36 protein-coding genes, 1 tRNA gene and 1 pseudogene (1 of these 38 running past the window's edge) are annotated in these 57,671 nt (G+C 48.3%); 19 read left to right on the top strand and 19 right to left on the bottom strand.

Annotated features, from left to right (window positions below; genetic code table 11):
- On the top strand, window positions 1–1,162 hold the 3' portion of the coding sequence (locus NW212_RS07845; protein WP_258338098.1) for a DUF349 domain-containing protein. Its footprint begins 644 nt before the window's first position; only the last 1,162 of its 1,806 coding nucleotides appear in the window; its start codon lies beyond the left edge, outside the window; the stop codon is at window positions 1,160–1,162.
- A 94-nt stretch (window positions 1,163–1,256) separates the two neighbouring features.
- Here NW212_RS07845 and pfkA read toward each other — a convergent pair whose 3' ends face one another.
- From pfkA to cmk, 3 genes are all read right to left on the bottom strand, one after another.
- Window positions 1,257–2,237: a 6-phosphofructokinase gene (pfkA, locus tag NW212_RS07840; protein ID WP_258338097.1), complete on the bottom strand. Its 981-nt coding sequence runs from the start codon at window positions 2,235–2,237 to the stop codon at window positions 1,257–1,259.
- Between the two features lie 122 nt (window positions 2,238–2,359).
- On the bottom strand, window positions 2,360–3,226 hold the full coding sequence (locus NW212_RS07835; RefSeq protein ID WP_258338096.1) for a 4-hydroxy-3-methylbut-2-enyl diphosphate reductase: 867 nt from the start codon (window positions 3,224–3,226) through the stop codon (window positions 2,360–2,362).
- The gene (cmk, locus tag NW212_RS07830; RefSeq protein ID WP_258338095.1) at window positions 3,219–3,911 is read right to left on the bottom strand and encodes a (d)CMP kinase; all 693 of its coding nucleotides are present in this window, start codon (window positions 3,909–3,911) and stop codon (window positions 3,219–3,221) included. Before cmk ends, NW212_RS07835 begins: the two co-directional genes overlap by 8 nt.
- 163 nt (window positions 3,912–4,074) lie before the next feature.
- Here cmk and NW212_RS07825 point away from each other — a divergent pair, with 163 nt between their 5' ends.
- The 4 genes from NW212_RS07825 to NW212_RS07810 all read left to right on the top strand — a co-directional run bounded on the left by NW212_RS07825 (window position 4,075) and on the right by NW212_RS07810 (window position 6,927).
- On the top strand, window positions 4,075–5,058 hold the full coding sequence (locus NW212_RS07825; RefSeq protein ID WP_258338094.1) for a polyprenyl synthetase family protein: 984 nt from the start codon (window positions 4,075–4,077) through the stop codon (window positions 5,056–5,058).
- 5 nt (window positions 5,059–5,063) lie between these two features.
- Window positions 5,064–5,843: a TatD family hydrolase gene (locus NW212_RS07820; protein WP_258338093.1), complete on the top strand. Its 780-nt coding sequence runs from the start codon at window positions 5,064–5,066 to the stop codon at window positions 5,841–5,843.
- A 163-nt stretch (window positions 5,844–6,006) separates the two neighbouring features.
- Window positions 6,007–6,094: transfer RNA gene (locus NW212_RS07815), tRNA-Ser, on the top strand.
- A gap of 53 nt (window positions 6,095–6,147) precedes the next feature.
- Window positions 6,148–6,927, top strand: a complete 780-nt coding sequence (locus NW212_RS07810) for a MotA/TolQ/ExbB proton channel family protein (RefSeq protein ID WP_258338092.1) — start codon at window positions 6,148–6,150, stop codon at window positions 6,925–6,927.
- Window positions 6,928–7,037: 110 nt separating this feature from the next.
- Here the strand turns inward: NW212_RS07810 and NW212_RS07805 are convergent, their stop codons facing one another.
- The 6 genes from NW212_RS07805 to NW212_RS07780 form a co-directional block, all read right to left on the bottom strand.
- Window positions 7,038–8,582: an arylsulfatase gene (locus NW212_RS07805; RefSeq protein ID WP_258338091.1), complete on the bottom strand. Its 1,545-nt coding sequence runs from the start codon at window positions 8,580–8,582 to the stop codon at window positions 7,038–7,040.
- An 11-nt stretch (window positions 8,583–8,593) separates the two neighbouring features.
- Complete coding sequence (locus tag NW212_RS07800) at window positions 8,594–10,741, bottom strand: polysaccharide lyase 8 family protein (RefSeq protein ID WP_258338090.1); 2,148 nt, start codon at window positions 10,739–10,741, stop codon at window positions 8,594–8,596.
- Between the two features lie 45 nt (window positions 10,742–10,786).
- Window positions 10,787–11,680, bottom strand: a complete 894-nt coding sequence (locus tag NW212_RS07795) for an alkaline phosphatase (RefSeq protein WP_258338089.1) — start codon at window positions 11,678–11,680, stop codon at window positions 10,787–10,789.
- 190 nt (window positions 11,681–11,870) lie between these two features.
- A complete protein-coding gene (locus tag NW212_RS07790) occupies window positions 11,871–13,709 on the bottom strand; it encodes a RagB/SusD family nutrient uptake outer membrane protein (RefSeq protein ID WP_258338088.1) in 1,839 nt (612 codons plus the stop codon).
- Between the two features lie 12 nt (window positions 13,710–13,721).
- Window positions 13,722–16,865: a TonB-dependent receptor gene (locus NW212_RS07785; protein ID WP_258338087.1), complete on the bottom strand. Its 3,144-nt coding sequence runs from the start codon at window positions 16,863–16,865 to the stop codon at window positions 13,722–13,724.
- A gap of 652 nt (window positions 16,866–17,517) precedes the next feature.
- Entirely contained in the window at window positions 17,518–21,528 is a 4,011-nt protein-coding gene (locus NW212_RS07780; protein ID WP_258338086.1) for a hybrid sensor histidine kinase/response regulator transcription factor, read from the bottom strand.
- A 513-nt stretch (window positions 21,529–22,041) separates the two neighbouring features.
- Here NW212_RS07780 and NW212_RS07775 point away from each other — a divergent pair.
- From NW212_RS07775 to NW212_RS07765, 3 genes are read left to right on the top strand one after another with little or no spacing between them, the layout of a single operon-like run.
- A complete protein-coding gene (locus NW212_RS07775) occupies window positions 22,042–23,151 on the top strand; it encodes a glycoside hydrolase family 105 protein (RefSeq protein ID WP_258338085.1) in 1,110 nt (369 codons plus the stop codon).
- Between the two features lie 28 nt (window positions 23,152–23,179).
- Window positions 23,180–25,294 carry a glycoside hydrolase family 2 protein gene (locus NW212_RS07770; protein WP_258338084.1) on the top strand — a complete coding sequence of 705 codons (2,115 nt, stop codon included), beginning with the start codon at window positions 23,180–23,182 and terminating at the stop codon, window positions 25,292–25,294.
- A 39-nt stretch (window positions 25,295–25,333) separates the two neighbouring features.
- Window positions 25,334–26,881: a Gfo/Idh/MocA family protein gene (locus tag NW212_RS07765; RefSeq protein ID WP_258338083.1), complete on the top strand. Its 1,548-nt coding sequence runs from the start codon at window positions 25,334–25,336 to the stop codon at window positions 26,879–26,881.
- 174 nt (window positions 26,882–27,055) lie between these two features.
- Here the strand turns inward: NW212_RS07765 and NW212_RS07760 are convergent, their stop codons facing one another.
- Window positions 27,056–27,250: a hypothetical protein gene (locus NW212_RS07760; RefSeq protein WP_258338082.1), complete on the bottom strand. Its 195-nt coding sequence runs from the start codon at window positions 27,248–27,250 to the stop codon at window positions 27,056–27,058.
- Between the two features lie 247 nt (window positions 27,251–27,497).
- Here NW212_RS07760 and mtaB point away from each other — a divergent pair, with 247 nt between their 5' ends.
- Together mtaB and NW212_RS07750 are read left to right on the top strand one after the other, a co-directional pair.
- A complete protein-coding gene (gene mtaB, locus NW212_RS07755) occupies window positions 27,498–28,814 on the top strand; it encodes a tRNA (N(6)-L-threonylcarbamoyladenosine(37)-C(2))-methylthiotransferase MtaB (protein ID WP_258338081.1) in 1,317 nt (438 codons plus the stop codon).
- Entirely contained in the window at window positions 28,811–29,833 is a 1,023-nt protein-coding gene (locus NW212_RS07750) for a glycosyltransferase family 2 protein (RefSeq protein ID WP_258338080.1), read from the top strand. Before mtaB ends, NW212_RS07750 begins: the two co-directional genes overlap by 4 nt.
- A gap of 77 nt (window positions 29,834–29,910) precedes the next feature.
- On the opposite strand, the gene NW212_RS07745 is transcribed toward NW212_RS07750, so the two are convergent.
- The gene (locus NW212_RS07745) at window positions 29,911–32,001 is read right to left on the bottom strand and encodes a polysaccharide lyase 8 family protein (protein WP_258338079.1); all 2,091 of its coding nucleotides are present in this window, start codon (window positions 31,999–32,001) and stop codon (window positions 29,911–29,913) included.
- A gap of 649 nt (window positions 32,002–32,650) precedes the next feature.
- Here NW212_RS07745 and NW212_RS07740 point away from each other — a divergent pair.
- Both NW212_RS07740 and groL read left to right on the top strand, forming a co-directional pair.
- Window positions 32,651–32,923, top strand: coding sequence for a co-chaperone GroES (locus NW212_RS07740; RefSeq protein WP_258338078.1), 273 nt, complete (start codon window positions 32,651–32,653; stop codon window positions 32,921–32,923).
- Between the two features lie 36 nt (window positions 32,924–32,959).
- Complete coding sequence (gene groL / locus NW212_RS07735) at window positions 32,960–34,591, top strand: chaperonin GroEL (protein WP_258338077.1); 1,632 nt, start codon at window positions 32,960–32,962, stop codon at window positions 34,589–34,591.
- Between the two features lie 83 nt (window positions 34,592–34,674).
- Here the strand turns inward: groL and NW212_RS07730 are convergent, their stop codons facing one another.
- The 4 genes from NW212_RS07730 to NW212_RS07715 all read right to left on the bottom strand — a co-directional run bounded on the left by NW212_RS07730 (window position 34,675) and on the right by NW212_RS07715 (window position 39,009).
- Complete coding sequence (locus NW212_RS07730; RefSeq protein ID WP_258338076.1) at window positions 34,675–36,048, bottom strand: fasciclin domain-containing protein; 1,374 nt, start codon at window positions 36,046–36,048, stop codon at window positions 34,675–34,677.
- Window positions 36,049–36,065: 17 nt separating this feature from the next.
- Complete coding sequence (locus NW212_RS07725) at window positions 36,066–36,440, bottom strand: hypothetical protein (protein WP_258338075.1); 375 nt, start codon at window positions 36,438–36,440, stop codon at window positions 36,066–36,068.
- A 55-nt stretch (window positions 36,441–36,495) separates the two neighbouring features.
- The gene (locus NW212_RS07720) at window positions 36,496–37,143 is read right to left on the bottom strand and encodes a response regulator transcription factor (RefSeq protein WP_258338074.1); all 648 of its coding nucleotides are present in this window, start codon (window positions 37,141–37,143) and stop codon (window positions 36,496–36,498) included.
- Between the two features lie 75 nt (window positions 37,144–37,218).
- Complete coding sequence (locus NW212_RS07715; RefSeq protein ID WP_258338073.1) at window positions 37,219–39,009, bottom strand: ATP-binding protein; 1,791 nt, start codon at window positions 39,007–39,009, stop codon at window positions 37,219–37,221.
- A gap of 158 nt (window positions 39,010–39,167) precedes the next feature.
- Between NW212_RS07715 and NW212_RS07710 the strand changes: the two genes are divergently transcribed.
- Entirely contained in the window at window positions 39,168–39,635 is a 468-nt protein-coding gene (locus tag NW212_RS07710) for a nucleoside deaminase (protein WP_258338072.1), read from the top strand.
- A gap of 133 nt (window positions 39,636–39,768) precedes the next feature.
- Here NW212_RS07710 and NW212_RS07705 read toward each other — a convergent pair whose 3' ends face one another.
- Window positions 39,769–40,269 carry an NUDIX domain-containing protein gene (locus NW212_RS07705; protein ID WP_258338071.1) on the bottom strand — a complete coding sequence of 167 codons (501 nt, stop codon included), beginning with the start codon at window positions 40,267–40,269 and terminating at the stop codon, window positions 39,769–39,771.
- A 60-nt stretch (window positions 40,270–40,329) separates the two neighbouring features.
- The gene (locus NW212_RS07700) at window positions 40,330–40,908 is read right to left on the bottom strand and encodes an RNA polymerase sigma factor (protein ID WP_258338070.1); all 579 of its coding nucleotides are present in this window, start codon (window positions 40,906–40,908) and stop codon (window positions 40,330–40,332) included.
- Window positions 40,909–41,655: 747 nt separating this feature from the next.
- Here NW212_RS07700 and NW212_RS07695 point away from each other — a divergent pair.
- From NW212_RS07695 to NW212_RS07685, 3 genes are all read left to right on the top strand, one after another.
- Window positions 41,656–41,958, top strand: a complete 303-nt coding sequence (locus tag NW212_RS07695; RefSeq protein WP_258338069.1) for an agmatine deiminase family protein — start codon at window positions 41,656–41,658, stop codon at window positions 41,956–41,958.
- The gene (locus NW212_RS07690; RefSeq protein WP_258338068.1) at window positions 41,910–42,452 is read left to right on the top strand and encodes an agmatine/peptidylarginine deiminase; all 543 of its coding nucleotides are present in this window, start codon (window positions 41,910–41,912) and stop codon (window positions 42,450–42,452) included. Before NW212_RS07695 ends, NW212_RS07690 begins: the two co-directional genes overlap by 49 nt.
- Before the next feature lie 225 nt (window positions 42,453–42,677).
- Window positions 42,678–46,661: a two-component regulator propeller domain-containing protein gene (locus tag NW212_RS07685; protein WP_258338067.1), complete on the top strand. Its 3,984-nt coding sequence runs from the start codon at window positions 42,678–42,680 to the stop codon at window positions 46,659–46,661.
- Window positions 46,662–46,796: 135 nt separating this feature from the next.
- Here NW212_RS07685 and NW212_RS07680 read toward each other — a convergent pair whose 3' ends face one another.
- Window positions 46,797–48,632: a D-glucuronyl C5-epimerase family protein gene (locus NW212_RS07680; RefSeq protein ID WP_258338066.1), complete on the bottom strand. Its 1,836-nt coding sequence runs from the start codon at window positions 48,630–48,632 to the stop codon at window positions 46,797–46,799.
- An 8-nt stretch (window positions 48,633–48,640) separates the two neighbouring features.
- Window positions 48,641–51,832 (bottom strand): GH92 family glycosyl hydrolase, encoded by a 3,192-nt coding sequence (locus NW212_RS07675; protein WP_258338065.1) that lies wholly within the window; start codon window positions 51,830–51,832, stop codon window positions 48,641–48,643.
- 596 nt (window positions 51,833–52,428) lie between these two features.
- On the opposite strand from NW212_RS07675, the gene NW212_RS07670 reads away from it, so the two are divergent.
- From NW212_RS07670 to NW212_RS07660, 3 genes and pseudogenes are all read left to right on the top strand, one after another.
- A complete protein-coding gene (locus NW212_RS07670; protein ID WP_258338064.1) occupies window positions 52,429–55,602 on the top strand; it encodes a TonB-dependent receptor in 3,174 nt (1,057 codons plus the stop codon).
- A gap of 20 nt (window positions 55,603–55,622) precedes the next feature.
- Window positions 55,623–57,347 carry a RagB/SusD family nutrient uptake outer membrane protein gene (locus NW212_RS07665; protein WP_258338063.1) on the top strand — a complete coding sequence of 575 codons (1,725 nt, stop codon included), beginning with the start codon at window positions 55,623–55,625 and terminating at the stop codon, window positions 57,345–57,347.
- A 101-nt stretch (window positions 57,348–57,448) separates the two neighbouring features.
- A pseudogene (locus NW212_RS07660) lies at window positions 57,449–57,671 on the top strand (glycosyl hydrolase family 88); the annotation flags it as partial.

Here is a 57,671-nt window from a genome sequence, read left to right as displayed (position 1 = left end):
CGAGGCTGCGGAAAAACTGGCTGATGAACCGGATGTGATTTCGGCATTCCACCAGTTGCAGAAGCTGCATCAGGAATTCCGTTCAGTCGGTCCGGTTGCAAAGGAACTGCGCGAAAGCATCTGGGCACGCTTCAAGGCTGCTTCAACAGTGGTGAACCGCCGTCATCAGCAGCATTTTGAGGAACTGAAAGAGAAGGAGCAGAACAATCTTGACCAGAAAACCGTGATTTGCGAGATTGTTGAAAGCATGGAGTACGACAAGTTCACTACGTTTGCCGACTGGGAGGAAAAGACTCAGGAGATTCTTGCCTTGCAGGCGAAATGGAAAACCATCGGATATGCCCCGCAGAAAATGAATGTGAAGATTTTCGAGCGTTTCCGTGCGGCATGCGATGAATTTTTCCGCCGGAAGGCTGCGTTCTTCAAGATGGTCAAAGAAAACATGGCTTCCAATCTGGAAAAGAAGAAAGCACTGTGCGAGCAGGCTGAGTCGCTGAAAGAAAGCACCGACTGGAAGGCTACGGCAGAAATCCTGACAAAGCTCCAGAAAGAGTGGAAAACCATAGGTCCTGTAGCCAAGAAACATTCTGATGCCGTTTGGAAGCGGTTTATCGGAGCCTGCGACTATTTCTTTGAACAGAAGAATAAGGCAACCTCTTCCCAGCGTTCTGAAGAACTGGAGAATCTTGCGAAAAAGGAAGAGATTATCAAGGAACTTGCTGCCCTTGACGGTTCGGGCAATACGGATGAGGCTGCGGTTGAACGTACACGCGAACTGATGAAGGAGTGGAACTCAATCGGTTTTGTTCCGTTTAAAGAGAAAGACCGCCTGTACAAAGAATACCATAATCTGGTGGACAAACTTTTCGACCGCCTGCATCTTTCTGCGGCTGAAAAGAAACTGAGCAGCTTCAAGGCGGGCCTTAGCAAAGACGGCAATTTGTATCGCGACCGTGAACGTCTTGTCCGTACGTATGAAGGGCTGAAGAGCGATATTCAGACTTACGAAAACAATCTGGGATTCTTGAATGCGGCTTCTCAGAAGGGAAATAGCCTGGTGGCCGACATCAACCGGAAAATAGAACGCTTGAAAGCGGATATGGAACTTGTGCTGAAGAAAATAGCTGCCATCGACGAAACGCTGAGAGAACAGCAGCAGTAAGAAGATACCGGCAAATGCAATGCAAGGGGCACGGATGAATGGATAACCAAACGTCTGTGCCCCTTGTGCTGTTGTTATGTGTATCGTTCAAATGTCAGATTGACAGCTCGTGAAGAACGTTCACCAGTTCGCGGTCGATAGGCTTGTCGTTCTTGATTGCCTTGGCAAAAGGAACGTAAACAATCTGGTCGTTCTCGATGCCGATCATGATGTTGCGTTGTCCTTCCATCAAAGCCTGGATGCTTGCCACACCCATGCGGCTGGCGATGATGCGGTCGTGCGCTGTCGGACGTCCGCCGCGCTGCAGGTGTCCGAGGATAGTGACGCGCACGTCGTATTGCGGATATTCATTCTTTACACGTTCGGCATAGTGCATTGCGCCTCCGGTAATTTCGCTTTCGGCTACCAGCACGATTGAGCTGCTCTTGGATTTGCGGAAACCGTTGTTGATGAATTCTTCCAGCTGGTCAACTTCTGTATTGAATTCCGGGATGATGGCAGCTTCCGCTCCTGCGGCAATGGCGCCGTTCAGGGCAAGGAATCCGGCGTCACGTCCCATGACTTCGACGAAGAACAGACGTTCGTGCGAAGTTGCGGTGTCGCGGATCTTGTCCACAGCATCCAGAATTGTATTCAGTGCAGTATCATATCCGATGGTAGTGTCAGTTCCGTAAAGGTCGTTGTCGATAGTTCCCGGCAGTCCGATGCAGGGGACGTCGAACTCTTGCGCCAGCAGACGCGCGCCGGTCAGCGAACCGTCGCCTCCGATGACGATCAGTGCGTCGATGCCTTCCTTTTTCATTGTATCGTAAGCGATCTGCCGGCCTTCGGGTGTCTTGAATTCCTGGCAGCGTGCTGTTTTCAGGATGGTACCTCCCAATTGGATGATGTTGCTGACATTCTCGGTCTTGAACTCCTTGATTTCACCGGTAATCAAGCCCTTGTATCCTCTGTAGATACCTTTTACTTTCAGTCCGTTGTAGATTGCCGAGCGGGTTATCGCACGGATTGCGGCGTTCATACCGGGGGCGTCACCTCCTGAAGTAAGAATACCGATACATTTTATAGTTCCCATAATGATAAGTGTTATGTTTTGTTTGCAAAATTACAAAATAACTGTCTTCGGGCGATGTCAAAATGATTAAAATTTAAGAATTTAAGAGTCTGTCGTACAAATATGCGACAGGCTCTAAGAAGTTATTCTCCCGTAATTTCCTTTTTGCAGGCTTCCATCAGCCATTTGGGCGTAGATGTGGCGCCGCAGATGCCGATGGATCTTGCATTTTCGGTCAGCTTCTTGTCTATTTCTCCGGGTCCGTCAATCTGATATGAGTTCGGATTGACTTTCCGGCATTCGTGATACAGGATCTTTCCGTTCGAACTTTTGTGTCCGCAGACAAAGAATATCAGGTCGTGTCCGGCAGCAAACTGGCGTATGTTTGGCATCCTGTTTGCTACCTGCCGGCAGATGGTATCGAAATATTCAAACGTGGCTTCAGGCGAAATGTGTTCTTTTATGTAGGCTACGATTTCGCGGAATTCATCGAGCGACTTTGTCGTTTGCGAGTAAAGCCGGATGTCTTTCGAGAAATCCAGTTTGGACACTTCTCCGATGCTTTCGATCACGATGGCTTTTCCTTCGGTTTGCCCTACCAGTCCCAGTACCTCGGCATGTCCGTTTTTTCCGAAAATGACGATTTGCTTTTCTTTTCCCGACAACGTGTTGTCGTATTCCTGCTTGATGCGTTTTTGCAGGCGCAGCACGACAGGGCAGGTGGCGTCGATAATTTCAATGTGGTTGCGGCGTGCCATTTCGTATGTTTGCGGCGGTTCGCCGTGTGCCCGCAGCAGCACTTTCACGTTTCTCAGTCCGGCAAATTCTTTGTGAGTAATCGTGACGAGTCCCATTTTCCGGAGTCTTTCGCATTCTTGTCCGTTGTGTACGATATCGCCCAGGCAATAAAGCGTTTCTCCTTTCGCCAGCTCTTCTTCCGCCTTTTTTATGGCTGTGGTTACTCCGAAGCAGAAGCCCGATCCCTCGTCGATTTCTACATTGTTATTCATGAGTCGCTTTGTTGAATTGTTCTTTCAGCCATTCTTTCTGTTCAGCTATGCTCATGTGGCTGTTGTCGAGCAGAAGCGCATCGTCTGCTTTGCGCAGCGGGCTGATCTCCCGGCTTTGGTCGATACGGTCGCGGTCTTCTATGTTTTTCAGTATTTCCTCAAAAGAAACGTCCTGCCCTTTTTCTTTCAGTTCCTTGTATCTCCGTTCCGCCCGGATCTGTGCCGAAGCCGTAACGAATATTTTCAGTTCGGCGTGCGGGAAGACCGCAGTTCCGATGTCGCGTCCGTCCATGACTATCCCTTTTTCCTTGCCCATTGCCTGCTGCTGCCTTACCATTTCCTCGCGTACAAATCCCAGCGTTGCTATGGGGCTGACGTGTGATGAAACCTCAATGGTGCGGATCTCTCCTTCTACATTCTTGCCGTTCAGGTACGTTGCGGGATGCTGGCTTGCAGGGTCGAGCCGGAAACTGATGTGTATGTCTTTCATCTGCTGTTTCAGCGTTTCTTCCTGAATGCTGCCGTCTGCATTGAACATTCCGTGCTGCAGGCAGTATAATGTTACGGCCCGGTACATGGCTCCGCTGTCAATGTATATGTATCCTATTTCTTTGGCCAGGTCTTTAGCCATTGTGCTCTTTCCACAAGAAGAAAAGCCGTCGATTGCGATGATTATTTTTTTCATTTTAAACTTGGTTTGAAAAGATTTTCAAAGATAAGCAATTGTTCAAATACTCTGCTCGTGTCAAGCGCAAATGTTTGTTATTTGCATGATTTTTGACGGCAGTATTTGCCTGTTCGATGTTTTATGTTATATTTGCCTGACAGTGATATCAAATAAAACGAATATGAAACAAGAGTCAAGTGAAGAACTTTTGAGGCGGATTCATTCGTATATCGAAAAATTGCCGTATATGCATGAACCGGAAGGCCTGTATGAACCTGTTGAATATGTGCTGGGACTCGGCGGAAAACGTATCCGCCCTGTTTTGATGCTTCTGGCCTATAATCTTTATAGGGAAGATGTGGACCGGATTTTTCCTCAGGCCGCAGGCATAGAAACTTATCATAATTTTACGCTTTTGCACGATGATCTGATGGATAAGGCAGATATGCGGAGAAACAAGCCTACGGTACACAGAAAGTGGGACGAGAACACGGCAATTCTTTCGGGCGACGCCATGCTGATACTGGCTTATCAGTTCATGATGCAGGATTGTCCGGCCGGTTGCATGAAAGAGGTGATGGGCATATTCGGCCGTACGGCTCTTGAGGTGTGCGAAGGTCAGCAGTGGGATATGGAGTTTGAGTCCCGTACAGATGTGGGTGTTGATGAATACATTGAGATGATCAGGTTGAAGACATCGGTTCTGCTTGCCGGCTCATTGAAGATTGGGGCTGTTCTTGGAGGAGCTTCGGAAAAAGATGCGCAGCTGTTGTATGATTTCGGAATAAAAATGGGGCTGGCTTTCCAGTTGCAGGATGATTATCTGGATGTTTATGGCGATCCTGCCGTGTTCGGAAAGAAGATAGGAGGGGATATCTTGTGCAACAAGAAAACGTTCATGCTGATTACTGCGCTTGCACATGCTGGTGCGGGCGACAGGATAGAACTGGAGAAATGGATTGATGCAGCCGATTTTGAACCGGATCAGAAGATTCGGGCGGTAACAGACATTTATAATAAGGTAGGAATCGCGGAAATGTGCAATCAGCGGATCAGCGCCTATTATGAAGAAGGACTGAGGCTTTTGGATGAAGTGGAGGTGGATTCCGCTTTGAAGGTCAATCTGCGCGATTTTGTCTGCGGCATGATGAAACGTAAATTGTAAAGTTTATGACAGGTCTTTTTGATACGCATACCCATTTATATACGGAAGAGTTTGATGATGACAGGGAGCTGGTGCTGGCCCGTGCTGCAGAAGCCGGAGTGACGCATTTGTTTATGCCGAACATAGACGATACGTCGGTTGAGGCTATGCTTGCTCTTTGTCATCGGCATGAAAGGTGTTATCCGATGATCGGACTTCATCCCACTTCGGTTGATGCTGATTGGAAAAGTCGTCTGGAAAGTGTAAAGCTTTGGCTTGATTCTCCCGAAAAGTTTTATGGCATAGGTGAAGTAGGGCTGGATCTGTATTGGGACCGGACTTTTGCCGGCGAACAGTTGCGGGTTTTTGACGCGCAGATCCAATGGGCTTTGGAGCGGAATATGCCTTTGGTCGTCCACTGCAGGGATGCTTATCCGGAACTGTTTGGCGTGTTGGAGCCTTATCGTAAAACGGCCTTGCGCGGCATTTTTCACAGTTTTACCGGGACGGCAGAGGATGCAGCCCGTCTGATGGAATATGGGGGCTTCATGCTTGGCATCAACGGAGTGGTGACCTTCAAGAAAAGTTCGTTGCCCGAAACATTGCTTCATGTGCCGGTTGGAAGGATTGTGCTGGAAACCGACTCTCCGTATCTTGCGCCTGTGCCCTATCGGGGAAAGCGGAATGAGAGCGCCCATATAGTGAAGGTGGCGGAGAAAGTGGCGGAGATATATTCTCTTTCTGTAGAGGCTGTGGCCCGTATAACGGCTGAAAATGCGTTGAAAGTATTCGATATTGAAGCGTAAAGTGCTTAAAGTTTATTAATTTTAGACCGAAAGTTCATTTTTTGAAGGTGCAATGTGCTGTATGAAGAAAAAAAAGAATACTTTTGCACTGCGATTCATTCGCGGTGTTCATAACATTCGCCATTGGTCTTTCAGCGGAATGATCCGGATGCCAATAAATCAAGGAGAGGTGCTCGAGTGGTTGAAGAGGCACGCCTGGAAAGCGTGTATACGTCAAAAGCGTATCACGGGTTCGAATCCCGTTCTCTCCGCAACCGGAAAAATATGACTGCTATATTTAATCTGTTTTTTTAGTCTTTAAATGATGAAAAGGTTGTTTGCGAATCTTGCGATGGCAAGTGTCTTTTCGTTTTGTGCGATAGTTGCAGTTGCACAGGATACGGTGAGTTTGGTCCCTTCACAAGTGGAAGGAATTGCGGCCGATTCGCCGGAGAGTGGGGCTGCAGGCCTGTTGCAGACAATGGAGGAGAGGTTTGTTGAAGGGAATGTGTTTTTTATGTCCCTTATATGTCTGATCTTGTTGGCCGGACTGATTTTGAGCATTGAACGTGTGATTTTCCTGAATTTGTCAAATGTCAATGCCAAGAAACTGTTGTCCCGGTTGGAAGATGCGCTGGAAAAGGGCGATATAGAAGGTGCCCGGAATATTTGCAGCAACACGCGCGGCCCTGTTGCTGCGGTTTGCTATCAGGGGCTTTCCCGTATTGACGAAAGTCCTGATGTGGTTGAACATACCGCTAATATTTATGCCAAAATACAGATAAATCGTTTGAAGAAAGGGTGTTCGTGGATTGCGTTGCTGTTCAAGATCGCTCTGATGTTGGGCTTTATCGGTATGGTAGGCGGTTTGGTGGTGGCTCTTGATGCAGTGCAGGAGTCGGGTGAGGCTACGCTGATGATTATGGCTGGCGGAATAAAGATGGCTTTGATCACTTTGGCTTCCGGTCTGGTCGTTTATTTGCTGCTGAAGATTCTTTACAGTTTTATTCAGGCTAAGATTGAAAACCTTTCAAATCAGGTGAAGGACGCTTTCATAACGCTGTTTGACATGATAATGAAATACAATCTGAAGTATAAAAAGTGACGTGCTTCATTGAATTGGAAAGATACAGAAACACGAAGGTGCAGAGTTTCTTCCGGTCAAAGGAATAAGGCTCTATCCTTCGTGTTTCTGTGTTCTTGTTTGCCTGTCTGTCAAATGCCTGTATCTACAGGGTTCTCGTCGGGGAATAGCGGGCTGTACAGGATGGTTCGTTTCAGGATCTGCAGTTTGCCGTCCTTCACATATTCTTCCCCCCGTTCGGACAGATGCTGTACCATGGCTTGGCGCAGTTCGAGCAGTTTGGTTCGATAAGCCTTTTCTTCCGCTACGTCCTTCAGCTCATGCGGGTCTTTTTCCAGATCGAACAATTCTTCTTTTCCGCTATGGAAACGCCAGATGTATTTGATCTTTCCATCAGTCAGCGCACACCAGTAATTGTCGGGACTGTAACACGTGGCATGTTCCATGTCGATGTACCGCCGCCACGATGATGCATCTCCTTTCATGAGTTGGAAGAGTGATTGTCCGTCCATGTCTGACGGTGCGCATCCTCCTCCTGCTTCTAAGAATGTGGGCAGCAGATCGCGCAGTTCTACAGGGTTCTCCACTTTCGTGCCTTTGGGAAAATGATAGCGGGCCGGCCATTTGACGATGTAGGGAATATGCGACGATCCTTCATACGGGTAGGTTTTTCTCCAGTGATGGTGGTCGCCGAGCATATCGCCGTGGTCTGATACATAGCAGATGAGCGCGTTCTCATACATTCCTTCTTCTTTCAGCGCCTGAATGATTCTGCCAATTTCCTCATCAACGAAAGTGACATTAGCATAATAGTGGCGTCGGGAATTTTTGGCATACTCTTCGCCGAAATTGCCGAATGCAGCATCATGTGCTGCCGTATCCGGATCGGACGGAAGAGCGTACGCTTCTTCTTCGCACCATTCTCCTATGTATGGAGCAGGAACATCCCGCCCGTTATACAGATCCATAAGCCGTTGGGGCGGATCATAAGGACTGTGCGGCCGGGCAAAGGATATTTTCAGAAACAGCGGTTGCCCGTTTCCGTGTTTATAGTTCCGGATCATTTCCAGAGCCGTTTCAGCAGTCCATGCTGTCGGGTGCAGTTTTTCCGGCAGTTTATATACGGCCGCTCCATGGTCGTTCCATCCCAATCCTGTGGAATCAGGATTTAATCCGGGCGCATGCATCTGAAACCACAAATGGTAGTCGCTGATGAAATCTTCTGTTTCCACCCTTCCGCTTTCGTCTATCAGCGTTCCGTGGAATCCGTGCAATGCCTTTTGGGGAAACCAGTGCATTTTCCCGATTCCGAAAGTGTAATAGTCAAGCTCCCGCAGCATACGGGGCATTTCATAGTGGTAGCGGCTTCCCACTCGTCCGTATCCGAGCATCCCATGATGCCAGGGCGACATTCCTGTCAGCAGCCCCGCTCTTGCAGGCGTGCTGCTGGGGGCTGAGGTGTATGCATTAGTGAATAGCGTTCCGTCTTGTGCCAGTGCATCCATATTGGGAGTTATGACAGACGGGTTTCCCATGCAGTTCATGGCATCTCCCCGATGCTGGTCGGACACAATCAGTATGATGTGAGGCTTTTGTGCGGCAAGAGGAATCTGTATTCCTGCGCAAGCACCGGCTGTCAGTGCCAGAATTGACTTGAAGGCTATATTTGCAGGCATGGCATGTTGTTTTAATTCTCGGTGAACTGAAAATTGTAGGCTGTTGTTGCTCCGGCATAGATCGGATCAGTTGAGGGATGGTGCTCTATGGAGTACTTTTTCCCGGAAACTGTGATGTCAATCCGTATGCTTTGTCCCGTCTGTCCTGGATCGGCGACATGCAGCACCGGTTTTCCGCCGGATATTTTCTTTACCATCAGTGCGCACGGCTTGTCCGTCTTTACTTTGAAGTTTCCGTCAGCCAGTTCTCCTGGCTGATAGAAGATGGCCTGATACAGGTTCAACGATCTGTTGCAGACAGCCTGTATTTGTTTTGTATTTGACAGAATCCTAACATTGTCCGCTTTCTGATAAGCCTGCATTTCAGATGCTGTTCCTTTGCCCGGCACTACAATATAGGCATAAGTGGCGTTCTGGGGATGCTTTCTATGCTCGAATCCGATCGTGAATACTTTTTTCTTTATATTTTCTTTTCGGTTGACGCTGTTGTTTATGGCATACCAGTTTCCCGACTGATTTTTGTGGCTGATGAAGATTGTCCCGCCTTCTGGAAACAAGTATCCGATGTTGTCGTGGACAGCCCAGTCAATGCCGGCGCTTCTTTCTTGCCCTAAGGACAAAGACGAAACCTGTTCGTCATATGCATACAGCGGTTCGTCTGTTGATGCCAGGCATTGGTTGACTGTCGTTTGGACCTCAGATTCGGAGGTTGAACTTATGCCCGATCCCAGGCATACCACTTCATCATCGAAAAAGAACCATGCTTTATGGGCTCCAGTGTTGATTCCTTTGTAATTGTCCGTGTAAACGTATGCTGTAGCTCCGTAAAGGCTGTCCGACACTCCTCCGGCAAAAGTGGAGGTTCCCGGCGTTTGCCAGTCGCTTATAGCAAAAGGTATGGAGTCAAGCTGAGGGGCAGTCACTCCCGGAATCCGTGTCCAGTTCCATACGGGAAAAATGCCGTCATATTCGTTTCCTCTTCTGACGATGTTCGTGCAGCCGTCGGAAACGAAGTAAGTTTTCAGGTTTTCTCCATTTCCATACTCCAGGCGAGAAGTGCGGGTGGAAGTCATGCGGACATCAAAGGTATATGCCGGCCGCACATGCAATGTGTAGTCGCCCTTGAAATAATGCGTATGGCTTGGAGTTACCTGATATTCGGCAGGCTTTTTGCCTTGCAGCCGTTCAACAATAGCTTTGTATTCATCTTTATGCGACGGATCCAGTTCGATCATCCGGCTTGCGAAAAGTGCTGTTGCCGATTTGTTGGGTACTCCGGGCCGGCTGACACTCCGTCCCATTGCATCGAACAGCATGTATTGTCCGCGGATAGTCCGGTAATAAGTTTCGCGCATGAATTTGCTGACAATATCCAGCTTGTCTTTGGGGAGCGCATATTGTGTACCTTTCGTGTACATGGCAACCTGTGTGATTCCTTTCAGAATCTCATCGCCGTATCCTCCGATGTATAGCTGGCGCCCGTGCTGGAAATAGCTGTTGTCGTATTGGAATCCTTCTTCGGTGGTATAGACGATCGGATTATAAACGTTTTCCAGCGCCTTCTTCAGATCCGCCTCGTTGCGTGACAGGCATGAACGGTAAATCCAGTGCAAGGCAATGTCCGTCCGGTTGGCTCCTGTCCATTTGGCCGGGTCGCCTCCATCTGTCCTGATACGGTCGAGAATCCGTTTTTCCAGGTCGGCCGGGATCTGTCTGGCTCCTGTTCTCATTTGTATGAGGAGCACTCCCAGCTTTTGCGGTTCGGCTATTTGGTTATACCACCAGTTGTGGCACCAGGGGTTTCTTTGGTGCCAGAATTCGAGTCCCTTTACTATTTTTTCATACAGCGCATTGTCTTTGTAGTATTTGTTTTGAGGGTTTGTGTAGGCAAATACAAAGTCATAGATACGGTCGATATGTACCAGGGGCGGCCAGTTGGTGCGTTGGATACTGGCATAGTCTACATCTGCAAACGAACCGTCTTTATCGTTGTATTCCTTCAGTATTTCGTCGATTGACGGATTGGCGGCAAAGTCTTTGCGGATTTTCTGCATTAATGTTTCAAACTCATCGTTGTTTGCTGTGCTTTCGGCGTAGGCCTGTTTTCCTGAACAGATGGCTATTAGTAGGATAATCAGAGGTAAGCAGTAGGTTTTCATAAGTGTTTTTAAGGATGTTTTGTAAGCCTCTTTTCGGGAGGGGAGTTATTTGAAGACTTGTTTCATCGGCCGTCCGATCCATACTTGAGGCTGTTTGAGGCCGAATATATAGGCAATGGTAGAAGCGACGTCATACTGCATCATGCTTTCGCTGAACTCTCCGCCTTTCTTTACATTCTTTCCGCAGATGATGAATGGAGTTTCCATTTCCTGCATTGTTTTTCCTCCATGGCCTTTGTTTATGCCTCCGTGGTCGGCTGTGATGATGAAGATTGTTTCGTCAAACATTCCTGCATCTTTGACAGCCTGTACGATACGTGCTACGTATGTGTCCAGTTCATTCAGTTTGGCATAATATTCGGGGGTATCGTGTCCGGCTGCATGGCCCACGTGATCCGGGTTGTCAAAACATACGGCAAGCAGGACGGGAGTTTTTTCTTTGATGTATTTCTCTGCCATGCCGCACAGTGCTTCCGGATGTTTGTTATAGTCGGGCGCTTGTGCATGGTAGTCCAGAGCCAGCGTATCTGCGAGATATTTGATGCCTTCCCATTCATAAAGGCAGCCTATCTCCGCTTCCGGACGAGCTTTGTGCAGCAGATAGAATATGGTAGGAAATATGCCGTTTTCGGTCACTTCGCGCGAAGGAAGTTCCGGCACTTTTGATCCCCATTGTGTATATCCGTGCAGTTCAGGTCCTGCCCCCATGAACATGGAAGCCCAGTTGATGGCACTTGAAGACGGAAGGGCGGAGCGTTTTTTCAGTGTATAGCATCCCTCATTCATCATTTTTCTGATGTTTGGAATTTCTGCTTTCGATACGCTGTAGGCTCCCCAACCGTCCAAACCTATCAGTACTACGTGTTTTGCTTTTTCTGCGGCCTGTCCGGATAAAAGGAAGGAAAGAGCCGTGATTAAAAATAAAAAAGTTTTTTTCATGGCAATGATATAATTAATTGTTTTCCTATGTGTAGGCGAATTTAAAAAGAATAAACTTTCTTTACAATCAAAGAGCCTGTCCAAATCCCTTGAGTTAAACAATATTTAACTTTGGTTGAACGGATTCGGACAGGCTCTTGAAGTTATGGGCGGATTGTGCTCCGCTTTTCAGCTGTTATTTGCCGGGTTGTTATTGCCAGTTCGGGTTCTGCTTCAGATTCGTGTTGGCACTGATGGCATCCAATGGTATCGGACGGAGATAGTCTTTATTCGGGTCGAATGAACGCTTGTCGGCTGCATAGTTTGTGCCTCCGTATGCGTCGACATATTGTTTGCCGTCTTCTGCAACGAATACATATACCGGATTCTCACCTTCATTAGAAGAGCCAGCTTTAGTGATATTTCCGTCATAACGCGGATCGTTGAAGTCCGCATCTTCCAGACGCATTCCCAATACACGGTCTTTCAGTTTGTCGCCCCATGCCCAGCGCATCAGATCCTGATAGCGCAGGAACTCGAAGCTCAGTTCCACACGGCGTTCGCGACGGATTTCAATGATAAGATTGTCAAGGCCATATTTTGCATACTTGGGGTCTGCTACCGGTGTAGTTGTCAGATGAGGCATATCTACACGATCACGCAACTTGTTGACCGTTTCGTCCAAAACAGTTTGGTCGCATTTACCCAGTTCGGCCATAGCTTCGGCATAGTTCAGCAGGACTTCTGCATAGCGGAATATAGGATAATCCTGAGTTTCGTTGCCGAATCCTTTCTTGTCTTGCTCACGGATATAGTATTTGATTGTGTGATAACCGGTCAGCGAAGGCCAGTTGGTCATGTTGCCAAGTCGCGGATAGGTGAATTTTCCCAAGTTGGCATCCTCAAACAATTCTTTGGCTGCGTCATTCCCGGGAGCAAGGAAGGTTTGTGTCAGGCGAGGGTCACGGTTGGCAAATTCCTGTTCAGGTGTGTCGTTGTTATAGCCGGGGGCTACAGCAATCGGCAGTGCCTGGTTGGATGCTTTGTCAACGTATAAGAAGTCATCCACGAAGTCTTTGGTACCCCCGTTGCGCAAATTTACTGTATAGCCACACATGCGGTGCATCAACATGCCGTTTTCGTATCTGCGGTAGAAGATAACCTCGTCTGATAATGTAGACAAATCATCGGTTGTAAATAATGCCGTATAGTCTTCGTTGACATTTCCGGTGTCGTGGATGCTGTAGCCCAAATCCTTGATTTCGTTGTATGCGTTTACGCATTCCTGAAGAAATGAGTCGCCGTCCGTCAGGTTCAGTTCGGGATGATACTTGCGGTAAGTGCCTTCATACAGGCAGATGCGGCTTTTCAGTGCCAATGCCGCACCTTTTGTTACACGGTTTTCTCCCCAGTTGTCTGCCGGAAGATAAGTGGAGGCATCGTTGATGTCCGTCAGCACCTGCTTCATTACGTCAGCACGTGAAGTACGTTCGCCGTACAGTTCGGGAGAGTCTGTATTCAGCGGGGTTGTAATCAACGGAACATCTCCGTAGTTCTGCACCATATAGAAGTAGAACCATGCACGGAAGAAGAGTGCTTCTCCCAGATAAGGCTGTTTGGCTGTTTCGTCTGCCTGTACTTTTTCGTAATTGGCGAGGAATACATTGATACGGCGCAGCAGTGTCCAGTTCCATGCACAATAGTTTGTTCCTCCGTTGCCGACAGTTTCACGTCCGGCTGCCAAAGTGGCGGCCCATGACTGGTTGCTGTCCATCGTTGCAAAGTTGTCTGACATAGCTTCCATTGTATAAGGACCGGCAAGCTTTACACTCCACGGATCGCTGTTATAACCTATCATGAACAGATAGCTTCCGTTGTTCCCGGCTTCGTTGTAAATCCCATTGCAATAAGCTTCCAGATCTTCTGTGGTGTTCCAGAAGGCTTCGTCATTCAAGTCATTAGTCGGAGTACGGTCTAGAAAAGAATCATTGCATGATGCCACTCCCAGTGCCGCTGCTCCCATTATCATATATTTATAGAATCGTTTCATCTCTGTTTGTTTTTAGAAGGTTAAGTTAACTCCGATAGAATAAGTTCTCATAAACGGATAAACCATGGCACCGTTTCCTGTTACGGCTTCCGGGTCATACGGACCTTTGATTTTGCTGATATAGAACAAGTTTTCTCCGCTCACATAGACTGTAGCATTCGTCAGGAACGCTTTGCTGATCCAGCGTTTCGGCAGGTTCCATCCGATGGTCAGGTTTTTCAGGCGGCAATAAGAAGCGTCCTGCAAATAACGGTCAGTTCTTGCCACGCGGTTACGGTTGTCCGTAGCGCGGGGAATTGGCAGGTATGCATCTGGATTTTCGGGCGACCAGGAGTCTTCCACATGCCATTTCTGTACGTTATAGTATTGGGTGGCTGCCGGCCAGAAAGCGTTTCCGCTGAACCATGCGTCACGTTTGCCGATTCCCTGGAAGAAGATATTCATGTAGAAATCTTTGTAGGTGAGGTTGGCGGTGATACCGTACTGGTAGCGTGGTGTTGTGTTGCCGATGATAACTTGATCGCCGTGGTCTGACAATGTTCCTGAACCCGGAGTGATAGCTTTGTCACCGTTCTGATCCTTAAACTTGATGTCACCTGCTCCCCAGTCCACATTCTTTATTTTTGACTGGTCGTGCCAGTTGGCAGCTTCTTCATCACTTTGGAACAAGCCTTCTGTTTCATATCCCCAGAGTTCACCTATTTTGCTTCCTACATAGTGGGTAGAGATGTCACCTGTCGGGTTGTTATACTTTGTAATTTCGGCTTGAGAGTCAGACAATATAAGTCCCAGTTCATAGCTGAAGTCCCGGCCTATTTTGTCTCTCCACTTCATCGAGAGTTCCCATCCTCGAGTCTTCAGCTCGGCAGAGTTGGCGGGAGGAGCTGTAGCTCCCAATACATCCGGATAGGAAGTTCTGATCAGCATGTCTGATGTGGTACGCACATAATAGTCGAAACTCATATCAAGACGCTGTTGCAGGATAGTCAGGTCAAGACCGGCATTTACGGTCGAAACCTTTTCCCAGGTAAGGTCTGAGCTGACCAGATTTCCTGGATTGATTACGGTGGCGTATGTACTTCCCAGCATCCAGTTTGTCGATGTTCCGCTGCTCATGAACGGAATGTACGGATAATAGCGTGTGTTTCCGCTCCAGTCACTGGAAGAAATCATCTGGTTGCCCAGCACACCGTAAGAAGCGCGGACTTTCAGGTTGTCCAGCCACGAACGGGTGTTCTTCATGAATTTCTCTTCGCTGATGCGCCATGCTGCCGAGAATGAGGGAAGAAATACGAAACGGTTGTCTGACGGGAAGCGTGAGGTACCGTCATAACGTCCGTTGAACTCAAACAGGTAACGGTCGTTGTAAATGTAGTTCAGACGGAAGAATCCGCCGCGCAAAGCCCATTCGTAGCCGTTCTGTGACGTTTCATGGTTGCCGGAACCTAAACTTAAGGTAGGCAGTTGTTCATTCAGTATGTTGTAGCGTCTTCCGCTGAAAGTGGAATATTTGGTCAGCTCCTGGTTGAAACCGATCATGGCTTTCAGGTAATGTTTTCCTCCAAAGGTGTGCTCATAATCCGTGTAGGCATTGAACGAATAGTAGCTGGTGTTGTAGTTGGTCATCTCGAACCAGTTTTCCGTAGTTTCGCCGTTGGTCGTTTCAAATGAACCGTCGAAGAAAGTCAGCGGTTTCGAGTGGTCTGATTCTTTCTGATAGTTGAGGTTATAGTTGAAGTCGACATGCGCTTTCCATCCTTTCAGTATGTCGAAGTCTGCCGAAGCGGTCAGCCAAACGTCATGCTCGTCAGTCTTGTTTCTTCCGGCATCCTGTAAGATCTTATACGGGTTGTTCATCATGTACATGCCTTCAAACTGGTCAAGCTCCGGATAGCGCGGGTCTTTCTGCCATGCGTCGATGAAGTCGGTTGGCTGGCTGAACACCACGCGTTCCCAGATATCTTTGCTTTGGTAAGTGTGCGGTTTGTCATTGGTGCTGTAATTATACAATGCCTTGAAGCCCAGTTTCATCCATTTGGTGGTCTGGTTCTCTACGTTGATGCGTGTGTTCAGTTGTTTGAAGCTGTCATCGCCTACTTTGTAGAGTCCTCCCTGGTCCAGATAGCCGACGGAAGTATAGAAGCGGGTTTTTTCGCTTCCTCCGGTGATGTTGATGTTATGGCGTTGGGTGAAAGATGTCTTTTTGATCATCTTGTCGCGGAAGTTGGAGTATCCGTAGTAGTAAAGCTGTCCGTCAATCACTTCGTATGCCGGATTATTTGCAGGGTCAGCCTCATACGCTTTCATTTTTTCTATTACGTCTGCGCGGTATTTGGTTGCTACATTGCCGTTCAGACAGGCTTCATTCATCCATTCGGCGAATTGCGACTGGCTTTCAATGAACTCAGGCATGACAGAAGGCTGGGCGAAAGAAAAGTTGCCCGAATAACTTACGCTTGTCTTTTCAACCTTTTGCGGGCTCTTTGTGGTTACCAGAATTACACCAAATGCTGCACGTACACCGTAGATGGCGGAAGCGGCGGCATCCTTTAATACTGTTACATTGGCGATGTCATTTGGGTTAACCAGGTCAAGGCTCATTTCCACACCGTCTACGAGCACTAGCGGGCTGCCTCCATTGATGGATGTCGTACCGCGTACGTTGATTGAGGCAGCCTGTCCCGGCTCACCGCTGCTGTTTGTAATCTGAAGATTAGGAATAGTACCTTGGAGAGCACTCGTCGTGCTGGTGATGGGACGACTTTCTAACACTTTCGAGTCGATTTGTCCGATAGAACCCGTAAGGTTCACTTTTTTCTGCGACCCATATCCTACAACAACAACTTCATCCAGCGTTTCGTTGTCTTCCTGCATTTTTATTTGATAAAGGTTGCGGCTGTCCACTGTAATTTCCTGAGTTACATAGCCGATGTAGGAGATTTGCAGAATAGCGCCGTCGGGTACATTGTTTAGTGTGAAGTTTCCGTCCATATCGGTAATCATTCCGTTCTTTGTGCCTTTTATAAGGACATTGGCACCTATCACCGGACCGAAATTGTCTGTTACCGTACCTTTGATGGTTCTGCCTTTCTGTGTGATGATTTGCACATCGTTCAATCCGGATATGGCTCCGTTGCTTGCAGGACTTGCTGCCATACCTGCACCATACAGTGTGCATAAGGTGCAGAGTAAAATCCTTCTTTGAGGATTTAGAAGATTTCTTCGTTTCTTCATAAGGATGAATAGATATTAAGTTAAACAAAAAATGTAGGCGAGAAGGCTCGTCTTTCTATTGCCGGCCGAACTCTTTCTATTCGCAAAAAAATGCGGAAATTTTTAAAAGTGCTCAACTTTTAGCTTTTGTTGTGCTGCAAAAGTAATGAATTTTGAATACTACAAATATTTCGGTATGGGAATTATGGTACACAAATGTCTTTACGGATGATATTAGCATCTTCTTCGGACGTTTTGGTCACATTGGGTAGTCAAATCATTTTTAATACCTTCAGATTCGGCTTTATTTTTTGATGCCTGCAGTTTTGAGGGGCGGATGAGTTTTTTGAAGGTTCGGCAGGATTGCAGTTTGTTTTCGGACGAAAAAGGCTTTGATTTTCTGTTTGTATGCCTTTATGTTTTACGTTCCAGCCTTCCAGTATGCTGGACTGTAAAGTTTGCGGATTGTCCGGACTTCTTCCGGGAGGGAGGTCATAAAAATTGCGGCTCCCGAAACCGTGCAGGAGTTAAGGAAGCCGCAGGTTAAAAGAGATTTCTGTGAAGTTCTTTTGTTTTTGACACAGCCCCATGAGTTTTATTCTTCTTTTCTGCTGCGCACGTTCTGCGGTGTGATTCCGAAAAACGTCTTGAACTGTTTGCTGAAATAACGGGGAGAAGAGAATCCCAGTCTTGAGGCTATTTCCGACACGTTGAGTTCCGGATGCTCCTTCAATAGGGCCATGGCTTCTTCCATCTTGATTTTTACCATGAACTCGTTGGGGGGAAGGCCGACAAGCTGCTTGAATTTGGTATACAGCTTGCTCCGTCCCATGCAGAGCGAATTGGCCAGAGCCGTTACATCGAATTCCTGGTTGGTAAAGTTTTCGCGTATGATGTCGATACACCTCTGAAGCAGCTTTCTGTCGGATTCGCTGATGGCTTCTTCTGCTGTGGTTTCCAGAACCGCTTTGTTACTGCAATAAGCCATCAGTCTGCTCTTGTTCTTCAGCAGATTGCGGCAGCGGGCTTGCAGCACGCTGACATCAAACGGCTTGACTATGTAGTCGTCGGCTCCGAAGCGGAAGGCTTCTATTTTCTGTTCGCTCGAACTTTGTCCTGTAAGCAGGATGACGGAAACGTGGGCCAGTTCCACGTTGTTCTTTATCCTGTAGCACAGTTCCTTTCCCGAAATGTCCGGCAGTGTGACGTCGCAGATAATCAGATCCGGTTGGAGCTGGTGCGCCTTTTCCCATCCTTTTTGTCCGTCATTGGCTATATATAGGTGGTAGGTTGCATCAAAAGCGTCCTTGAGTATGGAGCATAGTTCACGGTCGTTTTCAATCAGCAGTAAGACAGGCTTGCTGTCGTTTGCATCATCTGCATCATCGCTTTCCTCATCAGCTTCATTGTCATAGTCGTTTTCTTCCAGTATGCTTGTGAGCGCGAGTGATTTCTTATCATCAGCTATTACGGCAGGCTCTTCGTCTGCATACGCCAGTTCCTCTTGGCTGAAGCAGGTTTCTCTTAGCGGCAGTGTGATGGTGAATCGGGTGCTGTTTCCTTCTTCGCTGGAAACATCAATTGTTCCATGGTGGAGTTCGATGATGTTTTTTGCGACAGACAGACCGATTTCCGTGACTACATTGAGGTTTCCCGGTGTGTCTTCCGCCTGATAAAACTGCTCGAATACATGTCTGATGGCCTTTTCTGAAACCTCTGTGCCGGCATATGTTACCGTAATGATTCCCTCGTCCTTTATTTTCTGTACTTCTACGTCAATCCACCCTTTGGAGGATGTGTATCTTAAAACGCACATGAGCAGGTTTGAGATGACTTTTTTCATCTGAACAGGATCTATCCATGCTGTAAGAGGCTCGGATTGCGCCTTGACTTTCATGTTTATTTCTTTTTCCCGGGCATATTCGGAGAATGGCTGGCAAGCTTTCCGTATAAAGTCTGTGAGGTCAAGCGCCCGTACCTTTAAGGCAAGCCCTCCCTGTTCCTGTTTGCGGAAATCCATCAGCTCAGAGATCAGCCTGCGCATTTCGAGCGCGTTCCTGTAGATGCGCGACAGTTTGTTGCGCACACTGTTGCCGATTTCGTCTGTCTGGATTAAAGTTTCCAGTTGTCCCAGGATCAGCGTCAGCGGGGTTCTGAACTCATGCGACACGTTTGTGAAGAAGTTTATTTTCAGTTGGTTTATTTCTTCTATGTGCCTCTTTTCATTTTTTGCTATGTCGAGCGATGTGCGCAGCCTTGTCTGCCGGATTATGAACGACAGGATGACAGAAAGAATGCCTCCTGCTATACATATATATATAATGTAGGCCCATGTGCTGGCATAGAATGGAGGCGCGATGTGGATTTTCAGGCTGGCCTCCAGAGGAGAAGAATCCCCTGCCGTCAGCGGTCGCACCCTCAGCGTATAGTTTCCGGGAGCCAGATGGGTGTATGTGATTTTGTTTCCCTGCATCCGGTTCCAGCTTTCGTCGAATCCTTTTAAGGTATATTCAAATCCGGAGTGTATGTTCTCCAGATAATCGAACGTCGCTATTTCGATTGCGATGTTGTTTTGGCTGTGTTTCAGATTGAGCTTGTCTGTTTTTCCTAATATGGCGGAAAGTATGCCGTCACCGTTTTCCGGCTGCACTTCACGACTGAAGATGAAGAGACGGTCGAAATGAGGCTTCAGAGGCTTCAGTTCGGTATTCTCTTTTTTCAGGACAGCCAGGCCGTTGTTTCCTCCGATATAAAGGGTTCCTTTCCTGTCCCTGAACAGGCAGGAGCTGTTGTTGTAGCTTTGGTTGAAAAGACGGAAGGTGTTCTCCACAACTTCTGTCTGCGTATTGAAGAGGGAAGCGCCTTTGCCGTGAATCAGATACAGGCAATTGTTCTGTTTGGCCTCCCCGATATAGTAGCAGAAACCGCTTGGAAGGCTGTACTGCTTGAACTTGTCTTCTTTTCGCTGGTAGCGGAACAGGCCTGCCCCTGCGCTTCCTACGAAGATATCTCCGTAGCGGTCTTCAAATATATGGGTGATTTCTCCCAGCGAGAGAGGAGCCGACTGGTATTGGGATATGTGCGACGTGGTAAGGTCGACGCAGACGACTCCGCCTTTCGACAGTCCCAGCCACAAGCGGTTGTGCTTGTCGAGCAAGAACGTTTCGTATGCATACGGGCGTCTGAGCACTTTTCTGACTTCGGGGTTCTGGCTGACATCGGAAAATTGTTCGTTTTCCCGGTTCATGTACACCAGCCCTCCTTGAGTCAGGACAAGCAGCCCCTTCTGATAGGGCTGTATCTGATTTACGATGTTGTTTGGCAGAGAATGCGGGTCGCCTTTTGTATGCTGCAAGGTATGTCCCTGTTTCGTGCGGACGTTCAGCACGTACAGGCCTCCCAAATGGGTGCCGGTATAAAGCGTTTCTGTTTCCGGATGGAAATAGATGGATTTCAGGTTGTTGCTTCCAATGCTGTGCGGGTCTTCGTCTTTGTGCATGTAGTGCGTGAACTTTCCCGACCGGATATCCAGGCAGTTGAGTCCTCCTCCTTCGGTACATATCCAAAGGTTCCCGTCGTTGTCTTCCGTCATTTTGCCTATCACGGAAAAGTTGAGCCAGTCTTTTCTGAGCGGATTGGCGTAGTAGAAATAGTTGTTGTCTTTTCCCGGATTGAAAACATTCACTCCCCCGAAATAAGTTCCTACCCATATGTTTCCGTCCTTATCCTTGTAAAGCGTGAGTATGGAGTTGTGGCTCAGTGTGTTCGGCGAATCTCCAAAGTCGGAGTAGTGGCTCCACGAGTCGCTTCCGGGCTGGTAGCAGTCTAGTCCCCGGTAGGTTCCTATCCAGATGTTTCCCTTGTTGTCTTCCGTGAAGCAGCGTATCTGGTTGTGGGATACTTGTCCGGACGAGCTGTCGTAGCGGATGATGCTGCGGGAAGGGGACAGCCGGTGCACTCCGTTCCAGGTTCCTACCCATATGTTTTCGCTTTTGTCGACATACAGGCATTGCGTGTCGCCTTTGAAAGTGGCGAGCGTTTTCTGCGCGGAAGGAGATTTGCGCGGGATGGCGTATAGCTTTATCGGACTCAGTGCCCAGACCGTGTCCTTCTGGACGTAAAGATGGGTGGCCTGATACGACGTTTCGGCAAATCGGGCGAACAGTTCCGGCTTTTCGCTTTCCTGCTTATAGAAATAGATGCCGTCTTTGGATGCTGTCCATAGCGTGTCTTTCTCGCAGAAAATGCTTCTTATGTCTTGGGCAAACAGACGGAATTTTTCCTTGCTGATGTCGAATTCCGTTGCCGTTCCTTGTGAAAGCAGGTAGATTTTTCCTTGTTTGTTGCCGCACAGCTGGTCGATTCCGCCTGAGGAGAGGCTCAGAAGGCTGTCCGGAAGAGAGTATGTCTTGACGCTGGTTCCGTTGTAGCGGCTCAGTCCTTCAGCTGTTCCGATCCATACGGCTCCTGTTTCATCCTGATAGATTGCCTGTGTACGCACTTGCGACAGTCCGTCCTCTGTCCCCAGATGCTTGAAGTAGAGGTTTTGAGCTTTCATGGTGATGGTACACAGGATGGCAAGTAGGATTAGCGTTGTCTTTTTCATGTCTTTAGGCTTACTTTAACATGTTTGCAAAATTACGGAAAAAAATTGTGACGGCATATTCGCTTCTGAAAAAATGCGCCCGGGGCGTGTGCCCGGGCTTTCTGCGCATCCGGCCGTAACGGACGGCGAAGTCTTCTGTATCTCTAGCCTGAAGATATATGTCTTTAGGCTGAATATATGTATCTTTAGTCTGGAGATGTATATCTCTAGACTGGAGATGCAGGATTTGACGCGGTGCGGAGGCGGAAGCATTGCCGGAAAACCGTCAGAATGTGCTTGCGCGTGCCGGAATGTACGGACCGGGAATGGGGAGCGGAACGAGGAAAACAGTCCGGTGGAATGTCATTCTTCTTCTCCGGAGGATGCAGGTATATGTCACTTTCGTCCGAAGAGTGTGCATAATTCATCCGAAAGGATAAAATGCTGCACAGAATCATATGCTGTAACCTGCGTCGGAGTCTTTTCATTCTTATTTTTGTAAAGAACAATTTTTTGACTTAAAAGGAAAAACCTATGAAACGAACATTGATTTATGTATGCTTGCTGTTTTCGGCCTTTTCGGCCTGGGGACGGAATGACAACCTGGGAAAAGAAACAAAAGAAATTATGAAACGTGTCGCCGACTGGCAGATCGATCATCCGAACAGCGGGGCGGTTAAAGACGAACTGGACTGGACGCGTGCCCCGCTGTATATGGGTATGGTGGACTGGGCTGAAATCGCGGAAAAAGAAGACCGCGACAAAACTTATTATGACTGGCTGCTCCGGATAGGCCGGCGCAATCACTTTCAGATGGGAAAGTGGATGTATCATGCGGATTTTATAGCGGTCGGACAAAGCTTCATCGACCTGTATATTAAATACGGTGACCGGAAGATGGTGGCTCCTGTCATGGCAAGGGCGAATTGGGTTGTGGAGAATCCTGCCCAGACCTCGTTGAAGCTGGATTATAGCCGTATGGAGACGCTTGACAGATGGTCGTGGTGCGACGCTCTGTTTATGGCTCCTCCGGTTTATGCCAAACTTTATTCGCTGACGGGCGACAGAAAGTATCTGGATTTCCTCAACCGTGAATACAAAGCCAGCTATGAGTACCTTTATGATAAGGACGCGCATTTGTTCTATCGTGACGCCCGTTATTTTACCCAGCGTGAGGCTAACGGTGAAAAAGTGTTCTGGGGAAGAGGAAATGCCTGGGTCATTGCCGGGCTGGCCGAAATTCTGAAAGCCTTTTCGCCGAACGAAACGTCACGGAAATTCTATGAAGAACTTTTTGTGGAACTTGCAGAACGTTTGGTCGAACTGCAAAGCCCCGACGGATATTGGCACGCAAGTCTGCTCGACCCGAAGTCGTATCCATCGCCAGAAACAAGCGCCACCGGATTTATCGTGTATGCGCTTGCTTATGGCATCAATGCCGGTCTGCTGGAGCGGGATACGTATCTTCCGGCTGTAGAAAAGGGATGGAAAGCGCTGGTCGGTGCCGTTGAAAGCGACGGCAAGCTGGGCTATGTCCAGCCTATCGGAGCCGATCCTAAAAAGGTGACCCGTGAGATGACTGAGTTTTATGGCGTGGGCGCATTCCTGATGGCTGGTTGCGAGTATAAAAAATTGTTTGAATAATTGATATAACCTTTGTTTGATTCAGTCTATGAGAAAGAATATTTTGTTTCTGAGTTTGATCGCTTTGTTCTTGTGCGCGTTTCAGCGCGTTTCTGCCCGCGAGGTAGTTCCTTTTAATGACGGGTGGGAGTTCAAGAAAGGACCTTTTTCGGGAAATGCGCTGCAAACCGTCATGAAATGGGACGGGAAGTGGGAGAAAGTTACGCTTCCCCATACGTGGAACGCGCAGGACATGCAGCGCCAGGTGGCTTCTTTTTATCAGGGAGAGGGGTATTACCGCAAGCGTTTCACCTTCCCGGAGTCGATGAAAGAGAAGCGGGTTTATCTTCGCTTTGAGGGGGTAGGCTCGTGTGCCGAGGTATATATCAATGGTTATCTGGCCGGAACGCATAAGGGAGGCTATTCTGCTTTCGTGTGTGAGCTTGGACCTCAGATCAAGTGGGGAAAGGAAAACGAAATCGTGGTGAAGGCGGACAATACGGCGCGTCCGGATGTGATTCCGGTGAATCATAATTTGTTTGGCGTGTATGGCGGCATTTACCGTCCGGTGTGGCTGGTGACGACCGAACCGTGCGCCATTGCCGTAAACGACTGCGCTTCGTCCGGCGTGTACATTACGCAGAAGAACGTGTCGAAAAAGTCGGCGGAGGTAACCGTGAAGGTGAAGGTGGACAATGCTTCGCTGGCTCCGGTTCCGGTGGAGCTTGAGAATGCCGTTTATGATGCGGAGGGAAAGCTGGTGAAGCGTCACGTGCAGTCGTTCGACCTTACTCCTCAGGGCATGAAGTGTTATGCTTCTACTTTCAAGATGAACAGGCCGCACCTGTGGAACGGACGAAAGGACCCTTATCTTTATAAGGTGGTGTCGAGGCTTTCCAGCAACGGACGTGTGCTTGACGAAGTGGTTCAGCCTTTGGGACTTCGCAAGTATGAAATCGTGGCAGGAAAAGGCTTCTTCCTCAACGGAGAGAAGTATCCGATGTATGGAGTGACGCGCCATCAGGACTGGTGGGGGCTTGGAAGTGCGTTGACTAACAAGGAGCATGACTTCGATTTGGCTGCCATCATGGATATCGGCGCCACAACGGTACGCTTTGCGCATTATCAGCAGTCGGACTATATCTATTCGCGCTGCGACTCGCTGGGGCTGATCATCTGGGCAGAGATACCTTTCGTGAACCGTGTGACGGGTGAGGAATGGGACAATGCGCACCAGCAGATGCGTGAGCTGATCCGTCAGAGCTTCAACCATCCGTCCATCTATGTGTGGGGCATCCATAATGAGGTGTATCATCCGCATGAATATACTGCCGCTCTCACCCGTTCGATTCACGACTTGTGCAAGACGGAAGATCCGGACCGTTTTACAGCGGCTGTCAACGGATACGGTCACGCCGAGCATCCGGTGAACCAGAATGCCGACATACAGGGGATGAACCGTTATTTCGGATGGTATGAAAAGAGGGTGCAGGACATTCTTCCGTGGGTTGAGGGACTTGAAAAGAAATATCCCTGGCAGCGTCTGATGCTGACGGAATATGGAGCGGATGCCAATATTGCGCATCAGACTGAAGTGTTGGGCGATGCCCTGAACTGGGGCGCATCGTTCTATCCGGAAACTTTTCAGACCAAGACGCACGAATATCAGTGGGGAGTTATTGCGGAGCATCCGTACATTATTGCTTCTTATCTGTGGAATATGTTCGATTTTGCCGTTCCGATGTGGAAAAGAGGGGGGATTATTGCTCGTAATTCAAAAGGATTGATTACCTTTGACCGGAAAACAAAAAAAGATTCATATTTTTGGTATAAGGCGAACTGGAGCAAGGATCCGGTGGTCTATCTGACCCAGCGGCGCAATGTGAACCGTGAGCGGAAAAACACTTCTGTTACAGTCTACTCTAACGTAGGCGTTCCGGAGATCTATTTGAACGGACAGAAACTGGATGGTGTGCGCCGGGGCTATACGGATGTGCATTATGTGTTCGACAATGTGACTCTGGCCGAAGGAAAGAATACGCTGAAGGCTGTAGTCCGTGCCGGCGGCAAGAAATATGCTGATGAGATTGAGTGGTTCTATAATGGGGAACGGACACGCAAGGCTGATTCTTCCGTGAACGAACATGAACATTCCGGCTGGTAAAAGACTTGAATCATTTTTATTAACCTAAATATAAAAAACATGAGAAAATTTAAAGCTTTAATGTTGGGAATTTGTGCAGCAGCCTTGTGCGCCTGCACTTCACAGCAATCGACTGCTGTGCAGATGAACGAGCGCGGAACTCGCTGGAGTTGGGATAAAGGAACAATTGTTGTGGAAACTCCCGAGCGTCCGGAAGGTCAGAAGAGTGTAATCGGACTGACTGTTCCGAAGATGGAAGTCGTTCGTGTGGGATTTGTCGGTCTGGGTATGCGCGGTCCCGGTGCTGTGGAAAGATTCACTTATATTCCTGGAACTCAGATTGTAGCTCTTTGCGACTATGAAAAGGAACGTGCAGAAAAATGCCAGAAATACCTGGAAAAGGCTTCGTTGCCGAAAGCTGCCATCTATTCGGGAGAAAAAGGATACGAAGAGCTTTGCAAACGCGAGGACATCGACCTTGTGTATATTGCAGCCGACTGGATGCATCACTTCCCGATTGCCAAATGTGCGTTGGAAAATGGAAAGAATGTAGCTATCGAAGTTCCTTCTGCTATGAATCTGGAAGAGTGCTGGACACTGATCAATTTGAGCGAAAAGACTCGCAAGCACTGCTTTATCCTCGAAAACTGCTGCTATGACTGGTTCGAAATGAATACGCTGAACATGGCACAGCATGGAGTGTTCGGTGAAGTGATCCGTGCGCAGGGCGCATACATTCATAATCTCGACCAGTTCTGGGACTACTACTGGAAGAATGGAGAGAATGACAAGCTGGGCTGGCGTCTGGATTATAACATGCGTCATCGTGGCGATGTGTATGCCACTCACGGCCTTGGCCCGGTAGCGCAGGCATTGAACATCCATCGTGGCGACCGCATGAAGACATTGGTGGCTATGGATACCAAGTCGGTTGTGGGCAAGGCACTGGTTGAGGCTCGCACGGATTCTACTTGCAACAATTTCCGCAACGGCGATCATACAACAACCCTTATCCGCACGGAGAATGGAAAGGTTATCGAAATTCAGCACAATGTTATGACACCTCAGCCGTATAACCGCCTGTATCAGCTGACCGGAACGAAAGGCTTTGCAAACAAATATCCGGTTGAGGGATATGCGGTAGAGGCTGACCAGTTGAGCGCATCGGGCGTGCAGCCGAAAGTTGACGACCTGAGTGCACATAGTTTCTTGCCGGAAGCTGAAATGAAGGCCCTGGTTGAGAAGTACCAGCATCCTATTCTGAAAAAATATGGCGAGATGGCAAAAGAAGTAGGCGGTCATGGCGGTATGGACTTCATTATGGACAGCCGTCTTGTATATTGCCTGCAGAACGGACTTCCGTTGGATATGGATGTTTATGACTTGGCAGAGTGGTGCTGTCTGGCTGAATTGGGCGAGCTCTCGATGGACAACGGTTGTGCTCCGGTTGCTTTCCCGGATTTCACACGCGGTGAATGGAATGTAGTAAAAGGATACAAACATGCTTTTGCAAGCCCTGAGGATGAAAAGGCAGCTGCAGAAAAGGCAGCGGCATTTACTGCAAAGCTGAAAGAGCAGGGAGCTAAAGAATGGGGAACAAAAAAATAAGCTTTAGCTGACTGTATCAAGTTTGCAGACAGCAGACTGTATAAAAGACAAGGATGTGTTCAGATTGCTCGCTGACACATCCTTGTTCCTTTTTTGTGCGGGACCCTTTGCGTACGGGCACAAAAAAAGTCTGTAGGCTGAGCTTACAGACTTTCAATTCTCTCTTGTCCGAGATTATTCAGCAACAACTGCTGAATCAGCTGCTGTAGAATCAGCTGCAACTGCTGTTGAATCAATAACCGGAGCTGCTTCTTCTACTGTTTCAACTGCTGCAGAGTCAGCTGCAGTTTCAGTGTTAGCTGCTTTGTTTCCGCAAGATGCGAAAGAAACAGCAGCGAAAGCTACGAACAAAAATACCAATTTTTTCATTTTCTTTTGCTTTTAAATCTGTAATACTTATGTTGTTCTCTTAAAACGCTGCAAATATATGGACTTTTTGAATACGTTGTTCTTCTGTTGCCAACTTTTTTTCAAAAAAATATGTTGTAAAATATATTCGCTTGTGAATCAATGTGTTTTATAACACGTCTTTTTGAATGGAAATTGAATGTTTTTTCTTTATGGCAGGAATCACAAAATTATATATACCTTTGCACCTTATATAAAAGGAGAAAATATGATTGATACGACTGTTTTTCAAGATAAGAAAGCTGTTTACTATACGTTGGGCTGCAAACTGAACTTTGCGGAAACGTCTTCTATAGGTAAAATATTGAAGGAAGCCGGCGTCCGTACGGCCAGGAGAGGAGAGAGGGCAGACATATGCATAGTCAACACATGTTCTGTTACAGATGTTGCGGACAAGAAGTGCAGGCAGGCTATCCATAAACTGGTGCGCCAGCATCCGGGAGCTTTTGTCGTAGTGACCGGCTGTTATGCCCAGTTGAAGCCGGAACAGATCGCGGATATTGAGGGCGTGGATCTGGTGCTGGGCGCAGAGCAGAAGGGCGATTTGGTGAGTTACCTTGGGAATCTGGAGAAGAAGACTCACGGAGAGGCCGTTACGACAGCCGTAAAAGATATCCGGAGTTTTTCGCCTTCCTGTTCACGCGGCGACCGCACGCGGTATTTTCTGAAGGTGCAGGATGGTTGCGATTACTTCTGTTCGTATTGCACTATTCCCTTTGCCCGGGGCAGAAGCCGTAACGGAAAGATAGAAGACCTGGTGGCTCAGGCGCGTCAGGTTGTGGCGGAAGGCGGTAAAGAAATCGTGCTCACCGGAGTGAATATCGGCGATTTTGGAAAGTCGACAGGCGAAACGTTCTTCGATCTGGTAAAGGCTCTCGATGAAGTGGACGGGATGGAACGCTATCGCATATCCTCTATCGAGCCTAATTTGCTGACGGATGAGATTATTGACTTTGTTTCCCGTTCCAGGCATTTCATGCCTCACTTTCATATACCCTTGCAGTCGGGGTGTGACGAAGTGCTGAAACTGATGCGCAGGCGTTATGACACGGCACTGTTCGCATCCAAGATCCATACGGTGAAAAAGCTGATGCCTGACGCTTTTATCGGTGTGGATGTGATTGTGGGGACTCGCGGGGAAACGCCCGAATACTTTGACCGTGCTTATGAATTTATAGAAGGCCTGGATGTAACGCAGTTGCATGTGTTCAGCTATTCGGAGCGTCCGGGCACTCAGGCTCTGAAAATAGACTATGTGGTTTCTCCGGAAGAAAAGCATGAGCGCAGCCAGCGTTTGCTTGCCTTGTCGGAGCAGAAACTGCATGCGTTTTATGCGCGGCATATCGGACGGGAGGCGGAAGTGCTGATGGAAAAAGCCCGGGCCGGAATGCCTATGCACGGATTCACCCGGAACTATATCCGTGTGGAGATGGAGCATAACGACGCTCTTGACAACCATTTGCTGAAAGTGCGTCTGGGCGATTTCAATGAAGACGGTACGGCGTTGAAAGGGATGATGTTATGAAAAAGGTTTCAGTTGTCATATTGAACTGGAATGGCGCTGAGATGCTCCGCCGTTTTCTGCCTTCGGTGGTGGAATTTTCTTCGGGAGCGGATGTGGAGGTCTGTGTGGCGGACAATGCTTCGGCTGACTCTTCGCGGGGAGTGGTTGAAAAAGAATTTCCTTCTGTCCGCCTGATTGCCTTGGACCGTAATTACGGTTTTGCCGACGGCTATAATAAGGCGCTGGAATGTGTTGAGGCCCGATATGTCGTCTTGCTGAACAGCGATGTGGAAGTTACTCCGGGGTGGCTTGACACGCTGGCTGATTTTATGGACAGGCATCCCGATGTGGCGGCCTGCCAGCCCAAACTGCTGGGGTATAATGACAGGACGAGGTTTGAATATGCCGGTGCCGCCGGCGGATTTATGGATCGCTACGGCTATCCTTTTTGCCGGGGACGTATATTTGAACATGTGGAGGCCGACGCCGGACAGTATGACACTCCGCTTCCGGTGTTCTGGGCTTCGGGAGCGGCATTGATGATCAGGCTGGACGCTTATCGGGAAGCGGGCGGACTTGACGGCCGTTTTTTTGCTCATATGGAGGAAATTGATTTGTGCTGGCGCTTGCGGAGCAGGGGATATCTGCTTTTTTGTGTGCCTGCTTCGGTGGTGTATCATGTGGGAGGCGCCACTTTGAAGAAGGAGAGTCCCCGCAAGACCTACCTCAATTTCAGGAACAATCTGCTGATGCTGTATAAGAATCTTCCTGAGCCGGAGCTGCGCCATGTGATGGCTGTCCGTAAAATACTTGACTATGTGGCGGCTTTGGCCTTTTTGCTGAAAGGAGAAACCTCCGGCTTCAAGGCTGTATTGAAGGCCCGGCGCGATTTCAGGCGGATGCTTCCTTCGTTCGTTGCCGACCGGAAAGAGAATATAGCCCGGAGCGTTACGGAAGATATACCGGAACGTTTCCGCTTCAGTATTTTGTGGCAGAGCAAGATAAAGGGCAAAAAGACGTTCGGACGGCTCACCGGCTGATATTCCGTGCGGAAGATACAGAAAGGGAGGATGACCTTGCGGGCACCCTCCCTTTCTGTATCAGTGAAAGTCGTTTCTCAGAAAGCCATCCGGTAGGCTTTGGTTGCTCCGGCATGAATGCCGGTATTTGCAAAGTCAGCAGTTACCGACTGCTCTTTCTTTCCGTTCTTTATTGTAACCTTGATGGCGGTCTGGGTTTGTCCCGGGTCAGCGATATGCAAGGTTGCCGCTTTTGAAGTGAGATCCTTCACCATCAGGACGCACGGCTTGTCGGCGGTTACGCTCAAGTCTTTGTGCTTCATTGTTCCGGCTTCGAAGAACGTTACCATCCATACGCCGTCTTCAGTGTTGCGGACAGCCTGGATCTTGTCTGTGTTCGACAGGATTTCAATCGGATTGTTCTTGTAGTATGTCTCCATTTCCTTTTCCGACTTCTTGTTCGGAACCACGATGTAGGCATAGCTTGCGTTCTTGGGGGCTACACCGTGATCGATTCCCACCGTGAACACATGGTGCGATTCTTCCTTCTTGCTCTTGCTGGTATTGATGTCGCTCCATTTTCCTTTCTGTTCCTGAGAAGTGAAGAACACCTTCTCTTCTTGCGGGAAGAGGTAGCCGATATTGTCGTTTATGATCCAGTTGGGGTGTTCAAGCGTCTTTGCGTTCATGTTGAATGCTCCGAGGAAGCACTGGTTTATGGTTGTGTGTACCGGTACGTTTGTCGTTGAACTGATTCCGGCTCCAAGGCAAACCACTTCATCGCCGAAGAAGTACCAGCTTTTCTTTGCACTGAGGTTGACTTCTTCTTTCGTGTCGGTGTATGAAAATGCAGTCGCTCCCATGATGCTGTCGGAAACGCCTCCGGCAAAAGTGGATGTTCCGTTCATGCCCCATGCCTTGTCGTCCATCGGAATCTTTTCTACCTGAGGTGCAGTGGTGCCCGGGATGTGCCGCCAGTCCCATACGGGGAAGATGTTGTAGTATTCATCTCCCGTCTGTGTGATGCAGGTGCATCCGTATGAAAGGAAATAAGTCTTCAGGTTTTCCTTGTTGCCGTATTCGCACTTCTTTGTGCGGGTCGATGCCAGCCGGACATCCATTGCGTAAGAAGGGCTTGTGTAGAGCGAATAGTCGCCTATATAATAATGTATATGTCCGTTTCTCGTCTTGTAGTCGGCCGGTTTCTTGCGGTTCAGCCGGGCCACGATGTTCTTGAACTCTTCGGCGTGTTCCGGGTCGATGTCAATCATCCGTTTGGCATATATGGCCGTGTTCTGTTTCTTGGTTGCGTTCGGGCGGCTCATGCTTCGTCCGATGATATCCCACATCATGTTCTGTCCGCGCACGGAGCGGTAGTAGGTTTCGCGCATGAATTTGCTGAGCAGTTCCACTTTGTCCTTGCTCAGTTCGTAGCTTGTTCCCAGGGCATACGATGCAACCTGAGTCACTCCCTTCAGGATTTCATCGCCGTATCCTCCGATATAGAGCTGCGTTCCGTGCTGGAAGTAGCTGTTGTCGTACTGGAAGCCTTCGCCTGTGGTGTATTCCACGGGGCTGAACACATTGTCGATTGCACGCTTCAGGTCGGCGGCGTTTTCTGTCAGGCAGGCGCGGTAGATCCAGTGCAGGGCGATGTCCGTGCGGTTGGCTCCCGTCCATTTCTCCGGTTCGCCTCCGTCTTTGAGGATGCGTTCGAGCGTTTTTGCTTCAATGTCTTCCGGCACCTGTTTCTTTCCGCTGCGCATCTGGATCAGCAGTACGCCTATTTTCTGCGGTTCCGAAATCTGGTTGTGCCACCAGTTGTCGCTTTCCGGATCTTGCGCATACCAGTATTCGAGCCCTTTGACAATCTTGTCGTATACGGCTTCGTCCTGATAATGCTTGTTGTCGGGATTCGTGTAGGCGTATGCGAAATTTTGCAGGCGTTCGATGTGTTTGATGGGATCCCAGTTGGTCATGGCCGTATTGGTGTAGTCCACATCTGCAAACGAGCCGTCATCTTTAAACTTCGCGAGGTCGCTGTCGATCGACGGGTTCTTTTTTACGCTGTTGCGTATTTTCTGCATAAATACTTCAAAATCGTTTTGGGCCGCATTGGATGCGTGCGCATAAGGCGCGCCCATGGTCAGGCCGCATGAAGCGATTGCTGTCAGTACAAGTGTTCTCAAACGGGCGTTCATAAATCTTTTGGTTAAGTTACGGGTGTAAAGATAATTATTTTCTGATTTAATCGCAAGTGTCCGGACGATTTTAAAAAGATTTGCATGAAAACTTAAGAGCGTGTTTAAGAGCCCGTTTGAATTTTGCTCTGCCTCAGTTTGAGAATTGTTTTCGGGATGTTTTCTCCGCCTTTTTCCGTCGGGCGGGCTGCTGCCTTCCGCCTGGAAGCGGAGAGATGTTCTTGCAAACCGCTCTCAGATGCGGATGGGGCAGGGGCGGAAAATCCTTTCGTGCGGGCCGGCAAGGCAGGCATGGGCTGTATGGTTCTGCATTTCACGATGTGGAATGTATAAACTACATTGTGGAACATACAAACCACGTTGTGGAATGAAGAAACCGCAATGTGGAACGGAATTCCCGGCGTGTATCCGGTGCCTGCCTTTCCGCGCAAGTCCATTCCTTGTGCGGTGCGGGGCGGGCAAGGATACGGAACCGGCTCTGCAAAAAGGGAAGCAAGACTGTCAGTCGTGGGGGGGACTTGTCAGTATATGGTGCCATATTGTCAGATTTGTCTGTGTGGCACACTTTTGGCAGTGTGCTTAGCGTCCTTCCGGGGACGTGGAAAACAAAAATACAAACAATTTAAATATAAAGACTATGAACATTAAACCATTGGCAGACAGAGTGCTGATTCTTCCGGCTCCGGCCGAAGAAAAGACAGTTGGCGGTATCATTATTCCTGATACAGCGAAAGAAAAACCGTTGCAGGGCGAAGTTGTAGCGGTAGGTCACGGAACAAAAGACGAGGAAATGGTCTTGAAGGTAGGTGACAAGGTATTGTACGGCAAATATTCGGGCACTGAAATCGAATATGAAGGCGTCAAATACTTGATGATGCGCCAGAGCGACGTGCTTGCAGTGCTTGGTTAATTTTAATGGATAAAGAACTTAAAAATCAGAAGAATTATGGCAAAAGAAATACTTTTCAATATCGATGCGCGTGACCAGTTGAAAAAAGGTGTTGACGAACTGGCTAACGCTGTGAAAGTAACACTGGGTCCGAAAGGACGTAACGTGATCATCGAAAAGAAATTCGGCGCTCCGCACATCACGAAGGACGGTGTGACGGTGGCAAAGGAAATTGAACTGGCTGATGCTTTCCAGAATACAGGAGCGCAGCTTGTCAAGTCGGTCGCTTCGAAGACGGGTGACGATGCGGGTGACGGTACTACCACTGCAACCGTACTGGCTCAGTCGATCGTAGGCGTAGGCTTGAAGAACGTTACGGCAGGAGCGAATCCGATGGACTTGAAGCGCGGTATCGACAAGGCCGTGGCAAAGGTCGTTGAATCAATCAAGGCTCAGGCTGAAACCGTTGGCGACAACTATGACAAGATCGAGCAGGTTGCAACCGTTTCTGCAAACAACGATCCGCAGATCGGAAAGCTGATTGCAGATGCAATGCGCAAGGTTTCCAAAGACGGTGTAATCACCATCGAAGAAGCCAAGGGTACTGACACTACAATCGGTGTCGTTGAAGGTATGCAGTTCGACCGCGGTTACTTGTCGGCATATTTCGTGACAGACGCTGAAAAGATGGAGTGCGTGATGGAACATCCGTATATCCTGATTTACGACAAGAAGATCAGCAACCTGAAAGATTTCTTGCCTATTCTGGAACCGGCTGTACAGAGCGGGCGTCCGTTGCTGGTAATTGCAGAAGATGTTGACAGCGAAGCCTTGACTACGTTGGTTGTAAACCGTCTGCGCAGCCAGCTGAAGATCTGTGCCGTGAAAGCTCCGGGATTCGGCGACCGCCGCAAGGCTATGCTGGAAGATATTGCAATCTTGACGGGCGGCGTGGTTATCAGCGAAGAAAAGGGCTTGAAACTGGAGCAGGCTACGCTTGAGATGCTGGGTTCTTGCGACAAGGTTACGATTACGAAAGAAAACACGACGATCGTGAACGGTGCAGGAAGCAAGGAAAACATCCACGAACGTATCAACCAGATCAAGGCTGAAATCAAGAATACGACTTCAAGCTACGACAAGGAAAAACTTCAGGAACGTCTGGCAAAACTTTCAGGCGGTGTGGCTGTTCTGTATGTAGGCGCTGCTTCTGAAGTGGAAATGAAAGAAAAGAAAGACCGTGTAGACGATGCGTTGTGCGCAACCCGCGCCGCAATCGAAGAAGGTATCGTTCCGGGCGGCGGTGTAGCCTACATCCGTGCAATCGATGCGCTGGAAGGCCTGAAGGGTGACAATGCAGACGAAACTACGGGTATCGAAATCATCAAGCGTGCCATCGAAGAGCCGCTGCGTCAGATCGTTGCCAACGCAGGCAAGGAAGGTGCAGTAGTTGTTCAGAAGGTTCGTGAAGGTGAAGGCGACTTCGGTTACAATGCACGTACAGACGTTTACGAACACCTGCATGCTGCCGGTGTGGTTGACCCTGCCAAGGTTACACGTGTGGCTCTTGAGAATGCCGCATCAATCGCAGGCATGTTCCTGACCACCGAATGTGTAATCGTTGAAAAGAAGGAAGAAAAGCCTGAAATGCCGGCTGCCGGCATGGGCGGTATGGGCGGAATGATGTAATCTTCTTTCCCCGATATATAAGGAATCCCGACCAGATCAGCTCCGGCCGGGATTTTCTTTGTTAATATTTATAGAAGAGAGGTTTAGTTGTCATAATTGGGATTCTGTATGAGTCCCGTGTTTTCGTTCAGTGCGTCTTGCGGGACAGGCAGCAGCAAGTGTTTGCTTATGTCGAATCCGAAGTCTAGCGGATAGCTTACGCTGATGTCCATGGATGTCAGCAGACGATAGTAGGGATAGGTTTCTCCTGTCCCTTTGAGAAGGTTAAGATAGATGCTTGTGTCAATGTCTTCTATGCTGGAGATAGGCGGCTCTGCAATGACATTCAGCAGTTCAAGCGCTTTGGGAACATTTCCATTCTTATAGTGGGCGATAGCGGCTATGATATAGACTTCCTGGAGCAGCAGCGGGTCTACACTGCTTCCGAAAGCGTCGGTATATCCTTTCCAGATGACTTCGTTTTCGCCGAGGGCGTAGTTGCCGTTTGCCAGAATCATTTCGGAATAGGTGACGGCTCCTGCATATTGTTCATTATAGAGCAGGACCTTTGCGCTCAGAAGGCTTGCTGCATCGCGCATGGCTCCAGGCAAGAGGTCAACTAAGGTTTCACAAGACAAAATGAGATCGTCGGCTGTGCAGACATTCTCTCCGTCAACGTACTTGCCGTAATATCCGTAAAGCTGTGTCTGTATGAGTGCCTTTTCCACTTTGATGGTGTCGGAAAGATTTCTGCCTTCTTCTGATTCTGCCAATTGCGCCAGATACTTTTCTCCTTCCGCCAGGGTCTGATATGCCGTATTCCAGTATTCGTCGGAGAGTTCCGCAATGTCATTGTAGGTGAATCCTCCGTATCCGGTTGTCAGTTTCGCTTCTACTTCCCAGTTTTTGGAAAGATAGTTGTTCATGGTGTTCCGCCACAAGTAGCTGATGTCGCTTACACTGACAGAATCCTGAGGGATTGTCGGTTCGGCCTGCGACTCTATTATTTCCGGCACTACATAGATGTAGCTGTTTCCTGCCGGAATCGCTTCCCCTTCGATTTCCACTCCGTTTACCGACACGGCATTTCCTTCGCGCGTGATGTACAGGTTCTCTTCATTGATGCTCTTCAGTACGGTTCCGTCCGTGAGCTGGTCTTTCGTGTAGCTTCCTTTGGCTATGTGCCGTTTCAGTGCCGTTGAGTCCATGGCGAGCGCACGGCTTCTGTTCCATGCTGCGGTTTCGTTCTTTACGGCGAAAACGGTCAGTTTTTCCTCCTGAAGGTCTGACACGTCGGCTGTTTTGAGCAGTTCGGCAAACTGGCTCAGTTCCGGCTTTTCTTCAAGCACGTTGATGACTTGCTCCACGGCTTGCTCTCCTTTCGACGGAGGAGGAGTGGGGGTGTTCTCGTCTTCGCTGCACGCATAAGCTGTAAACGCCAGTGTGCAGGCTAATGCATATTGGAAAAATTTCTTCATGGTTGAGTGTTATTGGTTTATTTGATTTTCTTGCATTCGTTCAAGAAATCGGCCGTTGTCTTTTCATACTTCTGCAGGTCGCTTTCCGACAGTGTCTTTTTCCATTCGGAAAGCGTTGTTCCGTGTTTTTCGCATACTTTGTCAATCGACTCGCTGGTTTCTTTCATGACCATCATGGCTTTTTGCGGATTGGCATCCTTTTTTACTTCCGAAATGCCGTTCTCAATCAGTTCCAGCACCTCTTCGAGTATGCCGTTTTCTGCGGGAGAAACAGATTCGGCTGTTTCTGGTGTGCCGGAAGACTCAGCCTTTTTGTCATTGCTTGCGCAGGCTGTTCCCAAGACGATACATGCGGAAAGCGCGACCGCTTTCCATAGACTGCTCGTTTTCATAGCGGTAAAATTTTAATGAAACAATAAATGGTTTATCTCTTTGCCTTTTCTTGTCTTATTCCAGCGGGATGCTGAGGAATCCTTTAGCCAGGGCCTTGATGACCAGATCGGTTGCATTCCGTGCGCCGAATTTCAGCATCAGATTTTTGCGATGCCATTCTACGGTGTTTTCGGATATGAACAGATGTTCTGAAATTTCGTGTGTGTTCATGCCTTTGGCTATGCTTTTCAGTATGTCCAGCTCGCGTGTCGTGGGAGGCTGGTTGATCATATTGGCCGTGTTTGCCTGTTTTTCCTTATACAGTTTCTTGAAGTGCGGGCAATAGTAACTGGTTCCGTCGTTTATTACTTGCTGCACGGCTTCCTGGATATGTTCGGATGCAGATGACTTGAATACGACTCCGCTGATTGACGGATGCTTCAGTCTGTTCACAATCCAGACCTCTTCGTGCATGGTGCATACAATGATTTTTGTATCAGGCTTTTCCTTCTTTATGGCGTCTATCAGGGCAAAGCCGTCGATGTCCGGCAAGTCCAGATCTACGATGCACGCCTGAAACTCCTTGTCTTTCAGCAAAGCCAGCATTTCAGTTCCATTATGCGCTTCAAGAATTTCTGTAACGTCAGGCAGATCCTTCAAAAGGCTTCTGAGTCCTTCCAGAATCAGCGAATGGTCGTCTATGATGGCTATGCTATATGTCATTCTCCTATAATATCCTAATTTTTTACAAAAATAGCCATAGTGGATGAAATAATTCCCACGGCTTCCCGTGGTTTTTTATCGGAATATAGGAATCGTCACTTCCACGCTGCTTCCCGCTTCAGAAGTTTGTATGTGCAGTTTGGCTTTCAGGTCTTTGGCCCTTTCCTTGATGGAGCGCAGTCCGGTGGCTTTCCTTCCTTCCGAGATGCCTTTTCCGTTGTCTGTTACGTTCAGCACCAGATCGGGCAGTTCCCATTTGAGTGAAACTTCTATCACCGAGGCCGAAGCGTGTTTCAGTGCATTGCCTGTGGCTTCCTGGATAATGCGGTAGATGTTCAGTGCCATTTCGTCGGGAAGCACCGACCAGTCGGCGTCTTCCGGCAGCGTGATGAGGCTGATTCTGCATCGGCCGGCAGACAAGTCATTCAGATAACTTCTCAGAATCTGATCGATGGTTGCTGCCTGGAAAGTGGGAGGCAGCAGGGCGTGCGATACTTTCCGGATATTTTCACGGGTGTGCTTCAGGTTTTCTGTCCATTCGTTTTTGGTATTTTCGGATTCTGACTGTATTTTCATTTCCAGCGCAAGCAGGTCGTTGCAGATGCCGTCGTGCAGTTCTTTGGCAAGCCGGGAACGTTCTTCTTCCAGTTGCTCCAGGTAATCGTGTGTCATTTGCAGTTCGGTGCTCCGCTGCAATTGTTCAAACTGCTTTTCCTGCTCCCTTGCTTTCCGCTTTTGCCGCTCCAGTTTCAGCTTCTGTCTTTGCAGCAGATAAATGCCGGCTGAAACAGCGATGGTAAGAATGAATGCAAGCCCGATAATCCAGCCTTGCATGATGTGCCTTTCCTGCGTTCTTTTCTCGTTCAGCTGTTGCAGTTCCAGTTCCTTTTTCTGGCTTTCGTATTTTTCGGACAGTTCTTCCAGTTGCCGGCTTTTTTCGTCAACGAAAAGCGAATCGCTCAGCTCTTTGGCTTTGAGCAGCGTGCCGTATGCCATTTTGTAGTTGCCGGTTTCCTTGTAGGTGAGGTGGAGGTTGTTGTAAATGTCATAAAGCAGGAAAGGATAATCTCCGATGTTCGGCAGATGCAGTATGTTTCCGGCTGTTTCTATGGCTCTCGCATAATCCTTTTGTGCCTGTCGGATGATGAACTGGATCTGGTAAAAGACGACCAGTGTCATGGTTGATTGCACCTTTTGAGTGAGCTTCTGCGTTTCGTCCATGTATGTGTTTATTTCGTCGGATGAGGCTCCGCTGCGGAATAGTGCCAGCAGGTAGTAGGAACGCGAACTTAGTTCCGCATCGGTTTGTCCCGAATCGTGGGCGATGGCGGTCGCTTTGGTAAGATAAGTTTTTGCCAGACTGAATTTTTCCTGTTTGATGAATATGGAGGAGCATACCGCGAATATCTGCGAGCGGAAGTCCTTGTCTTCGCATTTTTCTGCCAGTTTCACTGCTTCTTCGGCATATTTTCCGGCCCTTTCTGCGTTTTTCATGTCCAGATGCAGGGTCGCAAGGTTATTGTACAGAGTGGTCAGCGCCTCCAGATTCTCTTGTGAGTCTTGGGGCAACTGCCGTGCATGTTTCAGTGCGGTGTCGTATGCCTTTACTGCCTCTTCAATTCTGCCGGACGATCTCAGGTAGACGCCTTGTGATGTGTAGCTGCTTGTGATTGCCGCTTCATCGCCTGTCTGTTCGGCCAGCCGGATTATCTTTTCGCTGATAGCCAGTGCAGCATCAATCTGCCCAAGCGAGTAGAGTGAGTCGGCAGCGAAAGTAAGCTGTTCAAGTTCCTGGGTTGTTTTCGCTTGTGCGCTTATAAATGCAGACAGAGCTGCCAGCAGCAGAACACGGATTTTGTTTTTCATAGGCCAGAATAGTGATGATTAAAAATACAAAATTAGAAATATTTTCCTTTTCTCCAACGGCTATGCTGTTTTTCAGATAAGTTTTCTTAAAAGACGGCTGGATGTTCCGTTTTTTTGTTTATCTTTAAAATGCATGTAACACTACAAAGAAATTGATTATGACAAAAGAAGAATTGATGCGTAAGGCCATTGAACTTTCTGTAAAGAATGTGGCGGAGGGAGGAGGACCGTTTGGAGCGGTAATCGCCCGTGACGGAGAAATTGTGGCGGTGGGTACCAATCGCGTGACGTCTGACCATGATCCCACAGCTCATGCTGAGGTCAGTGCGATCCGTGCGGCAGCCCGGAAACTGAATACATTTGATTTGAGCGGTTGTGAAATATATACATCTTGTGAGCCTTGCCCGATGTGTTTGGGGGCTATTTATTGGGCGCATATCGACCGTATGTATTACGGCAACAGCAAGCGTGATGCTGCGGCCATCGGTTTTGATGATGCCTTCATTTATGAGGAGCTGGAGCTGAAGCCGGAAGACCGCAGGCTGAAGTCGGAAGTGTTGCTTCCGGAAGAGGCGCTCAAGGCTTTCCGGGACTGGGAAGGAAAAGCAGACAAAGTGGAGTATTGATTGCGTCTGGAAACTTATGGGACGCTTGCATCAGGGCATTTCCTGATTTTGTCAGTCCGATATCGCAGTTCTTCCCTGTAAGAACGGCAGGGTCGGACTGACAAGTCTGATGGGTTTGCCAATCGGCAAGGCTTTAAAAAGCCAGTGTTTCCGCAAATTCCCTTTCGAAATTTGGGGTGAATACTTTTTTCCCTATGGAGCTGCGGATGTCTTCTATGGGCCAGAAGCGTCCTCCGTCCAGTTCTTGGCTGGGAGCGATTGCCCCGTCATAGATTGTCTTGTATGAGAATACCAGTTCTTTTTCCTTGTCTGATTCAAAGACATAATGCTTCAGCGGCTGGGGAGTGAAGTTCTCTATGCCAAGTTCTTCCCGTGCTTCGCGCTTCAGTGCCATTTCCACGCTTTCTCCCAGGTCGACATGTCCTCCTACAGACGTATCCCATTTCCCGGGCTGTATGTCTTTCCATTGCGGCCGTTTCTGGAGGAACAATTCTCCTTTGGAGTTGAATACATGCAAATGTACGACGGGGTGCAGCAGTTTGCTTCCGTTATGGCATTCTCCGCGTGTCGCCGCCCCTGTGATGTTCCCGTTCTCGTCAACAATGGGAAACATTTCTTCGCTATTGTCTTTCATGCTGTTTTTCATTCTATTTTCATGCAAAGTTATGAAAATAAACCGAAACATCAAGCGCATTCAGTTGTCGTAAAAGTCTTTAAGCATCTCTTTCAGTTTCTTCTTTGCGCAGAAAATGCGGTTTTTCACCAGGCTTACCGGTATGTTGAACTCCTGGGCTATTTCGTGGTATTTGAATCCTGCCAGCCGCATGGTCAGAATTGAACTGAACCCTTCGGGCAGTTTGCTGATGATTTTATGTATTTCTTCCAGGTCATATTCGTTGCAGATGAGCAGCCCTTCCTCTTTGTTTACTTCCATGAAGATTTTGTCGTCTGAAAGCGAATTCCTTTGCGTGTGCTGCTTGTCTTGGCAGATGTTCAGGTATGTATTGTGCATGATTGTATACATCCAGCCTTTGAAGTTGCTGTTTTCGTTGTATTTGTTTTTGTTTACAAGAGCTTTTAAAAATGTTTCTTGCAGCAAATCTTCAGCTTCTTCTTTTTCGCTGAACAATTTGCATGCATAGCCGAACAACTTGTCGTGTAATGCGAGCAATTCCTGTTCAAATTCGAATTCTTCCATGTTGCGTTTCCTGCGATATAGTCTGGTGATGAAGGCTTCCGGAATGCAGATGCCTGCCGGCTGGTCTGACCGCATCCGGTTTCTTTTGAATGAGTTTCAGTTTGTGGAAAATCCTGTCCGGCCTGTTCTGTGCATCGGTGTTTTGATTTCCCGCATTCTTTCCTGTGGTTCGTTGGTGTGTTTCCATAACATTTCTTTTTCTTGAAACAGTTTCAAGCCGTCCATAACGTTTGTCATCGCGTTGTTTTTATGTTGTGTCGTATGCCAGCTTTTCCCCTTCGGCTGTTGATAAATAAGTTAAGCGTGGGGAACTTTAGTATTGCCCGTTCAGAAGTATCCCCATACTCGATAACCATGCAATACATAAAGCCCCACGCCCATATTAATCGGTCATTGACGCAAAAGAAAGCAATCGCATCAATGGCATACTATGATATGGCCCGCAGAGCATTTTGTATTATCCAGCGTTATCGTTGAAATTGGGGATTTCCTGAACCTTGGATAATGTCTAAAACGCTTCTTCTGTTCTTTTACAGAACATATTGCAAATATAAAATAAAATTTAAAAGAGTGAAAACAATGGAGTGATTATTTTAGAAATAAGTCAGGCTCTTTCATTTAAAGAGTAAATAAGCCCTGGTTTTGACTGGGGAATCATTGTTCTTTGCGCATAGCGGTGCTTCGCTATCTCTGTGCTTTGTATGTTGACTGTACATGTGATGAATGATTTTCATGTTTTTTATGCTAAAATTCAACAATGTGTGCAACTTTTCAAACGAGCGTGTTGTAATATATTTTCTACCAACGGATAACAGATCGTTTATGGGAAAGAAAATATTACTGTTAAGCATATTGAGTATGTTGCCGCTATTGTCATTTTTTGGATGCACGACCGACTCTCGTGGCAGGGAGGACGGTATGGGGCTTTACACCCTGCCGGGCGAGGACAGCCCACATGAAGGCACATGGCTTTCATGGCCTCACCACCATACGTACGGGAAAAAATACAGGGACGAGATAGAACCCGTTTGGGTGGCCATGACGGATGCTCTCACGGAAGGCGAGCGGGCACACTCATGGCCTGCGAGAGTTCCGTCGTCAGTCCCAACCGCAATCCGGAAATGAGGCGTGACGAGATGGAAGAACGCTTGCGCTACTACCTCGGCATCACCAATTTCGTCTGGCTTGAGGGCGCGCTTAATGAAGACATCACCGATGCGCACATCGACGGGATGGCCCGTTTCCTCGACTCTCACACCATCCTTGCCATGGCACGCGATGATTTTGGAGACTTGTATGAGAGTATCTCTATGGCTGACTATGACAAAATCGTGAGTGCGCGCAATGCCGCAGGCGAACCGTACAAGATCGTCGAATTTCCCCTGACCAAAAAGAAGATGAAGGGGCTGGGTTACAAAGGCTCTTATCTGAACTTCTATGTCGGGAATAAGGTCATACTCATGCCGGTCTACAACGATGTGAACGACAGCGTTGCGGCAGAGCTGCTGGCTAGGTTATATCCCGGGCGCAGGGTTGTGAAGATAGATGTGGCGAAGCTCTATAAATATGGTGGAATGCTGCATTGTTTCACGCAGCAGCAACCGCAGTCGCCACGTTGATGTAACGTGCGTGATTCGAGTGTAAGTGGTGAACAGTGCGTGGATTCTCTGTGGACTGTTCATAGGCTTGCTTTTCTCATTGTAAGCATCTTTAACACATTTCTTTTTTCATATTCTTTCAAATTCGTCCTGTCTTCTTACATTTTTTTCAGATAGATTTCCTAATTTTGGCTTCTGTAATAATTTATCAGTAGTCCATAGTTATTTTATGACAGGCAACTTGTAATGATGATGAAAAAGACCTTTTTCTTTTACCTTTTATTATGTTCGTTATGCGGAACGGTAGCTCAAGCCAACATTTATTTCAAGCACTTGGGCAAGTCAGATGGATTGTCGCAGATATCTGTCATGTCTATTTCTCAGGATGAACTGGGGAGGATGTGGTTCGGCACCTTTGAGGGGCTTAACTGCTGGGACGGCACTACCATGACCGTTTATAACCCTTCGGAAGAGCCTGACGGCGTTTTTACAGGAGGTGGCGTTTTTGATTTGGTATGCGACAAACGGGGAAGCGTATTCTTTATCTCCAGCAACAGACTGGTTCGCTATGATTTGCAGAATGAACGCTTTATCAAGGAACTTTCTCATGCCAGCTGCATCCATTCCGGCAAAAATGAAGTGTGGGCGGCCAGCCGTGACAGTTTGTTCCGTTGGGACATCAGTCGCAAGAAGTTTCTTTTTTCTTATCGGATGCCTCAGGGGCAGAGCATCACGTGCATTGGAACAGATGCAAGCAACCGGCTTTGGATAGGGACACAGACAGGACTGTTTTGTTCCAGTAATCTTCAGAAGATTTCCCCAGTGTGTGTCATTCCTCATGCCAATATTTGTTCGCTTTATGGGGATAATCGGAACAGAATGTGGGCGGCTGCTTTTCGCAAGGGAATGTATGTAGTGGAAAATGCTGCTGACAACCATAGTTTTACAGTCCGGAGCGATATCAAACTGTCGAGCGATGACGTGCGTTGTTTCGTAGAAGATGAAGAGGGTTGCATATGGGCGGGAACGTTCGACGGATTGAATAAGATTGATTTGCAGGGGAATGTCGCCAGATATGCCAAGGATACCAAACCCGGCAGCCTGACCCATTCTTCAATCTTTTCACTGTATAAAGACCGGCAAGGCACTATTTGGATAGGCACTTATTATGGAGGAGTGAATTATTTCAATCCGCAAACGGATATATTCAGACACTATGCTTCCGACAAGCGTCGGAATGATTGTCTTAGCTTTGCTTATGTGGGCAATATGGTAGAAGACAAGCGGGGAGATCTGTGGATTTGTACGGAGGGAGGCGGTCTGAACCGTCTTGACCGTAAGAGCGGACTGTTTTCTTACTATTTGGACGGGAACATCCCTGCCGGTGAAGTGTTTTCCAACTTGAAATGCATCGAGTACGACAAGAATCAGGATTGCCTGTATATCGGTACCCATAAGCAAGGTTATCTTCGTTTTGACATTCCGGCAAATAAAGTGACTCACTATCCTGAACTGCACAATCAGTCCATTAATGAAATAATGCTGAAAGGAGATACGCTTTTTCTGCTTTCTCCTGACAAGGGATTATATATCAGTTTGAAAGATGGAAAAGGGCTGCAGCGGCTTTTCCGGTCGGAGCGCGATATACATTGGGGAGGCATCACGATGCTGGTTGATTCGCGTAATGACCTTTGGGTTTCCCAGTTCTCCAGAGTCTTGCGCATCAATCTGGATCATCCGGAGCGGAAAGCAATTTATAATTATGGCGAGAACGGGCTGGGAATGTTCCAGGTCACTAAGATGGCGGAAGGAAATGACGGGGCTGTTTATCTGGCTACGTATGGCTCCGGATTATATCGCTTCAACGAGGCTGGCGGATGTTTTGACCGGTGTCCCATCGGTTCCATACGCTATTGCTACAATTTGCTGAACACGCCTAAAGGATACCTGGTCTTGTCGAATGAACAAGGGCTGCTGCTTTATCATCCGCAGACCGGCGAAAAACGCTTTATTGATATGGAACGGCAGCTTCACCTGTCTGCTCTCAACGAGGGATGCGGCATTTTGCGGTGTCGTGACGGTGAAATGTTTGTGGGCGGGGCAGATGGCATGTCTTCTTTCTCGCTCCTCAAGTTTCAGCGTTCGCAGCCGGATTACAGGCTTTATTTTTCATCTTTGGCTGTCAACGAGCAGCAGGTTTCTGTCCATACGTCCGACGGTATTCTGCCTGTGGCCTTTCCTTTTGTAAAAGAAATCAGGCTTGCATACAATAAGAACAACATATTGATCACCTTTGCTTCTGATAACTATGTCAGCAAGCACCTTTACGAATATCGGCTGGGCGAAGAGCAGTGGAATGCAGCTGTTGATAACAGGATCAAATACACCAATCTGCCGCCGGGGAATCATGAACTGCAGGTGAGGGAAAGAGCCGAAGGCACTCCCGGCAAAACCTTGCTTCCTATCACACTGAATATTATTGTAGAGCGTGCCTGGTGGACCACATGGTGGGCATGGAGCATTTATGTTCTTCTGGTATCGGCTGTCGTGTGGCTTATACTCCGCAACTGGCAGACTAAACTGCGGCTGCGTGCTTCGCTGGTTCAGGAAAAGATGGAGAAAGAGAAGAACAAAGAGCTGGTCGAATCGAAGTTGCAGTTTTTTGCCAATATATCGCATGAATTCCGCACGCCGCTGACTCTCATGATTTCTCAGATAGAGGCTCTGCTGCAAACTCCTGCCTTGTCACCTTATATACGGACCCGTCTGCAGAAGATTTATAAGAGCACATACCAGTTCCGCGAACTGATATCCGAATTGCTGGACTTCCGCAAGATGGAGCGTGGCAAGCAGACGCTGCATTTGCATACATCGGACATGGTGCCTTTCCTGAAACAGATTCACGAAGAATTTGTGAGTCAGGCGCGGTTGCAGGAAATTGAGTTTGTGCTTGCCGTTCCGGAAGGCAGCCTGTTGTGTCAGTGTGATGACCGCCAATTGCGGAAAGTGTTTACTAACCTCTTGTCAAACGCATTCAAGCATACTCCGAAAGGAGGAAAGGTTGAACTGGTTCTCGAAGAACTGGCGGATGCTGTAAAGGTGAAAGTGATAGATAATGGCGAAGGCATTCCTCAAGAAGCTCTTCCTTATATATTCGACCGCTTTTATCAGGTGGATTCGTTGTCGTCCGCACCGGCAGGAAGCGGCATTGGACTGGCGTTGGCTAAAGGCATTATTGATCTGCACCACGGCACAATCGATGTGCAAAGCGCGCTGGGATACGGCAGTATCTTTACGGTGACATTGCCCAAAGGACATCCGGACGAGGCTGAGATGCAGGCTGAGGCTGTCGCTGCCGAGGGCGTGTCGCCATATCCTTCGGTTGAACCGGATGCAGACGCCGGCGGGCAAGCGGTTGAAGCTGGAACATCCGGAGAGAAGATGTGTGTTCTGATTGTTGAAGACAATGAAGAACTGCTTCAGATGCTTATTTCGCTGCTGTCACCGCTTTATCGGGTGGTGATAGCCATGAACGGTAAAGAAGGGCTGGCGCGTGCCAAAGACGAACATCCCGACTTGATTCTGAGTGATGTGATGATGCCGATTATGTCGGGTACGGAAATGTGTACGTTGTTAAAGAATGACTTCGATCTTTGCCACATCCCAATCATATTGCTGACTGCCTTGGGAGCTGATAACAATAAGTTGGAAGGATGGCAGTGCGGAGCCGATGACTATATCGAGAAACCGTTCAGCAACCGCTTGCTTTTGGGGCGGATTGCAAATATTCTGCGCAACCGTAAGCTGCTGCAGCAGAAGTTTGGCAAAGGAATGACGACCGACAGTGCAGATGATGTGGATATACAGGCACTGGCTTTTTCACCTATAGATACCCAGTTCCTGACCAAGCTGAAGGAGGTTGTAGAAAATCATTTGAGCGATCCCGATTTTGATGTGAATGTGTTGGCGCAGGAATTGGCCGTCAGCCGCAGCTCTCTCTACAACAAGCTGAAAGCGCTGAGCAGCATGACGCCGAATGAACTGATTCTGAATGCGCGTCTGAAACGGGCGGTCGAAATGCTGAAAACGAATCCCCAGATGCAAATTACGGAGATTGCTTTTCAGAACGGATTCAGCTCGTTGCGCTATTTCCGCCATTGCTTCAAAACGCATTTCAATTGTACGCCTCAGGAGTATAGGGACGGCAAGAAAGAGGAAGAGCAGCATTGAATGTCGGACTGAAAAACTGCACCGCACTTAAATCTTCTGACTGCAATTGTCAGCGTGTTTAAGTGCGGTACCTTCTTGCATGGTTTGATCAATCTTGTCCTTCGAAGAGGTTTTGAATGGCACAGAGCTCTAACTTTATTTGGGCATGCTGCTCATCCGCACGGTTATTTCTCCTTCTGTTTTTCCGAAACGGCATGCGGCTTCTATTATCTGTACGCCTTCGAGCGGATATTCTTTTTCAGACAGTTTGGGAGCGGGGAATGTTTTGAATACGGCTCCGGCCGGTGCGGTTATTTCCATGTAGAACTGTTTTCCGTTCCGTGTCAGTACCGCCTTGTTGCCGTTTGTTTCCACCTGTGCCTTTGTCACAATGTTGAAATAAGCGGTTGAATTGGCATTCAGCAGTTCCACTTTGTCTGTAACTTCCATCGTACAGTCGTCTATCAGCGTAAACGTGCGGAACACAGATTCGGCTTTGTCCTGATATAAGCTGGTCATGTTCAGTGTAGCAGACGGTTGGGAAGCATCTGGATGTTCTTCGCATACGAAAGCTTCGCCCGAAGCATGTTGCAGATGACGGTCGATGTGGAGCGTATTGTGCGAGAAGTTGTTGTTGCGGAAGTATTCCCAGCGTTTTCCGTTTGGCGCATAATCCCAGAATCCCGGCAGGGCATAGTCGTCGGCGCCCAGCTCTTCCGTCCAGCATACGCTGTCAGCTTCCAGCAGGAAAGTTCCGCAGTCGAGTTGCTGGTGTGCCTGGCTTGGTTCCCCTCCTTTGGCAATGAGGAAGACGGAGCCTTTTTTCTTGCGGTCGCCGTTGAATACGACCAGGTCGTTGATGTCATTGTGATACACTTCCATGCGCGGCAGCGAGTCGCTGGCAGTTGCTGTGGCAGTGTTAAACCATGGCAAGGCAAGATAGAAGTTCTGGTTCTGCGGAATGCGTTTGCGGAGCGTTTGTTTCAGCTCTTCCCGGTACCATTCGGCTATTTCCGGCTGGTTGTAGAGTTTGCTGAACAGGAAGAAGGCTGGTGAGTTCTCTTTCCCCTCTCCGGAGTTGGCGAAATTGAAAATACGTCCGGCAGGTGTCAGTGTACGTTTGTAGAACAGCGCAGTTTTTGATACGCCCGGCAGTTTGGCGATGTTTCCCCTGTCGCCTCCGTTGTCTGTTACAGCTTTCAGATAGAGAGCCAGGTAACTGTTGGTATATCCCCAGTATCCGGGACCTTCGTAGCAGACACCGTCGGGCGCGAAGTGCTTCAGGCAGTTAGGCATGTACTTGGCAGCGTTTTTCAGAATGCTGTCCGTTTCCTGCGGATAATCTTCGGCTACGGCCAGTGCGCCGAGCGTCATGCCTGTGTTGCACACCACGTTCCAGTTCGTTTCGCGTTTAGCCCAGCTTCCGGGTCCTCCGTAGGCATATTCACGCAGCACTTTGCTGACAGCGTTCTTGTAGATGCAGTTTTTCACCAGTTCCTTTGTCGCCTCGGGCAGCGCGTCAAACAGCCAGTCGTAAGCTATGGCCACGGCAGTAGTCATTTCGGCCGTGTCCAGGTAATGTTTCGGATCCCAGTCGGGGAAATTGCATACCCATAGCAGGGCTTCGTTGGCTGCCCTCAGGTATTTCTCGTCACCGTAAAGCCGGTAAGCCAGTGCGAGTGTTCCCAGCCGTGCCACATAAGCGCGTGAAGTCCATAGCATATTACCGTATTTGTCGAATTTGTAGGGAATTTGCGGCAGTTGCGCGATGGAGTCTGCCTGACTTCTCAGCGTATCTGCCAGTTCGCCTGCCAGCGGGTCTTCTTTTATGAGCCGTTTTACGGCAGGCTCTTCCGCACGGGTGAACAGCAGGCGCGGATGTTCTGTCAGGATGCCCCGTTCGTTTCGTTCGGGAGTGCACGAAAGCGCTCCCACACACAGCAGCAGCGCAAGGCTGCATTTCTTCAGTGTAAGACAAAAGTTCGTTTTCATACGGTTGATTATAGAGTTGGTTTGCTTTTCATTTCGATTGTCATCTTTCCGCCTTTCAGCACTTCCTGCTGGTCTATTCTGAATCCGTCAATGCGTTTGCCGTTCAGACGGATTGAATGCACGTATTTGTTTTCCTTGGATGCTCCGGGAGCTTCAATGACAAAGTCTATTCCACGTCCGTACTTTCCGTCCAGGTGAATGGTGATTTTAGAGTAGCGTGGAGTGGTCACTTCATAGAAAGGCTTTTCCGCACATCCGCCGTCCATCTGGAACAGGCCTATGGCACTCATGACGAACCAGCTGCTCATCTGTCCCAGGTCCTCGTCACCCGGATAAGCGTCATAGGAAGTGGTTCCGTAATACTGCTCCTGGATGGCACGCACCCACTTCTGCGACAGATGGGGGGCGCCTGCCCGGTTGAACAGATAAGCCACTTCCATCGAAGTTTCGTTTCCGTGATTGATGGGATAGTTGGCGAAGTCATCTCCCGAAGCGTTGAAATTGGCATACGAAGATTTCTGCATCGCGCTGTCCAGACGGGACACGAACCGTTCCCTTCCCATAAGCTTGATTAATTTTTCCGGGTTATGAGGCACAAACCATGTGTAGTTGAATGCATTTCCTTCCGTGAACCCCGGCGTGTGATATGGATCGAACGGAGTAATCCAGTTTCCGTCTTTATCCTTCGGACGGATGAATCCGCTCTTGGTGTCGAACAGGTTGGTCCAGCTTTCAGAACGTTTGGAGAAATATTCATAATCAGATTCATATCCCAGATATTTTGCCATTTGAGCTAGACACCAGTCATCGTAGGCGTACTCCATTGTATTGGATACCTGCCCCATGCCTTGAGGGATATATCCGTATTTCATATACGGGACCAGATCTTCCACACCTGCCGTTCCGCCGCCTTCATGGCGTTGGGGAGGAGTCAGAAGCATTTTCTTCAGTCCCTCATAAGCAAGTTTCAGGTCGAAGTCGCGGATGCCGCTCTGCCATGCTCCCCATATCTGAGAAACCATGTGCATGGCTACCATAACGCCGGTATGTTCGATTCCGGCAGGATCCGTGTTGAACCACCCTCCGTTCTTGTACAGGCTGATGGCCGAGCGGGCCCACATGGAAGAAAGTTCCGGAGCCGTCAGATTAAAAAGCTGCTGGTTGTCCCAGAAGGTATTCCAGTATTCTCCGCTTACCACCCGGTCATTGGGTGATTCAAGCCGGCAGATCTGCTCCCGTTCATCGCGGTAACGTCCGTCGAAATCGCTCCATGAGGCTTTTGCCGAATAGGCTCTGTACAGGTTTGAGTAAAACTTTTTCTGTTGCAGATAGTCATCAGTTTCAATTTCGATGCGCGACAGGTAGTCATTCCAGATTGAGCGGGCGTTTTCTGCCACCTTTTCCAGATCCCAGCCGAAAGGAAGTGCCAGTTCCTGCCGGAGGTTGTTGCGTGCTCCCGCCACATCGACCAGGGAAACACCGGTGCGCACTTGCACCGTGCTTGCATCCTCTTCCGCCGGAAAATCGAGGAAGAAGCCCACATCTCCCTTTCCGCACACCTCGGTGATGTTGTGCATGATTTTGGGCTCCGTTTCAAATTCATGGGTGGAATGCCAGGCACCCAGGTATTTTTGTTCCGCCTTAATCTGGTCATTGACCCATCCTCCCATTGAGGCAAAAGATTTGTCGAACTGCATTACAAAGTGAATGGTATAGTATTGTTCTGCGGTGTATCCCGTATATGCGCCGAAATAAGTCGCGTAGCCTTCTATCTCGGTGTCGCTCACTTTGGTGATATGCGCGTCCTGCAGGTTGTGCGGATATTCGCTGGGAGCATACAGATCTACCAGCACCCGCCGGTTCTTGCATCCGGCGGGGAAAGTGTAGCGCTGGATGGAAGCGCGGTCGGTTGCCGAAACCTCTGCCGTGATTTTTGTGTCCGTCATGAACACCGAGTATTTGCCTACTTCCGCCTTTTCGGTCGATTTGTCAATCCGCGAGCGGTATCCTGCGTCCGGATTGTCCTCCGGTCCCGGATTGACCTGCAATTCTCCGCAGGTGGGCTGCATCAGGAACCCGTCTATTGTCCAGTCGCAGAAATGATTGAATCCGGCGATATTTTCAATCGTATATTCATAGCCCGCCTTCCATTTCTCATCCTCGTTGTCGGGAGCGATCTGTACCATTCCGAACGGCAGCGAAACGCTGGGCTTATACATCCACCGGGAGTTTCCTGTGCCCATCAGTATGTCCACGTCGTCTGCATATTCGTGCAGCGGCTTGGGAGCCAGACTGACGGTTCCCCTGTATAGCAGTTCGTTGCCGGCATAGATGGCAAACGCTTCTTCCTTCGGGCTTTTTGCTGCCGGAACCAGTATCTGCTGGATGCTTTTCCCCGTTTCTATCCGCCGGGTCACTTTCGTCTTTCCGCAAACGAATGTCAGATTCCGGGGACGGTCGTACTGAACCATGTCCACGAGAATCGGCAGGCTATGTTTTTTCCCGGACTTTTCATATTCAAAGTCCGCGGCTTTGACAGACGTTATCAGCGAAGAAGAGATGGGAGTGATGTCCATGCCGTCGGGACCGCTCAGTCTGATGCAGTCGAACATGCACCAGCGTCCTTTCACTATTCCCATCTGTATCCGGTTCATTCCCTTTTCCAGCCATCCGACAGGAAATTTGATGGTCCATTCCTGCGGGTCCGGCTTTTCTTCGCCGGTCAACAGCTTGTCTGTCGATTTCCCCTCTATTTTCTTCTCGAAGCGGTGCCCGTTCACTTCAACCCGCAAAACAGGAAGTTCCTTGCCGTTTGCTCCTGCAAAAAACAAAGACAGAAGGCAGTTTCCTTCCTTTCTCGTTTCCGGCAATTGAAAGTTGATGACCGGGAAATGGCGCGGATGATATCCGGCATAATAACCTCCTCCTCCCCATCTGTCTTTGGGACCGGGCAAAACGTAAGGCCAGTTCTTTTCCGGGGTGGAATAGCCTACGGCAAAGTGCTTTACTCCCGTAAAGTCGATCAGGAAGTTTTTGTAGTGACTGGGGTAAAGGGCAAACTCTGCCGGACTGCCGTCTTTTTCCCCGATCTCAAACAATACATTGTCTGCCCTCATGCTGCCTGCATGAGTTCCCGGCTGGGATGCCCACAGATTTCCGCAGCCGGTAATGAGCAGAGCGAACAATAATTTTACTTTCATGGCTTGGTCGTTTTTTAAGGCACGCTTGTATTTTCTATTTGTCTATAAAGATAGCCATTTATTTAAAGTCGGGCGGACGATTACGTTTATTAATGGGGATATATTGTCTTATGCTGGAAATTTAACGGTGAATTGGACGCATTTGTATCTGCCTTTGGACAAAATCTCCCCTTTCCGCAGGACGGAGATGGAATATCTGGAAGGATTTTCTTCGTTGGTTGAGAGCAAAATCTATATCTCCAGCCTGGAGATACATATCTTTAAGCTGGAGATAAGGAACCGTGCGAAGCTTCCGGTTTTTGCAGACCGGCAAACGGCATTTCCTGTTTCGGAGCCGTCTTTTTTTCTGCGCTGAAAACAAGCCCTTTGTTCTTTCTCCTTTCATACGGTCTGGTCTGACCGGACGCTGTTTAATAGAGAATTAACACAGAAATGCTGCATCCGTTTGTACTTTCTTTGGATAAAATCTCCCGTTTTTGCTGTTTGTTAAAAACGAAAGGATATACTATTTATCCCCCAGATATAGATGATTTGATACCCGTGTGCATGTTGAATATTAGTACGTTTGCGACACAACCTTAAGATTAAATTTAGTTATGTGTCAATTCAAAAAAGAAAAGCACAGTCAACGTGCATTATTTTCCGCTCTCTTTGTAGGTGGAACCTTGTTGATGGCGGCTCCTGTGTATGCGGCAGCGCCGGATGATACAAGCGGAAGAACCGTAGATTCGTCATTGAGTGTTTTGCAGAACGGACGTACCGTAACGGGCGTGGTGAAAGATTCCGCAGGAGAACCGATTATCGGTGCCAATGTAAAGGTAAAGGGAACTTCGAAAGGAACGATAACGGACCTCGACGGTAACTTTTCGCTGAACGGCATTGCTCCGGATGCGGTGCTGGTGGTCAGCTACATCGGTTATAAGGAAACAGAAGTGCGTGTGGGAGACCGTACCAGTTTGTCTGTGCAGCTGGTGGAAGATTCGAAGGTGATAGATGAAGTGGTGGTCGTAGGTTACGCTACACAAAAGAAAGTGAACCTGACGGGTTCGGTGTCTTCTATAAATATGTCGGAAATAGCAGAAAAACGTCCTATCACTAATTTGTCTTCGGGCTTGGCTGGCATGGCTTCGGGTGTGTCGTTCAGAACGAGCAGTAATATTCCGGGTAATGAAAGTGCCAGTATTTTGATTCGCGGACAAGGAACATTGAATAACTCTGCACCGTTGGTGGTTGTAGATGGTGTGGAAAGTGATATTGCCAATGTCAATCCTCAGGATGTAGAGAGCATGAGTGTCTTGAAAGATGCAGCTTCTTCATCCATTTATGGTTCGCGTGCCGCTAACGGTGTTATTTTGATTACTACCAAGAAAGGTAAGGAAGGCAAAATCAACATTGATTATACAGGATATGCATCATTGGAATCGGTAGGAAAAACAGTAGATGCTGTGAGCAACTATGCCGATTATATGGAACTGCGCAATGAAGCTCGTCAGAATTCAGGAGATAGTCCGCAGTTTGAACAGAGTGTGATAGATGCCTGGAGAAATGACGCAGGGCGTAATCCCTTGATATATCCTAACACAGATTGGGTGGATGAAGTGTTCAAAACAGCCGTGGCAACTAATCATAATTTGTCTTTGAGCGGTGGTACGGACAAACTGTCATTCTATACGTCGTTTGGTTATAGCAACAATCCCGGTATCATGGAGAACTCCGGTTATGAGCGCTATAGTTTCCGTTCGAATGTGGAGGCAAAACCGACCAAGTGGCTGACATTGGGTATGAAATTGAATGGTTACCTGTCAAATAACGATATCGGTTCAGATTGGGTGGATGATTTGTTTACCTATGGTTATGCAAGTACGCCCGGTATCGTCTTGCGTGCTCCTGACGGACGTTTTGGAGGTCCGCAGGCTGTAGGCGAAGATATACAGACCAACAATCCCTTGCAGCAGCTGTATTCTCGCACTGGCAACAAAAAGAACCGCAACTTGCGTGCTGCGTTCAATGGTACGATCACACCGCTGAAGGGCTTGAGCATCTCCGGTTCTTATTCGTATGAGCTGACAGACAAGGATAACTGGGAGAAACCGAATCAAATGGCCTTATGGAATTTTGCTACCGATCAGGAAGTGCGGCAGACTTATACGGGCAAAACATACGTTTATAATTACAACCGCAAGATAGAGCGGATGTTCATGGACCTTGTGGTGCGCTATAACAATAAGTTCTTCAATGATAAATTTGATTTGAATGTGATGGCAGGTGCCAGCCAGGAAATGCGTCGCGACCGCAGTTTCAGTGCTACAAAATATGATTGGATTGATTCATCCGTAGATGTCATAAATGGTGCGACGGGCGATGCAACAGCCAGCGGTTCGCATACAGAATGGGCGATGCGTTCTTATTTTGGCCGTATTAACCTGGCGTGGGCAGATCGTTATTTGCTTGAAGCAAACTTGCGTGCAGATGCTTCCTCACGTTTTCTGGACGGAAACCGTTGGGGATATTTCCCCTCATTCTCTGCTGGATGGCGTGTTGATCAGGAGGCCTTTATGGAAAGTACCCGCAACTGGCTGGATGCGTTGAAGCTCCGTGTGTCATGGGGTGAATTGGGTAATAACTATTTGAGCAGCGATTATCAGGCCATCTCAAAATATGCAGCGACCAATTATTCTTTTGGCGGACAGATGCAGACCGGTATGACTATCACTGCGCTGGCAAACGGAGCCTTGACTTGGGAAAGCACTGCCGTTACCAATGCGGCCGTTGACTTTACGATGCTGAACAGCCGTTTGTCTGGTACTGTGGAATACTTCTACAAGAAAACTTCCGACATTTTGATTGACCTGCCTGCGCCTTTGGTACATGGAAATGCGAGCATCCCTACACAAAACAGTGCCGAAGTGACAAACAAAGGCTTCGAACTGTCATTGAACTGGGCGGACAACATCAATGACTTCCATTATAATATCGGAACAAACATTACTTTTGTGGACAACAAGGTGACGAAGTTCAAAGGAGATGAGCCGAGCATCAACGGAAGTACGATGATAAAGGAGGGTTATCCTATCAATGTACAGTATTGTCTTGTGGCAGACCGCATCATTCAGACACAGGAGGATTTGGACTATGTACAGTCTTTGGTTGACAATGCGCCTTTGGGTGAGGATGGCAAGAAAGTCAATCCGTTCCAGACTTATCAGCGTCCTGAACTGGGTGACGTGCTTTATAAAGATATGGATGGAAACGGTATCTTCAACGATGATGACCGTGTGCCTATGGGACATGGTGACACTCCGCGTTTCTTCTATGATATCAATTTGGGATGTTCGTGGAAAGGTCTTGACTTCTCTATGCTGATGTCCGGTACTGGCAGTTATAAGGTGCAGTATCAAAGCATGCACACTACCAACATGCCGGCCAGCGGTTATCAGATAGGTCAGGAAATTGCTGACGGTCGCTGGTATGAAGGCCGCACTACGCCTGCCAAATATCCGCGTTTGCTTTCAAATGACGGTCGTAATACCCGTAACAGCACATTGTGGCTGACAGACCGGAAGTTCTTGAAAATACGTAACGTTCAGTTGGGCTATACTTTGCCAGCAAAATGGGTAAAGGCCGCTTCATTAAGCCGTGTACGTGTATTCTGCAGTTTGGAAAACTTCTTTACTTTCAGTGATTTTGTTGGTATGGATCCTGAGAATACGCAAAACTTGGCATATCCGAATATCCGTCAGGCTTCTTTCGGGGTAAACGTTTCATTCTAATGTTATTAATTCAGACAAATATGAAGAAATATATATTGATTTTGGCTGCTGCCGGCATGTTGGGCGGTTGCTATGATTTGGATCAGTATCCGCATGACCAACTGAGTAGCGGAAGCTTCTGGAAAACAGAAGATCATGCTTATCAAGGGATGGTTTCTATGTACGGAGATTTGCGCAATGAGAACGCATTCGGTGCTTATTACGATAACGATGCGTTGGGTGAAATAGCCATGGATTACAATAACTGGCTGATGCCGTCTATTATAAAAGGAACGTATACCGACCGTACAGGTACTGTACAGAGCCGTTGGCAAACTTCGTATGACGGTATATTTCGTGCTAATCTGCTGCTGCAAAACATTGATAATGTAGATATATCAGATGATGAGAAAGCAGTTTATAAAGGCGAGGCTTATTTTGTCCGTTCCTTGTTCTACTTCTTGCTGCTGGATTACTACGGTGGAGTGCCTTTGTACGATGAAACGACAATCGTTTCCAATGAATTTATGGACATGAGAAAGCCTCGTACGACGGCCGAAGAAACACGCAAGTTTATTTTGGATGATCTGGAAAAAGCTATCTCTGTGTTGCCTGTCAGTTGGGATGCCAACAATTATGGCCGTGCTACGCGTGGAGCTGCTGTGGCTTTAAGAGGAAAAGTAAAGCTTTATGCGGGTGACTATCCAGGCGCAGCCGCCGACTTTGAAGAAATTGTCAATGACCCCGAAGGACGCGGTTATGGTTATAAGTTGAACGACAGCTATCCTGAGTTGTTTACGGTGGCAGGTGAAAACTGTGCGGAAATGATATTTACAATTCAGGCAATCAGCGGTACGAATCAGGAATATGGTATGGGATATCCTTTGCGTTTGGGTACTCGTGCTACTTATGGAAGCTGTTGGAACAATTGCATGCCTACTGATATTTTAGTAGATATGTATGAGAACAGTGACGGATCAAAATTCAACTGGGACGATTATTTCCCTGGCATTACCGGTGATCGCAAAAAGCAGGATGAAGTTTTTGCCGCCACCTTGTCGGAAGATGGGAAAAGCGTAGCTCAGTATCCTCAGGATTTGGATAAAATCCGCGCTGCTTACGAAAACCGTGATCCGCGTCTGGAACAGAGCATCATTACTCCGTATTCTACATATTTGGGTTATAATACAGTGACGAACAGTGAAAATCCGGTTGAATATGTGTTGGCCCAGGGGGTAAATGAAGCAAACGGTTTTATCCGGGACAATCTGGGGCATTATAATTATTATTGGCGGAAGTTTGTGCCGGAAGGCAACATGGGAGGGCAGTTGGATGACCGTTCTCATTCTCCTGTTGATTTTCCTCTTATTCGTTATGCAGATGTATTGCTGATGTTGGCTGAATGTTATAACCAAATGGATAGACAAGATGATGCTGTAGCATTGATTAATCAGGTTCGTCAACGTCCGTCTACCCATATGCCGGCATTGAATAGCGGTCCTGCCTGGCTGGAAGCTCATAGCAAAGACGAAGTGTTTGAACGCATCGTGCAGGAGCGTGCCGTAGAACTGGCTTGTGAAGGCCATCGTTTCAGTGACTTGCGCCGATGGGGTATGTGTGAAGAGAAACTGAACTTTGAATACGATGATATTCGTGGCAATGTTCGTTATACCCGCGTCTTTACAGACCGCGACTACTTGTGGCCGATTCCTGCCGTAGAGTTCGAGCGTAACCCGAATCTTGGCGACCAAAATCCGGGCTGGTAAAGAGCAACTAAGATTTTTTTTAATTGGGAAAAAACAGTGAATAAGAATTGTGCGGTGGTGTGGCCGGCAGGTCATGCCGCCGTATGGATAGGGTTAATTTTATGAATAGAAACAGCAAGGTAAAAATGATTGCGGCTTTCTGCCTGTCCTGCGCGTTCGGTCTGCTCCACGCGCAGGATGCGGAGAAAGCATTCGTTAAGGAGAACATGACTTTTGCGGCCGGGCAGTACCGGCTGATGTTGCAGACTCCTGCTCAGGGCAAGGACGGCAAGGGTGTGATGCCTCACAGCACGCGCAAGGACGGGACAGTGTCGAAGGCGAGCG

Origin of the sequence: Bacteroides sp. ET225, from assembly GCF_024733745.1 — a bacterium.
GTDB lineage: Bacteria > Bacteroidota > Bacteroidia > Bacteroidales > Bacteroidaceae > Phocaeicola > Phocaeicola excrementipullorum.
This window is presented reverse-complemented; position numbering and strand designations above follow the sequence as displayed.

Bases quoted from the DNA above. Each gene is read 5' to 3' on its own strand.
- pfkA (WP_258338097.1), bottom strand. From the start codon at position 2,237: ATGGGAACTATAAAATGTATCGGTATTCTTACTTCAGGAGGTGACGCC.
- NW212_RS07835 (WP_258338096.1), bottom strand. From the start codon at position 3,226: ATGAATAACAATGTAGAAATCGACGAGGGATCGGGCTTCTGCTTCGGA.
- cmk (WP_258338095.1), bottom strand. From the start codon at position 3,911: ATGAAAAAAATAATCATCGCAATCGACGGCTTTTCTTCTTGTGGAAAG.
- NW212_RS07825 (WP_258338094.1), top strand. From the start codon at position 4,075: ATGAAACAAGAGTCAAGTGAAGAACTTTTGAGGCGGATTCATTCGTAT.
- NW212_RS07820 (WP_258338093.1), top strand. From the start codon at position 5,064: ATGACAGGTCTTTTTGATACGCATACCCATTTATATACGGAAGAGTTT.
- NW212_RS07810 (WP_258338092.1), top strand. From the start codon at position 6,148: ATGAAAAGGTTGTTTGCGAATCTTGCGATGGCAAGTGTCTTTTCGTTT.
- NW212_RS07805 (WP_258338091.1), bottom strand. From the start codon at position 8,582: ATGCCTGCAAATATAGCCTTCAAGTCAATTCTGGCACTGACAGCCGGT.
- NW212_RS07800 (WP_258338090.1), bottom strand. From the start codon at position 10,741: ATGAAAACCTACTGCTTACCTCTGATTATCCTACTAATAGCCATCTGT.
- NW212_RS07795 (WP_258338089.1), bottom strand. From the start codon at position 11,680: ATGAAAAAAACTTTTTTATTTTTAATCACGGCTCTTTCCTTCCTTTTA.
- NW212_RS07790 (WP_258338088.1), bottom strand. From the start codon at position 13,709: ATGAAACGATTCTATAAATATATGATAATGGGAGCAGCGGCACTGGGA.
- NW212_RS07785 (WP_258338087.1), bottom strand. From the start codon at position 16,865: ATGGCAGCAAGTCCTGCAAGCAACGGAGCCATATCCGGATTGAACGAT.
- NW212_RS07780 (WP_258338086.1), bottom strand. From the start codon at position 21,528: ATGAAAAAGACAACGCTAATCCTACTTGCCATCCTGTGTACCATCACC.
- NW212_RS07775 (WP_258338085.1), top strand. From the start codon at position 22,042: ATGAAACGAACATTGATTTATGTATGCTTGCTGTTTTCGGCCTTTTCG.
- NW212_RS07770 (WP_258338084.1), top strand. From the start codon at position 23,180: ATGAGAAAGAATATTTTGTTTCTGAGTTTGATCGCTTTGTTCTTGTGC.
- NW212_RS07765 (WP_258338083.1), top strand. From the start codon at position 25,334: ATGAGAAAATTTAAAGCTTTAATGTTGGGAATTTGTGCAGCAGCCTTG.
- NW212_RS07760 (WP_258338082.1), bottom strand. From the start codon at position 27,250: ATGAAAAAATTGGTATTTTTGTTCGTAGCTTTCGCTGCTGTTTCTTTC.
- mtaB (WP_258338081.1), top strand. From the start codon at position 27,498: ATGATTGATACGACTGTTTTTCAAGATAAGAAAGCTGTTTACTATACG.
- NW212_RS07750 (WP_258338080.1), top strand. From the start codon at position 28,811: ATGAAAAAGGTTTCAGTTGTCATATTGAACTGGAATGGCGCTGAGATG.
- NW212_RS07740 (WP_258338078.1), top strand. From the start codon at position 32,651: ATGAACATTAAACCATTGGCAGACAGAGTGCTGATTCTTCCGGCTCCG.
- groL (WP_258338077.1), top strand. From the start codon at position 32,960: ATGGCAAAAGAAATACTTTTCAATATCGATGCGCGTGACCAGTTGAAA.
- NW212_RS07730 (WP_258338076.1), bottom strand. From the start codon at position 36,048: ATGAAGAAATTTTTCCAATATGCATTAGCCTGCACACTGGCGTTTACA.
- NW212_RS07725 (WP_258338075.1), bottom strand. From the start codon at position 36,440: ATGAAAACGAGCAGTCTATGGAAAGCGGTCGCGCTTTCCGCATGTATC.
- NW212_RS07720 (WP_258338074.1), bottom strand. From the start codon at position 37,143: ATGACATATAGCATAGCCATCATAGACGACCATTCGCTGATTCTGGAA.
- NW212_RS07715 (WP_258338073.1), bottom strand. From the start codon at position 39,009: ATGAAAAACAAAATCCGTGTTCTGCTGCTGGCAGCTCTGTCTGCATTT.
- NW212_RS07710 (WP_258338072.1), top strand. From the start codon at position 39,168: ATGACAAAAGAAGAATTGATGCGTAAGGCCATTGAACTTTCTGTAAAG.
- NW212_RS07705 (WP_258338071.1), bottom strand. From the start codon at position 40,269: ATGAAAGACAATAGCGAAGAAATGTTTCCCATTGTTGACGAGAACGGG.
- NW212_RS07700 (WP_258338070.1), bottom strand. From the start codon at position 40,908: ATGCGGTCAGACCAGCCGGCAGGCATCTGCATTCCGGAAGCCTTCATC.
- NW212_RS07695 (WP_258338069.1), top strand. From the start codon at position 41,656: ATGGGAAAGAAAATATTACTGTTAAGCATATTGAGTATGTTGCCGCTA.
- NW212_RS07690 (WP_258338068.1), top strand. From the start codon at position 41,910: ATGGCCTGCGAGAGTTCCGTCGTCAGTCCCAACCGCAATCCGGAAATG.
- NW212_RS07685 (WP_258338067.1), top strand. From the start codon at position 42,678: ATGATGATGAAAAAGACCTTTTTCTTTTACCTTTTATTATGTTCGTTA.
- NW212_RS07680 (WP_258338066.1), bottom strand. From the start codon at position 48,632: ATGAAAACGAACTTTTGTCTTACACTGAAGAAATGCAGCCTTGCGCTG.
- NW212_RS07675 (WP_258338065.1), bottom strand. From the start codon at position 51,832: ATGAAAGTAAAATTATTGTTCGCTCTGCTCATTACCGGCTGCGGAAAT.
- NW212_RS07670 (WP_258338064.1), top strand. From the start codon at position 52,429: ATGTGTCAATTCAAAAAAGAAAAGCACAGTCAACGTGCATTATTTTCC.
- NW212_RS07665 (WP_258338063.1), top strand. From the start codon at position 55,623: ATGAAGAAATATATATTGATTTTGGCTGCTGCCGGCATGTTGGGCGGT.